The following is a 51728-nucleotide window of genomic DNA, read 5'->3' as shown; positions in this document are numbered from 1 at the left end:
GGTGGGGTCGGACGCCGCGGCCGTGAAGGTGATGGCTGCCGTCAGCGTGGTCTTCCCGTGGTCCACGTGCCCAATCGTCCCCACGTTCACGTGAGGCTTCGTCCGCTCAAACGTTCCTTTTGCCATGTGGATTCCTCCTTGAGAATGTTCTCTGGCGGGTCTGGCCCGGCGGGGACAACTCCCCACGGAGCACTGGCCGGTTGAGAACTGGCCTGAACAGCATACGGGCATTCTGGGGTGCAGATGGCCCGGTAGACGTGAGAATGCGGCCCGCACAGCGCGGGCCGCATTCTCAGATGGAGCTCTTGGTCGGGATTGAACCGACGACCTCTCCCTTACCAAGGGAGTGCTCTACCACTGAGCTACAAGAGCAGGCTAAAAAGCGGGAAACGAGACTCGAACTCGCGACATTCAGCTTGGGAAGCTGACGCTCTACCAACTGAGCTATTCCCGCGTGTGGTGGGCAGGGGCGGATTCGAACCGCCGTACTCCGAAGAGAACAGATTTACAGTCTGTCGCCTTTAACCACTCGGCCACCTACCCAAAGTTCCTGGCGCGCCTAAGCTGACCCGGATTGTCTCGGCCCTGATTGTCGTGGCGTGTGGTGCGCCACTTGGAGCCACCCAGGAGAATCGAACTCCCAACCTTCCGATTACAAGTCGGGTGCTCTACCAGTTGAGCTAGGGTGGCACCTTTATCGCAGCCAGAAGGCTTGAAAAATCTCGCCCCTGAGCGTGGAAGCTCGCACTCGCGCGCTCACTTCCGGCTGTGAATAGTAGCACCGGCCCCCCAGGGTGTCAACACGCCCAATGTCTTGCCGGGTCCTGCGCGCTGGACGGCGTTTTTTCGCTCTGGCACGCGCCCGGGTCCCGCCCTCTACCCCCGGCCCTGGCCCCGGACTCCGCCATTACGCGCATTTCCCCCTTGGCCAGGGGGCGTAGACTGGCCGCACTTCGGGCCGCTGGCCCTGGACCGCCCCTTCGCCCTGAGTTCTCACGGTTTTTCCCCTGAGGTGGACCCCTTGGACAGTTTCCGAACGCTCTGGCCCTACCTGCGGATGCATCGGCGGCAGTACCTCATCGGCATCATTGCCGTGGTGATTGCCAACAGCGTCAACCTGCTGCCGTACTACTACATTCGCCTCACCATCGACGGCCTGACGCGGGCCACCGACGGCAACCCCACCACACCGGGCGTGACGCTCGCGCAGGTGGGGCTGTATGCGCTGGGCATCGTGCTGGCGGCCGTCACTGCCGGTGTCCTGACGCTGGTGATGCGCCGCCAGGTCGTGGTTGCCTCGCGGCAGACCGAGTACGAGATGCGCCGCGACATCTACATGAACCTCCAGACGCTCGACAAGGCGTACTACGACCGCTCGCGCACCGGCGACATCATGAACCGCCTGACCGGCGACCTCAGCGCCGTGCGCGAGATGCTGGGCTTCGGCACGTGGCAGATCGTCAACATCGTGTCGAGCTTCCTGACGGCCTTCAGCGTGATGTTCGGCCTGAGCTGGCAACTGACCCTGATCGTGATCGCGGTGCTGCCGGTCATCGTGGGGCTGCTGTACTACCTGGCGCGCCTGATCAACCAGCGGCACACGCTGGTGCAGGAGCAGAACAGCCTGATCGCCGGGAAGGCGCAGGAGAACTTCAGCGGCGCGCGGGTGGTCAAGGGCTATGCCATCGAGGACCGCGAGATCGCGGACTACCGGGCGATGAACCTGGAACTGCTGCGGCGCAACATCGCACTGACCAAGGTGGACGGCCCGCTGCGGTCCTTTACCAACCTGCTGATCGGGTTGACCTTCGGGGCGATCCTGCTGGTGGGTGGCCGCCTGATCCTGTTTCCGCAGGGAGGCGGGGACTTCACAGTGGGCAAGTTCGCGCAGTTCGTGGGCACGCTCGACCGCCTGGCCTGGCCGATGATGATGATCGGCTGGATCACCGGCGTGACCCAGCGCGGCCTGGCCTCGTGGCGGCGGCTGCGCGAGCTGCTCGACGCGCGCCCCCTGGTTCACGACGAGCCGGGGCGGACCGACCCCTCCATCCGCACCCTGCAGGGGGACGTGAGCTTCGAGGACGTGACGCTGCGCTACGGCGACCGCACGGTGCTCGACCACGTGAATCTGCATGTGCCCGCCGGGACCTTTCTGGGCATCACCGGGCCGACCGGGAGCGGCAAGACGCTGCTGGCGGCGCTGATCACCCGCAGCATGGACCCCACGAGCGGTGTGGTGCGGATCGACGGTCACGATGTGCGCCAGATTCCGCTGCGGGTGCTGCGCGAGAACGTCTCGGTGGTGCCGCAGGAACCCTTCCTGTTCAGCGACACGATTGCCAACAACATCGGCTTCGGGCTGGAGGGACAGGACCTGCCCGCCATTCCCACCGGCGTCAGTGTGTTGAAGGCCCCCGCGCCGCCCGAGCTGCCGCCGCGCCCCGATATGACGCGGGTGCGGGAGGCCGCCCGGCTGGCCGGTCTGTCGGGCGACGTGGAGGGCTTTCCGCAGGGCTACGACACGGTGCTGGGGGAACGCGGCGTGACGCTGTCGGGCGGGCAGCGGCAGCGCACGGCCATCGCCCGCGCCATCGTGCGCGAGCCGAGCATCCTGATTCTGGACGACAGCCTCTCGGCCGTGGACACCGAGACCGAGCGCCGGATTCTGGACGGGCTGCGTGAGGTCGCGCAGGGCCGGACGGTCATCCTGATCGCCCACCGCGTCAGCACCCTGCGCCACGCCGACCAGATCGTGGTGCTGGACGAGGGCCGCGTGATCGAGCAGGGCACCCACGACGGGCTGCTCGCGGCGGGCGGCCACTACGCCGAGATTGAACGCCTCCAGCGCCTCGCCTCCGACCTCGACCGCGACGACGAGGGGGTCCGCGACGTGGAGGCGGCCGCCGACGACCTCGAAGACGCCGCCCTCGAAGACCAGGCCCTGCCCGGCCGCGCCCTGCCCCAGGAGGCCGTGAAGTGACCGCGCCCGATCCCCTCGACGCCGCCAGGAAGGGCTTCGATGCCCACCTCACGCGGCGCATCCTCGCCTACCTCAGGCCCTACACGCTCCTGGCCGTGATTGCCATCGTGGTCGCGCTGCTGATGGCGGTGCTGTCGCCGCTGCCCACGTTGATTCAGAAACACGCCATCGACGCCTTTCTCTCGCCCTTCGAGCAGAACTCCAGCCTGAACGCGGAGGCGCTCTACCGCGGGCTGACCGTGATGGTGCTGCTGTACATGGGCCTGCGGGTGGCGCAGTTCGCGCTGAACTACGCGCTGACCCTCGCCGTGGGCTACCTGGGGCAGAACGTGCTGCGTGATATCCGCGCGGACGTGTTCAGCAAGCTCCAGCGTCTGCACCTGGCCTACTTCGACCAGAACCCGGTCGGGCGGCTGATCACCCGCGTGACCAGCGACGTGGACGCGATCAACCAGTTCATCACGGGCGGGCTGGTCAGCCTGATCACCAGCAGCCTGCTGATCCTGATCTACGCCGCCGTCATGCTGTGGGTGAACTGGAAACTGGCGCTCATCAGCTTCACGGTGTTGCCGGTGCTGTTCGTGGCGACCAACTTCTTCCGGACCAAGCTGCGCGACGCCTTCCGCACCACCCGCTTGCAGCAGGCCAGCGTGAACAGCCGCCTGAACGAGAACATCACCGGGATGCTGACCGTGCAGCTTTTCCGGCGTGAGGCCCGCACCGCGCTGGACTTCGACCATGCCAACCGCGCGCTGCTGGGGGCCAACGAGAACTCGGTCAGGTGGTTCTCGCTGTTCATGCCGACGGTGGCCGTGCTGGGGCAGGTGGCCGTGGCCCTGGTGCTGTACTTCGCGGCCCGCCAGATTCTGGGGGCGGACGCGCTGGGCGCGGGGGTGGCCGGGGCGGTCACGGTCGGCACGCTGTTCGCCTTCGTGCAGTGGACGCAGCAGCTTTTCCAGCCCATTCAGGACCTGGCGGACGTGTTCAATACCCTGCAAGCGGCGATGGCGAGCAGCGAGCGCATCTTCGGCGTGCTGGACACCGAGGAGGAGATCACCGACAAGCCGAATGCGAAGACGCTGGAGAACTTCCAGGGCCGGGTGGACTTCGAGGGCGTGTGGTTCGCCTACGACCAGACGGTGACGGCGCAGACCCCCGACACGGACGACCGCTGGATTCTGCGCGGCATCGACCTGCACATCCAGCCCGGCGAGAGCGTGGCGCTGGTGGGCGCGACTGGTGCGGGCAAGACCAGCGTGACCGCCCTGGTCAGCCGCTTCTACGACGTGCAGCGCGGCGCGGTGAAGGTGGACGGCATCAACGTGCGCGATCTGGCACAGCACGACCTGCGCAAGCACGTGGGCGTCGTCCTCCAGGACGTGTTCCTGTTTGCGGGCACCATCGAGAGCAACCTGACGCTGAACAACCCCGACATTCCCCACGAGCGGGTGGTCGAGGCCTGCCGGTACGTGGGCGTCCACGACTACATCCTCTCGCTGCCGGAGGGCTACCGCACCGAGGTGCGCGAGCGCGGGGCGACCCTCAGCACCGGCCAGAAGCAACTGCTGGCCTTTGCCCGCGCCCTGATCCAGAACCCCGACATCCTGCTGGTGCTGGACGAGGCGACCGCCAACGTGGATACCGAAACCGAGCTGCGGATTCAGCACGCGCTGCAAAAGGTGATGCAGGGCCGCACCTCCATCATCATCGCCCACCGCCTCAGCACCATCGAGCACTGCGACCGCATCGTGGTGATGCGCCGGGGCCGTATCGTGGAGCAGGGCACTCACCGCGAACTGCTCGAAAAGGGCGGGTACTACGCGCGGCTGCACCGCCTCCAGTACGCGCAGGCGGAAGCGGCGGACTGAAGAGGGGAGGCAGTGCGCGGTGCGCGGGACGCAGGGAGACTTCTCTTTCCCGCGTCCCGCGCACTGCATACCACCGCCTGACCTTCCGCTGACACGCCAGTGACGCGGCGTTGACATTTTGCCCGCACGCTGTCAGGCATGCAGAAGAGCTTCCTCCTGGGCCTGGCCCTGCTGACCACGGGCACCGCCGCCGCACAGACCAACCTCACCGGCGCGGGCGCGAGCTTTCCCTACCCCCTCTACTCCAAGATGTTCGCGGAGTACAAGAAGGCCACCGGCGTGGACGTGAACTACCAGTCCATCGGCAGCGGCGCGGGCCAGAAGCAGATCACCGAGCGCACCGTGGACTTCGCGGGCAGCGACAACCCCATGAGCGACGAGGCGATGCAGGCCGCGCCCGGCAAGCTGCTGCACGTTCCCACCGCCATCGGTGCGGTGGTGCCCGCCTACAACCTGCCCGGCGTGACCCAGCCTCTCAAGTTCACCGGCCGCGTGCTGGCCGACATCTACCTGGGCAAGATCACGACCTGGAACGACAAGGCCATCACGGCCCTGAACCCCGGCGTGACGATTCCGCCGCTGCGCATCGCGGTCGCCCGCCGCAGCGACGGCTCGGGCACCACCTACGTCTTCTCGGATTACCTCAGCAAGGTGTCCTCCGAGTGGAAGAGCAAGGTGGGCGTGGGCAACAGCCTCCAGTGGCCGGTCGGCACCGGGGCCAAGGGCAACGACGGCGTGGCGGGCATCGTGAAAAGCACGCCCGGGGCCATCGGGTACGTGGAACTGGTGTATGCCAAGCAGAACAAACTGCCCTTCGGCAGCGTGCAGAACCGCGCCGGGAAGTTCGTGCTGGCCGACAACGGCCCCGCCAGTGCTGCCGCGCAGGGCGTGGTGATTCCCACAGATACCCGCGTGAGCCTGACCAACAGCGCGAACGCCGACGCCTACCCGATTGCCAGCTTCACCTACGTGATCTTCTACCGCGACCAGAACTACGGCAACCGCACCGAGGCGCAGGCGAAGGCCCTCAAGAACCTGCTGACCTGGATGACCACCACGGGGCAGGGGTACAACGAGGCGCTGGACTACGCGAAGTTGCCGGCCAACGTGGCGGGCAAGGCCAGGAGCCTGATCAACTCCATGACCTACGGCGGCAAGAAGATTTAACCCTGCACCTCCAGATGGGCGGCTCTCCGTGTGGGGGCCGCCCTGTTCTTGGGGCTGTGGGTCGTGAGCGGGGAGCCGTGAAAAAGAGCATTCCCCCGCTGCTGCTTTCTGCCGCCCCCCTCCCGCCTGACCTGCCCCTGACGCTTTGCCGGTGAACTGGGGACAGTTCCGCCTGAGAGGTCATGAAGTGATGAGCGAACCTGCCCCCCGTGCCCCCCGTCCTCCCGCCCGTGCGTGGCTGTCCAGCGGGAGTGACCGTGTCTTTCAAGTCCTGATTCTCGCGCTGGCGGCCATCATCGTGCTGGTGTTCGTGCTGAGCGTCTACCAGCTAGGCCGCGAGTCGTGGCCCGCGCTGCGGACCTTCGGCTGGCAGTTCTTTACCGAGCGGACCTGGAACCCGGTCGCCGGGAAGTTCGGTGCGGCCACCATGCTGGCCGGAACGCTGGTCACGAGCCTGGCCGCCCTGGTGATCAGTGTGCCGCTCGCGGTGGCGAGTGCGCTGTTCGTGGCCGAGTACGCGCCGAAATGGCTGGCGAACCCGGTAGGCTACCTGATCGAGCTGCTGGCCGCCGTGCCCAGCGTGGTGTACGGCCTGTGGGCCTTGTTCGTGATTGCGCCGCTGCTGGGGCGCTGGCAGACCGCCTACTTTCTGGACCCCGCGAACGTGCCGACCCTCACCCGCTGCAACGAGCTGTGGGCACAGGGCCAGACCAGCCTCCAGTGCTTCTTCGTGCCGTCGGGAGCGGGGGGGCGGGGGCTGGCGCTCGCCATCATCATCCTGACCGTGATGATCCTGCCGTACACGGCCTCGGTGGCGCGTGACGTGATCCGGCTGGTGCCGCAGGACCAGCGCGAGGCGATGTACGCCCTGGGCGCGACGAAGTGGGAGGTCGTCTCCCGCGCCATCCTGCCCTACGCCCGCGCCGGGATTCTGGGCGGCGTGATTCTGGCCCTGGGCCGCGCGCTGGGCGAGACGCTGGCGGTGGCGATGGTGATCGGGGACAGCCAGGAGATTCTCAAGAGCCTGTGGGGGAATGCCAGCACGATGGCTTCTGTCATCGCCAACCAGTTCGGGGACGCGCAGGAGGCACTGCACCGTTCCAGCGTGGTCGCGCTGGGCCTGAGCCTCTTCGCGCTGAGCGTGGCCGTGAATCTGGTGGCCCGGCTGATCATCGCGCGCCTGACGCCGAAGGGCATCCAGTGATGCGGGCCGCTGCCGCCCACCCGGCCCGCCGCGCCCCCCGGCTCAGCCTGGCCCGGCGCATGAAGAACCTGCTGATGGGGGCGCTGATTCTGCTCGCCACAGGGCTGGTCGTCGCGCCGCTGATCCTGATCTTCGGGTACCTGCTGCGTGAGGGTCTGGGTGCCCTGAACCTGGAGTTCTTCACCCGGACCCCAGCCCCGGAGGGCGAGGCGGGCGGCGGCCTGCTCAACGCGATCATCGGCAGCCTCACGATGCTGCTGATGGCGAGCGTGGTGGGCGTGCTGGTCGGCGTGGCGGGCGGCGTCTTCCTGGCCGAGTACCCGCGCCATCCCCTGATGCCCACGATCCGCCTGATCAGCGACGTGCTGGCCGGGATTCCCGCCATCGTGATGGGGCTGGTCGCCTACGGCCTGATCGTGCTGCGCTTCGGCTTCTCCGGCCTGGCGGGGGCGCTGGCCCTGGGCTTCCTGATGATTCCCATCGTGGTGCGCACCACCGAGGAGGTCCTGAAGCTGGTGCCCCTCAGCGTGCGCGAGGCGGGGCTGAGCCTGGGGCTGCCGCAGTGGGTGGTCATCCTGCGGGTCGTGCTGCCCGCTGCCGCCGGGGGCATCGTCACGGGCGTGATGCTGGCCCTGGCCCGCGTGGCCGGGGAGGCCGCCCCGCTCCTCTTTACCGCCTTCGGCAACAGCAGCGTGAATTTCGACCCCACCCGGCCCATGAGCGCCCTGCCCCTGGAAATCTACCGCGGAGCCACCAGCGCCTACGACGAGAACCAGCGGATGGCGAAGGCCGGGGCGCTGCTGCTGATTTCGCTGATTTTTCTCACCAGCCTGCTCGCGCGGCGATTCAGCCGCAGGAAGTGATGAGGAACGGGGGATGAGTGATGAGGTCGCCCTCGTTGCACTCCCGCCTGCTGCCTGGCTCATCACTCATCACCCATCCCTCAACCCTGTTCGCCCCCAAGGAGCCTGACCCTCAATGACCTCCCTTCTCAGCGCGAGTGACGTGAACATCTTTTACGGCGAGAAACAGGCCGTGCGCGGCGTGAATCTCAACGTGCAGCGCGGCAGCGTGAACGCCCTGATCGGGCCGAGCGGCTGCGGCAAGACCACCTTCCTGCGTGCCGTCAACCGGATGCACGACCTGACCCCCGGCGCGCGCGTGACCGGCCGGATTCTGCTCGATGGCGAGGACGTGTACGGCCCCGGCGTGGACCCGGTGACCATGCGCCGCCGCGTCGGGATGGTCTTTCAGAAGCCCAACCCCTTTCCCACCATGAGCGTCTTCGACAACGTGGTGAGCGGCCTCAAGCTGGCCGGGGTCCGCGACCGCCAGCACCTGCTGGAGGTGGCCGAACGCTCGCTGCGCGGGGCGGCCCTGTGGGACGAGGTGAAAGACCGCCTGAAGACCCCTGCCACCGGCCTGAGCGGGGGCCAGCAGCAGCGGCTGTGCATCGCCCGCGCCCTGGCCGTGGAACCTGAAATCCTGCTGATGGACGAGCCGACCAGCGCGCTCGACCCCGCCAGCACCGCCCGCATCGAGGACCTGATGACCGACCTGAAAAAGGTCACGACCATCCTCATCGTGACGCACAACATGCACCAGGCGGCGCGGGTCAGCGACACGACCTCCTTTTTCCTGAACGGCGAACTGGTCGAACACGGCGCGACCGACCAGCTTTTTACCAGCCCGCGTGACGAGCGGACCGAGGCCTATGTGACGGGCCGTTTCGGGTAGGGGAGCCTGGAGCGGGGGCCGCGCCGGATGTCGTTTCCAGCATGGCCCCCGCTTTGCGGGTCACGGGGCCGTCATTTCCCCGCGAAGGGCTGGAAGATGTCGTGCTGGCCGTACCAGGCGTGATGCGCCTCGCGGTCCACGGCGAACAGGCGGGCCAGGGTGCGGGCGTCCTCCTCGGTGAGGTCGCGCACGGTGAACTCGTTCAGGTAGTCCTCGACGCTGGTGTAGCTGCGGTCCTCGCCGTTCAGGCGCACGTGGAGGTGGACATTTCCGGCCTCGCCGCTGTCGTCGAACCGGCGGCTGAGGTTGTCCTGCCAGCGCACGAAGTCGTGCGCGCCCATCACGATGAAGCCCTGGTTGCGGTAGTCAATCAGCTTGTACTGCATGGCCCATGCTACGGCACCCGACGCGCCGGGGCACCCCGCCTCCTGACCCTGCCCTCACGAGGGGCTAGGATACTTCCGCAATGGCGAAGTGGGGCGTGGTGGGGAGAACGGGGCGGACATGCTGACAGGCGGTCAGGCCAGTCGGCGGCACCTGACGGCGCGTTTCCTGCGGATGCTCAGCCTGACGCTGGAAGAACTCGCCGCCGTGCGCGACGCTTCCGGGCGCGCGGAGTACGCCGGGCTGGCGGCCCGCGCCGAGGCACTGGAACGCGAGACCGACGCCCTGGAACGTGAGATCGAGGACGCCTGCCTGGCCGCCTTCGCCGGGCCGCTGACGCGGGAGGAACTCGCCTTTCACCTGCTGGTCTTTCGCAGCCTGACCAACCTGGAGCGGGTGGGCGACTACGCCTTCGGGGTGGCGCGCGACCTGGAGCGGCTCGCTCCCCGCACCCGCAGCGCCACCTTGCAGGACGTGCTGCCCCTGGTGGACCTGCTGATGGCGATGCTCGAAAAGCTGGCCTACGCCTTTGCCGAGCGCGACGTGCAGGCCGCCCGCGAGGTGATGCGCCTGGACGCAGAGGAGGTGGACGCCCTCTACGAGCAGATGCTCCGCGCCAGCCTGACCCGCCTCCACGAACGCCCCGACGACGCCGAGATCGCCCTGACCGCCCACCGCATGGCCCGCAGCCTGGAGCGCCTGGGCGACCACCTGGTGAACGTGGCCGAGCGGCTGGAGGCGCTGGAACGTGCGCCCACGGCGGACGGGCGGCCTGAGTAGGCCATCTGGCGGAGGGTCCTCCGCTCCGGGGCCGGGGCTAGACTGCCCCCCATGACCACCACCGAACTCAGGGACCTGCCCCGCTGGCGCACCGACGACCTGTATGCCGGGCTGGACGACCCGCGCCTGAGTGCCGACCTCGCCGCCCTGCGGGAAGAGGTCGCGGCGCTGGAGGCCACCTTCGACGAGGTGGGCGTGCGCGAAGGCGGCAGCCCGGCCACGCCGGACACGCTGGCGCGCGTGCTGGGCGGCCTTAACGACATCGCCACCCGCCTGACCGCGCTGCGCGGCTTCATCTCCGCCTTCGTCTCGACCGACAGCCGCAACATGCCCGCCCAGCAGAAGATGGGCGAACTGACCACGCTGACGCTGCCACTGGGGCCGCTGCGCTCACGCCTGACGGCCTGGCTGGGCGGGCAGGACGTGGAGGCGCTCCTCTCGGGGTCGGGGGTGGCCCGCGAGCATGAACACCTGATTCGGCGCAGCGTGGAGCGCGCGCAGTACCAGATGACCCCCGAAGAGGAGGACCTGGCCGCCCGCCTGCGCCCGAGCGGGGCCGGGGGCTGGGCCAAGCTGCACGGCAACGTCTCCAGCCAGCTTACGGGCGAGTACCGGGGCCAGCGCCTGCCCGTCACCGCCCTGCGCGCCCTCGCCACCGACCCCGACGAGAGCGTGCGCCGGGACGCCTTCGAGGCCGAACTGAAGGTCTGGAAGGACGCCGAGGTGGTGCTGGCTGCCGCGCTCAACGGCGTGAAGGGCGAGGAGGGGACGTTGGCCGCCCGCCGCGGCTTCCCCGACGCGGTGGCCCCCAGTCTGCTCACGCATGGCATCGACCGCGAGACGCTGGACGCGATGCAGGGCGCGGTGGAACGCAGCCTGCCCGACTTCCGCCGCTACTTCGCGGCCAAGGCCCGCGCGCTGGGCAAGGAAAAGCTCGACTGGTGGGACCTCTTCGCGCCGCTGGGCCGCAGCGACACCGAGTGGACCTACGAGGCCGGGACGCGCTTTGTCGAGGCGCAGTTCCGGAGGTACTCGGACAAACTCGGGGACTACGCCGCCCGCGCCTTCCGCGAGAGCTGGATTGACGCCGGGCCGCGCGACGGCAAGCGCGGCGGGGCCTTCTGCATGGGCTGGCAGGGTGACGAAAGCCGCATCCTGATGAACCACGACCCCAGCCTCGACAGCGTCTCTACCCTCGCGCACGAGCTGGGGCACGGCTACCACAACCTCCTCAAGGCCCCGCGCACGCCGCTGCAACGCGAGACGCCGATGACCCTGGCCGAAACCGCCTCCATCTTCTGCGAGACGATCATCCAGAACGCGGCGCTGGAGCAGGCTACCGGCGACGAGCGGCTCTATGTCTTAGAGACGCAACTGCTGGGGCACGCGCAGGTCGTGGTGGATATCCACTCGCGCTTCCTGTTCGAGCGCGCCGTCTTCGAGAAGCGCGCCGAACGCGACCTGACCCCACAGGAGTTCTGCGACCTGATGACCTGGGCGCAGCGCGAAACGTACGGCGAGGCGCTGTCCACTACCCACCCCTACATGTGGGCCGTCAAGCCGCACTACTACAGCCTGGGCTTCTACAACTACCCCTACACCTTCGGCCTGCTGTTCGGCCTGGGGCTGTACGCCCAGTACAGGCAGGCGAAGGCGGAAGGCCGCGAAGCCGACTTCCAGGCCCGCTACGACGACCTGCTGTCCAGTACCGGCCTCGCGGACGCCCGCACCCTCGCCGCCCGCTTCGGCATCGACCTGCACGCGCCGGAGTTCTGGGAGGGGAGTCTGGATGTGATCCGGGGGCAGATCGGGGAGTACGAGAAGGTGAGTGGGTAGTGGTCAGTGGTGAGTGGGCTGGGAGCTGTTGTTGACCCAGCCGGAAGGGGAGGCGGACAAGCCCAAAGCTTCCGCCTCCCCCTTCTTTTTCCACTTACCACTCCCCACTGACCACTTACCGCACCTTGATCTCCTGATCCAGCCACGTCAGCACCCGCTCGCGGCCGAAGGGCCAGACCGTTACCTGGGCGGCGCGGGCGGCCTCCTGCACGAATTCGGGGAGGGGACCATTCCTGGCGGGCGCAGCGTTCCAGGTGGGGGCGTCGTAGGGCAGGCCCGCCAGTTCGCAGGCGCGCTCGATGCCCGCGTGCAGGTCGCCCAGTTCGTCCACCAGGCCCAGGTCCAGCGCGTCCAGCCCGCTCCAGATGCGGCCCCGCCCGATTTCGTTGACGCGCTCGGGCGTCAGCCCCCGGCCCTCGGCCACGCGGGACACGAAGCGGTCGTAGACCTCCGAAATACCGCGCTCGACGTGGGCGCGTTGGCCCTCGGAAAAGGGGCGGGCCGCGCTGTACATCAGGGCGCGCTCGTTGCCCACGGGTTCGGGATTCAGGCCGTGCCGGGCGTTGAACTCGCGCATCACGGGCTTGCCGCTCACCACGCCAATGCTGCCCGTGAGGGTGTAGGGGCTGGCGACCACATGCCGCGCGTGCGTGAGGACGTAGTAGCCGCCGCTCGCCGCGTACTCGCCCATCACCGCCACCACGGGCTTTTCCGAGGTGGCGACCTCGCGCCAGATCAGGTCGGAGGCCAGGGCCGAGCCGCCGCCGCTGTTTACATACAGCACGATGGCCTTGGTCTTGTCGTCCTTTTTCGCCCGCTTGAGGGCCGCGACCACCGTGTCCGACCCCGCCTGCGGGCCGCCCAGCAGCGGGAGGGGGAGGGGATTGTTGCGGCTCTTGCCCGGCACGATGGTCCCCACCAGCGAGACGACCGCGACCCGCCCGGCCTTCGCATTGCCCTTATGGGGCAGCAGCAGGTCCAGCACCGCCGCCAGGGGCCGGGTGCCGGGGCCGACCAGTTCGTCCTCGTAGGCGACGCGGGTGATCAGGCCCGCCGCCTGGGCCGCGTGGGCGCTGGTGAGGTCGCCTCTCAGCCAGGCGCGGGCCGTGTCCTCGCCCACGCCGCGGGCCGCCGCGAGGTCGCGTGCCCAGGCGGTTTCCAGGCCGTCCAGGTACGCGCGGAGCTGCTCACGGTTGGCCTCGTCCATGTGGTCCTGCGAGAAGCGGGTGAGGGCGGCCTTGTATTCCCGGATGCGCAGGTTCTCGAACTCGATCCCGTGCTTTTTGAGGAAGGCCCCCAGGTAGGTCGGCTGCACCGCGAAGCCGGGCACCAGCACATCCGCCGACTCGGGCGCGACGATTTCCCCCGCGCCGCTCGCCGCCAGCAGCGCCGTCATGGTGAGCTGCGGCAGAAAGGCGACCACCCGCTTGTCCTGGCCCAGCCGCGCGAGCATCTGGCGAATCGCGTGGGCGGTGGCGGGCGGGGCCGTGAACTCAGAAACACGCACCAGCACGCCGTGCAGCCAGTCGGCGTGGCGCAACTTCTCCACGCGGGCCTCCAGCGCCTCCAGCGTGTCCTCGCGGCTGAGCAGGGCCTGGATGGGGTTGGCGGGCTGGCGCTCGGGGTAGGGGCCGGTCACGTCCAGCACGACCCAGGTGGGGTGCGTCACGCCGTCGGGAAGCCGGTCTTCGTCCTTGCCGAGAAACGGGAGATGAAAGGGAGCCATACCCCCTACGGTACGCGCCCTGCGTGAGGACCGTTCCGGGTCGCGCGCTGGCCCAGGCGTGCGCCCATCGCGCCGGCCCGCGAGACGAGCAGCGCCGCCGCCGCGGGGGGGAGGTGCACCCTCGCCGCCTCCCCGAACAGCTCCAGCCAGCGCGTGAGGTGCGCCCCGCGCAGTCCCAGCCCCGCGTGAACGTGATTCAGGTTCCCGCGCCACGTCGCGCCGCCGCCCAGCATCGTGACCCAGAAGGCCGTCACCCGGTCCAGGTGCGTGTTCCAGTCGCTCACGTGGGCGGCGAACACCGGGCCGAGCAGGGCGTCCGCACGGGCACGGGCGTAGAAGTCGGCCAGCATGGCCCGCAGCGCCGCCTCGCCGCCCACGGCCTCCAGCGGCGACCCCGGCCGGCGGGGCTGTGCCCCCGCCAGGCTCGCCAGGAAGGCGTCCCGCAGCGGGCCAGGCAGGGCCACACCCGCCCAGGCCGTCACGCTTCCGGCCCGCCACAGCAGCGGTACCTCGCCCCACCAGGTCTCCACCTGTGCGCCGCGGGGCACCTCGGCCCATTCCCGCGCCAGCCCCGCTTCTGCCTGCCCTGTCCCGGCTCCCTGCCCGCCCTGCCGGATGCCCGCGCCCAGCACCCGGCCCACCAGCGCCGCGCCCATTCCCCAGGCCAGCGTCGGCACCTCGCGGCGGACCGCGTTCGCCACCAGCGTGAGCTGTGCCCAGCGGTCGGGCCGCCCGCGCACATCCGCGACCGGCTCACCGTCGTGCGGCACCAGCAGGCCCGCCGCTTCCGGCACCTGCTCCAGCGTCGCTGGCCGCACCCCTGGCCCAAAGTCCGGCAGGGGAGGGGTCGAGAGGAGCGGGCCGGGCGTCATGCCCAAAAGATAAGCCTGCCGGGTGGGGGCAGGCTGGGGAAGGTTATTGGGCTAGGCCACGGGGGTCACTTCACCTGCGACTTGAGGTAGGCGTAGATGTCGGTCAGGTCCTCGTCGCTGATCTGGGCGGTCGTGAAGTGGGGCATCATGGGCGCGAGTTCGCGGTCGGGGGCATGGCCCTCGCGGACAGCGGCCTCGAACTGCGACACCATCCAGCTTCCGGGACCGGTCGCGGTGTTGAGGGCCGGGCCGATGCCGCCCCCCGCATCCGCGCCGTGGCAGCCCGCGCAGTTGGCGGCAAACTTCTGCTGCCCCTGGCCGGTGTCGCCCGCCGTGGCGCTGGCGATGGCCGCCGCCTGGCTGTTGCTGACCGCCGGGTTGCCCGCCGCGGCCTTTTCGGTGTTCGTGGTACCCGTCTGGCCGAGTTCGGTGCCCTCGGACCCCTGGGCCGTGGGGGAGACGGGCTTGGCCTCGTTGGTGTTCCCCGTGCCCGGCTGCGGCGTGTCCTGGGAGCGCTGGCCCGGCGTGCCGTTGGCGGTCATCTGGCCGCCCAGCGTGCCGCTGTTCTCGTTGACGGTGTTGGCGTTGCTGCCCTCCGGCCCCGTGTTCGCCGTGTTGCCGTTCTGACCCTCACCCTGGGCACCAGCGGCTCCCATCCCGCCGCCGCTCATGGCCCCGCCCCGGCTGTTGCTGCTGACCTGTCCCGCACCTCCCTGCCCGGTTCCCCCGGCGGTGCCGGTCGTGCCGGACATATCGGCAGTGGGACCGCCCGGCTCGTTTTGCCCGTTGGTGGTGGTCTGGGCGGACGTGGCCCCCTCGGCCTGCGCCCCTCCGGCCCCGGCTTCCGGCGCGGCGGCGGCCTCGTGTTCCGGGGCCGACGCGATACGGTACCCGGCATAGGAACCGCCCAGCGCGAGCGCCAGCAGCAGCGTCATGGTGACGGCGAAGGTGTTCTTCATACCCCTTACCCTACCATACGGTCAGGGGACGTCTGACCGTGCCCGGCACGCACTGGGGGCCGCTCAGAACGGCAGAATCGCCGGTTGCTGCCACACGCCCTGCGCCAGTGTGAAGGGGCCGAAGGTGGGCTGGCCCAGCACGCCCAGGTCGGCGGTGAAGCTGCCGTCCACCCGGTAGGCGACCGGCTGCCCCCGCGCCACCTTCAAAAAGGCCCCGGCAGTCTGGAGCGTGACGGGCAGGCGCAGGTCGGCCCGCTGCTCGGTGCTGCCGCGCGCGGGCAGGTTCACGTCGGGCAGGTCGGCGGTGCCCACGTCGGTGCCGTCGAGAATCAGCCGCCCGCCGATCCGGGCCAGCCGCACCGGCACGGGGTTCGGGTTGCCCACGCGCAGCCGCAGCGTGACGCTCGCCACGGCTGGATTCGGGCCGCTGGGCAGGGTCAGGCCCGTCAGGCGCACACTCTCGACCTCGAAGGTGGGCACCTGCACCACCGACTGGGTGGGCGCGCACGCCCCCAGACCGAGCGCGAGCAGGGGAGCCAGCAGCAGCTTCTTCATGGCCTCAACTTACCTGCCCGGCCTGCGCCGAGTCTGACGGCCCGCCGGGGCGCACTGCTACGCTGCTCCCATGAAGCGGATGATGACGGTCCTGGCCCTCGCCGGAGCGTGGGGGGGCGCGGCACAGGCCGTGCGGGTGGACTTTGGGGTCACGTACCGGAGTGGCGGCCTGACGCCCTGGGACGGTGCCCTGGTGCGCGTGGGTGTGGGTGACGTCTCCTTCGGGCGCGGCACCCTGACGGCGGGGGTCTCCAACCGGGCCGCCGAGATCGGACTGGTCCAGGGGTTCAGCCTCCCGCCCGCCGGAACGGTGAGCGCCTCGGCCGACGCGGCGCTGGCCTGGGGTGGCGGGCTGCGCCTGGCCGCGCGGGTGGGCGGCACGCTCGGCCCGGTCGCGCTGAACGTGGGGGCAGCGGGCTTCACCACCGCGGCCACGGCCGTGGACCCGCTGGCCGCCTGGGCACTCACGCCCACTGCTCTGCGCACGCGCGGCTGGAATGCCGACTTCACAGCCCGCTACCGCGTGAACCGCACGCTGATCGCGGTGGTCGGCGGCGAGTTCGGGGCGCAGAACCAGGGTCTGCTGGGCGTGGAGTGGCGGCGTGATCTGACCCGTGTTCTGCCCCCCGCCGAGGGCGACGACCCGGATGCCGAACCCGGCACCGAGCGCACCGGCACGCTGGCGCTGCGGCTGGGTGCGCGCGCGGGCCAGAACGTGCTGGGGCTGAGCGGCGGCGTCACCTACAGCACCGAGGCGGGCCTGAGCCTGGCCCTGGACGCCCTGGCCGGGCCGGGAAGCTGGGGGGTGGTCGGCAGTCTGAACGCCCCGGACCTGCTGGGCGCGGGCAGCACGGCGGGCGTGTACCTGGCCTACGAACCCTGGCGGCTCGCCGCGGCTCCCCTGCGGGCCGGGGCACAGGCGACCGTCCCCGCCGGGCGCGGAACCCTCAGTCTGGACGTGCGGGGCGGCCTGCTGCCGGGCGGGGGCAGCGGCCTGGGTGCCCGCGTGGGCTACAGCTTTCCGCTGGGGGGTACCCCACCGGAACAGCCCTGAGACCAACTCCGGGCGCTAAACCCCGCGTCAGCGTGTGCCCGCCCTTCTCATGAGACGGGGTGGAAGACTCCGCGTGTGAAGCGAACTCTCTCTCTCGTGATCCTCGCGGCCTGTGCGCTGGGCGTTTCCCAGGCGGGTGCCCAAAGCGCGCAGGACATCCTGAACCGGGTGGACGCCGCGCAGAAGGCGGCCAAGGACGTGTCCTTCCGCCTTCAGGGCAGCGCGACCCTCGAATCGGCTGCTCAGAAGGTCGACCTCACCGTCAAGAGCATTCCCGCGCAGGGGCTGGCCCGCCTGCAATTCATGGCCCCCGACGCCCTGGCCGACAACATCGTGGTCGCCGACCGCAACGAGGTACGCCAGTACCTGTTCCTGACCAACCAGGTCACGGTGACGCCGACCCAGAAGGCCGCGGGCGGGGCGGGCCTGGGTGGCCTGGACTTCACCCAGCTCACCAACGCGGCGACCCTGCTCAGCCAGTACGACGTGAAGCTGCTGGGCACATCTATGGTGGCCGGCAAGAAGGTCTACCAACTGGAGGCCACGCCCAAGAACGCGGGCACCAGCGACCGCGCCCGCGTCTGGATCACCGAGGCGGGCTGGCGGCCCACCCGCGTGCAGCTCGTCGGCAACGGCAACAAGGTGCTGGCCGACCTCAACGTCACGAACTACAAGGTCAACAGCGGCCTGACTGCCTCGGGCCTCAAGGCACTGCCCAAAGACGCCCAGGTGATTCGGCAGTAACCGCCTGTCCTTGCGGAGGGGAGAGCGAGCAGCTTCGGCGGCGCTCTCCCCTCGCTCTTGTCGGGGCGGTGGGTTCTGGTGTCACGCTCAGCGTGTGGTGGTGTGCATTATTCATCCGGCAGGGATAGGCGAGCGCCCCCACCGCAGAGGGTGAGGGCGTGTTCGGTCGGGATGAAGCGTGGTGGGGAAAAGCTCAGCTCAGGACGCGGCGGGCACCCAGGTAGCGGCTGGCCCAGTAGGGGTTGCCGAACAGCGGTTCGATGACGGTGCGGCCCTGGTAGCTGTTGGCGTTCGCCATCTGGCCGCCGCCCACGTACACGCCCACGTGGCTGACGCCGCGCCCGGTCGTGTTGAAGAACACCAGGTCGCCGGGTTGCAGGTCGCGGCTGCTGACCGAGCGGCCCATGCGCCATTGCCCGGACGCCGTGCGCGGGAGGTTGATGCCCATCTGCTGGAACACGCGCATCGTGAAGCCCGAGCAGTCGATCCCGCGGCCACCCGTGCCGCCCAGGGCGTACCGGATGCCCAGGTAACGGGTCGCGGCGGTTCGCACGAAGGCACCACCGCTGCGGGAAGCAGGCGCGGCGGCCTGCACCGGGCGCGCGGCCTGGGCCGGGGCGGCCGGGCGCGTGACGGGACGTGCGGCGGCAGTAGGCCGGGCCGCTGGGGCCGCCGGAGCCGGGGCCGCCTGGGCCGCACCCACGTTGAGCTTCTGGCCCACCTCGATGGTGCTGCTGCTCAGACCGTTGAGCCTCATCAGCTCGGCAGGCTCGAGGTTGTGCGCGAGCGCCACCTTGTAGAGGGTGTCACCGGACTTGACCGTGTAGGAGGCGGCGAGAGCGCCACCGCTGCACAGGGCAGCCGCCATCAGAAGGATTCGGAACGCTTTCATCGACCGGGGAAGTTTACCCCGCCTTCATTTTATTTTCCTTAATCCTTGGGGGAAGGCCAGGTTTTTATGCGCCTATACGTACTCTATGCGAGGCTACCTCCGATGAATACGGGGAAAAACAGCACTTCTCCTCAAGCTTCTCAGATTTGGCCTCATTGTGTTTCTCATCCAGAAAAGTGGCGCTGGGCGGGACGTCAGAAGGGGAGAGGCGGCTCCCCCCGAACTCATCTTCCTCATGCTCCTGGGACGGGCGGGCCTGTCCAGCCGGGCTGAGCGCCGTGGCTGGCCTGGGGGGAGGAGCGACCTATACTCACTTCAGTGGGCGGAAGGGCCGTTTCAGGCCTGCCCCGGCCGGAGGACCGATGAAGGAACCCATGACCACCGACCAGCTCCTGCAAGGTCTCAAGCACTACCGCCGCATCGCGCGCCAGGACATGCTGCGCGCGCCCGAAACGCCCCACCCCGAGGCCTTCTTGCAGCACGCCGAGAGCCGCCGCGAGGTGTACGTGGCGCTGGGCAGCTATGCCGAGCAGCACGCGCCCGAGGACGTGATTGCCCACGCGTTGGAGCTGTACCGCCAGCTTCCCTTCGTGACCGGGACGCCCGAACACGAGCATCCCGACATCAAGGGCCGCGAGAACGCCCTGGAGAACTTCTTCCTGCTGGTGGGCCTGGACCCCAAGAGCCGCCGCGAGGCCCGCAGCCACCGCCCCAAACTCAACGCGCCGGGCACCGCGGCCCAGGGCTGAAGCCTGCGCCTGCCCCCCTCCCGCCTGCGCCGCCCAACCGTGCGCCAGTTCCCGCCACGGCGGCCAGCATGACGCTACCCTGCACCCCATGAGGCAGGGAAACGGCGTGGTGGACGTGGCAGCGCTCCAGGCCCTCGAAACGGAGGCGAAGGGCTGCACCGCCTGCAAACTGCGTCCCGGCTGCACCCAGGTGGTCGTCGCGGACGGTGACCCCGCCGCGCCCCTGGTCATCGTGGGCGAGGGGCCGGGCGGCGACGAGGACCGGGTGGGACGGCCCTTCGTGGGTCGGGCGGGGCAACTGCTCGACCGCATCCTGGCCGCCGTGAACCTGACGCGGCAGGACGCCTACTTCACCAACATCGTCAAGTGCCGACCGCCCGGCAACCGCGCCCCCGAACCCGACGAGACGGCCATCTGCACGGGCCTCTGGCTGGAACCGCAACTCGCCTTGCTGCGGCCCCGCGTGATTCTCAGCCTGGGCAACACCCCCACGCAGTACCTGCTGGGTATCCGCCAGGGCATCACCCGCACGCGCGGCACCTGGTATCCCTACCGCCACGCTGATGCCCACGGCGGCAGCCACGAGGCCCTGCTGATGCCGATGTTCCACCCCGCCTACCTCCTGCGCAACGACACCCGCGCCCCCGGTGGCCCCAAGAGCCTCACCTGGCGCGACATCCGCGAGGCCGCCGCCGTCCTGCGCGGGGAGAAGGAGCCGGAAGGACTGGTGCCCGCCGTGCCGCCGCCGACCGGGGGGCAGCCGACGCTGTTTTGAAGGGGAGAGGGATGAGGGGTTAGTCGTTAGGGAAAAGAAGGGCAGGGCAAGAGTGTTGCTGCTCCCTCACCCCTCATTCCTAACGCCTTCCCCCTCTACACTGCCCCCCATGCCGAACCTCGAATTCGTCGGACTCGTGAACAGCCTGCAAGCCACTGCCGAGGCGGCGCTGGGGGACCTGAACGCGGCCACCTCCAGCGCGGCGCGGGACGGGTTGCTGGAGGGGGGGCGGGCGCGACAGACCGCCGAGCGTTCCCTGCGGCTGCTGACTATGCTGGCCGAGAAGACCCGTGGCAACCTGGATTTCACCGAGGCCGAGCTGCTGACGAACGCCATCACGGGCCTGCGCGCCCGCCTCGAACCGTCCGAACGGGGGAACTAGCTTGCGCGCGCTGCTTCAGCGGGTCACGCGGGCCACCTGCGCCGTGGAGGGCCAGGTCACGGGGGAGACTGGCCCCGGATTCCTGGTCCTGCTGGGTGTGGCCCCGGACGACCGCCCCGAGACGGCGCGGCTGCTGGCGGCCAAAGTGGTCCGGCTGCGCGTCTTTGGGGATGAGGCGGGCAAGATGAACCGCAGCGTGCAGGACATCGGTGGGGGCATCCTCAGCGTCAGCCAGTTCACGCTGTACGCCGACACGCGCCGGGGCAACCGGCCCGGTTTCAGCGGCGCGGCTGCCCCCGACCACGCCCGCGCCCTGTACGCCGAGTTCAACGCGGCGCTGCGTGCCCACGGTGTGCCGGTGGGGGAGGGCGTCTTCGGTGCCCACATGGTCCTGGACCTCACCAACGACGGCCCGGTGACGCTGCTGCTGGATACGGCGGAAGCCTGATACCAGATTGCGTTGACTTCGCGAGAATCAACCGAGCGAAGCGAGAAGCAAAAAGGAGCGACTGGCGGCGATGGACCATGAGCGGATGAGCCTACGTTATTCCCAGCAAGAAAGGCGAGGGGCCGCCCCTGAGCCTCCAGCCCCTAGAGAACAGCCGGTGCTTTTCCGGATGTTCTGGAAGCAGAGCCAGCCGCTCCGAGCCGCACCTCAAGCGCCTCACCCACCGCGCCGGGCCGCCCGCTATCCTGCGCCCCATGAAATTCCGCCCCCCGCTGGACCGCTCTCTGCTGCTGGCCGCCGCGCTCCTGCTGGGGACGGCGGGTGCGTATACCGTCAAGCCGGGCGATACCCTCTACTCCATCGCGCGTGCGCACGGCACGACGGTGGCCGAACTCACCCGCCTCAATGGCCTCACGGGGACCGACATCTCGGTGGGGCAGAACCTGCGCCTGCCGGGGGAGGCGACCAGCACGGCCCCGGCCAGCCCGGCGTCCCCCGCCCTCCCCGACCCCGCGCCTCTGCCCCTGCCGGTTCCGGCGGGCACCTCGCAGATTGCGGGCGTGACGGTCACGGCCCCGGCCAGCCTGCGGATGGGCGACGCCTTCGTGCTGCGCCTCAGCGGGCCGCGGGCGGCGGGGGCCACCGTGCGTTTTCCCAGTGAGGTCGGGGAGGACGTGCGCCTGCCCGCCGAGAAGCTCACGCCCATCGGCGCGGCGGGCGAATACGTGGTGCCGGGGCGCGTGGTGCTGGGCAAGACCACCCCGGTCGTGTACGAGGTTCAGGTGGGGGGCGACCTGGTGCGGGGCCGCATTCCTGTCAGCGGGCTGGGCCAGGCCGTGCAGTACCTCAACCTGCCCCCCAGCATCAGCGGCAAGCTGAAGGACCCCGGACGCAAGGCCGAGGACGCCGCCGTCGAAAAGGCCTACGCCCGCCGCACCCCCCAGGTCTGGACGAAACCCTTCCAGCCCGCCGTGAACGTGAGGGCACAGAGCAGCGCCTTCGGCCAGCCGCGCACCTACGTGGCGGGTGGCCCGGTCCTGTACCACTACGGCACCGACTACCCTTCCCCCGTCGGCACCCCCGTCACCGCCGTGAACGACGGCGTGGTCGTGCTGGCGGGCAAGTATCCGGTGCGCGGCAACCTGGTCGTGATCGACCACGGTGCGGGCCTGACCAGCCTGTACTTTCACCAGAGCCGGATTCTGGTCAAGGTCGGCCAGCAGGTCCGGCGCGGCGAGAAGATCGGGGAGGTCGGCTCGACCGGCCTGAGCGCCGGGCCACACCTGCACCTCGAAATGCGCGTGCGCGGCGAGGGCACCAACCCGGCCGGGTGGATGAACCGTATCTGGCCGAAGTAGGGAAGCGGCCAGCGACCAGCCGCCAGTGGCCAGCAAGAACAAAGCCTCAGCGGTTGCTGGAGCTTTTGCGTTTCTGCTGGTCGCTGGCAGCTGACGGCTGATAGCTTATCCCCATGCCCCCACTTCCCACCCTGGACCAGCTCAACGCGCAGGGCGAGGGCCTGCTGCCCGGCCTGATCGGCATTCGCTTCACGCACGCCGAGGCCGGCCTGCTGCGCAGCGAGTTTACCGTGCGGCAGGAACTGCTGGCCCCCAACGGTTTTCTGCACGCCGCGAGCGTGGTGGCCCTCGCGGACACCACCTGCGGCTACGGCACGCGCATCCTGCTGCCCGAAGGCGCGAGCGGTTTCACCACCATCGAACTCAAGAGCAACCACCTCTCGACCGCCCGCGAGGGGACCGTCACCTGCGAGGCCCGCGCCGTCCACGCCGGGCGCACCACCCAGGTCTGGGACGCCGAGGTGCGCGCGCCCGGTGGAAAGGTGATGGCGCTCTTCCGGTGTACGCAGGCGGTGCTGTATCCCAAAGGGGCGCAGTAAGCGGTCAGCGGTGCGCAGTGAATCTCGTTCCTGCGCACCGCTGACCGCGCACCGCCTCCTCTGACCATGCCAGATGCCGCCCACTTCCTCCACCACCCCGACCCCCTGACCCGCGAGGTCGCGCGGGGGTATGCGTCGGGGGCCTTTTTGATGGACAACGGGGATGGCGTGCAGTGGTACATGGTGGAGACGCGGGCGCTGGTGCCGCTCACCGAAGGAGAGGGGCTGCATGTGGCGCGGCGGCTGCGGCGCGAGCTGCCCAGATTCGAGGTGCGGGTGGATACGGCCTTTGCGGAGGTGGTGGAGGGCTGCCGGGGCGAGTTGCCCGGTACCCCCGAACGCGACGGCGAGTGGATCAGCCCTGCTCTCGCCGCGATTTACCAGCACCTCCACGGCACGGGCATGGCGCATTCCTTCGAGGTCTGGCGGGAGGGCGAACTCGCGGGCGGGGTCCTGGGCCTGGCGCTGGGCGGGGCCTTTATCGCCGAGAGCAAGTTTCACCGCGTCACCAACGCGAGCAAGGCCGCGCTGATTCACCTCGCCGCCCACCTGCACGCGCGGGGCTTCACCCTGCTCGACGCCCAGATTCAGAACCCGCACATCGCTCGGCTGGGGGTGTACGAGGTGGGGGAGGCGGAGTACCGGCGGAGACTGGGGGAGGCGCTGGGGCGGGATGCTTCGCTGGGACGCGGTTAGCGGGACGCGGTGCGCGGGAAAAGCTCAAGGACTTTCACTGCGCACCGCGTCCCGCGCACGGCCTACCCTCCCAACGCTCCCCACAGCAGATACCCGTTCAACCCGATAATAACGGCCGCAAACACCCACCCCAGCACGCTCACCAGCGGGCGGCTGACCAGCACGCCCATCACGTCACGGCGGGCGGTGAACAGCAGCAGAGGCACCAGGGCAAAGGGCACGCCGAAGCTCAGGATGACCTGCGACAGCACCAGCGTGGAGGTGGCGTCCATCCCGGCCAGGATCACGGCGAAGGCGGGCAGCATGGTCAGGGTGCGCCGCAGCCAGATCGGAATGCTGAAGCTCACGAAGCCCTGCATGATGACCTGCCCGGCCATCGTGCCTACCGCGCTGCTGCTGAGGCCGCTGGCAAGGAGCGCCACCGCAAAGGCGACCGCCGCCGCCGGGCCGAGCAGCGGCGTGAGCGTGCGGTAGGCGGTTTCGAGGTTCCCGGCGTCGGCCACGCCCTTGCCGTGAAAGGTGGCCGCGCTGACGGCCAGCATGCTCATGTTGATCAGGCCCGCGAAGCCCATCGCCAGCAGCACGTCGATGCGGTTGAGGCGCGAGAGGCGAATCTTTTCCTCGTCGGTGCGGGTGGGGATGCGGCCCTGGGTGAGGGCCGAGTGCAGGTAGATCACGTGCGGCATGACAGTCGCGCCGATGATGCCCACGGCGAGGTAGACGCTCTCGGTGCCCTGGAAGCTGGGAATGAAGCCCCGCAACGCCTCCGCGCCGGGCCGCGCGACGAGCAGTTGCACGAGGTACGCCACGCCGATCACCAGCACGAAGCCCAGGATGGCGAGTTCCAGCGGCCGGAACCCCCGCTTTTGCAGCGTCAGCAGCGCGAAGGTCAGCCCCGCCGTGAGGACCGCGCCCCAGATCATCGGCAGGCCCGTCAGCAGGTGGATCGCCAGCGCCGCGCCCAGGAACTCGGCCAGGTCGGTCGCCATCGCCACCAGCTCGGCCTGAATCCAGTACAGCCACACCAGCGGGCGCGGCCAGCGTTCGCGGATAATTTCCGGCAGGTTCTTTCCGGTGGCGATGCCCAGCTTGGCGCTGAGGTTCTGGATCAGCAGCGCCATCAGGTTGGCGGCCAGGATCACCCACAGCAGCGTGTACCCGAACTGCGCGCCGCCCTGAATGTTGGTGGCGAAGTTGCCGGGGTCCATGTAGGCGATGGAGGCAATCACCGCCGGGCCGAGAAACGGCACGATGCGCGCCAGCCCCCGCCGCCCCGCGGGCCGCGTCAGCACTTCCTGCGCGCGTTCGGTCATCCGGGCGTCCAGCGCCGATGCCGGGGAGGAGGGGGGCTGGCGTTCAGACGAGGAGGGGGCCGAGGACATGGCGCGATTTTAGGCCAGACTAAAAATAAAATCTACCCTCACGAAAACTTGGCCGAAGGAGGGTGGGGGCTGCTGCGGGGGCCAGCCGAGGCCCAGCCTCCCCCTAGCCAACTCCCCGCCTGGCCTCCCCGGTGCCCTTACCCTGGCCGCATGACGGTCCCCGTTCTGACCAGCCCGGATCAGGTTGCGAGCACGCCCCTGCGCGTGCTGATCTGCGACGAGATGAACCCCGGCGACCTGCACCACGAGGGGTTCGAGATCGACTACGAGGGCAACCTCCCCCGTGAGGAGACGCTGCGCCGCCTGCCGGAGTACGACGCCCTGATCACCCGCAGCCGCACGAAAGTGGACCGCGAGCTGCTGGCGGCGGCGGGCGAGCGCCTGCGAGTCATTGGGCGCGGCGGCGTCGGCGTGGACAACATCGACCTCGAAGCGTGCAGCCGCCGCGGCATCCTGGTCCTGAACGCGCCCGAGAGCAACAACGTCTCGGCCGCCGAGCTGGCGATCATGCACCTGCTGGCCGCCGCGCGCGGCCTGACTCGCTCGGACCGCAAGACCCGCGCGGGCGAGTGGGACCGCAAGTTCCTGGGTGTGGAACTCAAGGACAAGACGCTGGGCATCGTCGGCCTGGGACGCATCGGGTCCATCGTGGCCGACCGGGCGCAGGGGCTGCGGCTGAAGGTGGTCGCCTTCGACCCCTACGTGCCCGAGAACAAGTTCGAGCGCCTGGGCGTGGAACGGGCCGCCAGCCTCGACGAGTTGCTGACGCAGGTGGATTTCCTGACCGTCCACACGCCGCTGACCGGGGAGACGCAGGGCATGATCGGTACGCGCGAACTCGCGCTGCTGCGCCCCGGCTCCATTGTGGTGAACGCGGCGCGCGGCGGCATCGTGGAGGAAGCGGCGCTGGTGGAGGCCCTGAAATCCGGGCACCTGTTCGGCGCGGGCGTGGACGTGTTCGTGGAGGAGCCGCCGACGCCGGACCACCCCTTCCTGGGTGCCCCCAACTTGGGCATCACGGCGCACCTCGGCGCGAACACCTTCGAGGCGCAGGAGCGGGTCGGCGCGGAGATCGTGGGGCGCGTGCTGGCCGCACTGCACGGCGACGTGAGCCGGGGCGCGGTGAATGCCCCGGCCCTCGATGCCCGGACGCTGGAGCTGCTGGGCGGCCACCTCGACCTGGGCGAGAAGCTGGGGCGCATCCTGGCGCAACTGCTGCCCGGCGCGCACGACCTGGAAGTGACCTTCCGGGGCGAGTTCGCCGCCGACCCCGCCCCGATCGTGACCGCTGCCCTGGTGGGCTACCTCAGCGGCAGCACCGACGAGCGGCCCAACATGATCAATGCCCGCGCGCTGGCGAAGGAACGCGGCCTGAATCTCGCCGTGCGCGAGGAGCAGGACAGCCCCGACTACCAGACCGAGGTGGTCGTGAAGGTCACGGGCGGTGCCCAGGGCGAGAAGCAGCGCACCCGCACGGTGGGCGGCACGGTCTTCGGCCGCAGCCCCCGCCTCACGCGCCTGCGCGACTACCGGGTGGAACTGGCCCCGGAAGGCTTCATCCTGATCGCCTCCAACCAGGACCGCCCCGGCGCGGTCGCCAAGCTCTCCAACCTGCTGGGCACCTGGGGCATCAACATCGCCGGGATGGCCCTGGGCCGCGCGCAGAAGGGCGGGCAGGCGCTGTTTACCCTGACCCTGGACGATGGCCTCACCCCCGAGCAGCTCCAGGCCATCCGCGACCTGGACGTGATCGACTCGGCCTTCCTGGTGCGGGTCTGAATCCAAAGTCGGACGAGTGGCGTGTGGTCCCGGCTCTAGGCTGGAGGCCATGCGCCGCCTCTTTGCCCTGCTGGCTGCCCTGAGCCTGAGTGCCCAGGCTGCCCCATCCGCCCTGATTCCGCCGGAGCCGCTGGAACTGGTCGGCATCGCGCCGGACGCCGCGCCGGGACAGCCGGGGGCACCCGTCACGGGCGTCCTGGCCGTGCGGGCCTACGGCGGCTCCACCGTCAAGCTGTACGACGCGGCCACTGCCCGGCAGCGCCGCGAGGTGCTCCTGCCGCCGGAGGTCGTCCTCACCGTCCCGCCCGCCCTCAGCCCGGATGGCAAGTGGCTCGCGGTCGCCCTCACGCCTGATCCCGACACCCGCGAGGGGCGGGTGGGCATCCTCTCCACCTTTCCGGTCTTCCCGCCTGCCTTCCGCGTGGTGCTGAAATCGGAGGGGCTGCGCGGCTCGCGGAACTTCGCCTTCAGCCCGGACGGCACGCGCCTCGCCGTGGGCAACCGGGACGGCTACGTGCAACTGTGGGACTGGCAGGCAGGCCAGCGCTTGAACACGGTGAAGAGCACCATCGACCCCGACTGGCTGAGCTTCAGCCCGGACGGGCGCTTTTTCACACCGCACTTCCGGGGGCAGACGGCGACACAACTGCTGGACGGTCACACGGGCGCACCCGTCAACACATTGCGGGGCGTCGGCTACGGGATGTTCACCCCGGACGGGCATTTCATCGCTTCGGGCGGGCGGTATCTGAGCCTGCCTTCCGGGGAAAAGGTCACGTCACCCGCGTATTTGAAGGGTGGGGTGACGGTTCAGGGCTACAGCCGGGACGGGAAACGGGTGCTGGTGCAGCTTCCGACCCCGGCGTCAACTCCGCGGCCCCACCTCACCTTTGCGCGAGGTCGGCGATGGGCGAACGCTGGCCCGCCGCACCCTTGACGGCCCTGGGTGGCCCCTAACCCTGCTGCCTGACGGGCGGCACATGCTCACCGGGGACCACAGCGGCGGCTTTCGCCTGCTGGACCTGCGGCCCTAGCCTTCCTCGCACAGCTCCCGCCCCAGCCGGTCGGCCGCCACCAGCAGCACGTCCCAGACGCTGGAAAAGGGCGGGGCGTAGGCGAGGTCCAGCTCGAAGAGATCCTGCACGCTGCCCTGCCCGTGCAGCAGCGCGGCCACCACGTCCACCCGCTTGACGCTGCCTGGCTGGCCGAGCAGTTGCGCGCCCAGCAGCCGCCCGCTGCCGCGCTCGCCGGTCAGGCGCACGTGGATCGGCGCGGCGTCCGGGTAGTACCCGGCGTGGTCGGTGCTGTCCACGTCCACGCTGACCCCCTCCATCCCCAGCCCGTCCGCCTCCGCCTGCGTGACGCCGGTGCGGGCCGCGCCCAGGCCGAAGACCTTGAAGATGCCGGTGCCGACGACGCCGGGAAAACGGGCGTCCCCGCCCGCCATATTCACGCCCGCCACGCGGCCCATGCGGTTCGCGGTGAGGCCCAGCGGGATATGAACCGGCTGCTCGGTGACGCGGTGCAGGCTCTCGGTGTTGTCGCCCGCCGCGTAGACGCCTTCCACATGGGTTTCCTGGCGTGCATTCACGGCGATGGCCCCCGTCCGGCCGAGGCGGACCCCGGCGGCCTGCGCCAGCTCGACATTCGGCTTCACCCCCACAGCCACGATGACCACCTCGGCGGGAACCAGGCCACCGTTCGTCTGCACGCCGGTCACGTGCCCGTCCTTTCCAGCCAACCCTTCCACCGTCGTGCCGCAGCGCACCTCCACGCCGTGCCGCTCCAGTTCGGCGCGCACCCGCTGCTGATGGGCAGGGTCCAGCATCCGCCCCGCGACTTCCGGCCCCTTTTCCAGCAGGGTCACGTCCAGCCCGCGCGAGCGCAGCGCCTCCGCCAGCTCCAGCCCGATGTACCCGCCGCCAATGATGCAGGCGCGTTTCGCCCCCGCCACGCTCGCCTCTATCGCCCGCCCATCAGGGAGGTCGCGCAGGACGTGAACGCCTGCGAGGCCGGTCCTGGCCCACTCAGGGCGCACGGCGCGGACCCCGGTGGCGATCAGCAGGCGGTCGTAGGGTTCGGTGAGGGTGCGCCCGGCGTCCCGGTCGAACACGGTCACGGTGCGGGCGGCGGCGTCCACCCCCGTCACCTCGTGGCGCAGGTGCACGTCCACGCCCTGCTCGCGCATCTGCCCCGGCGTGCGGGCGATCAGGTGCTCGAAGCCCGGCACGTCACCGCCGATGACGTAGGGGAGGCCACAGGCCCCGTAGCTGATGTTCGCGCTGCGCTCGAAGACCGTCACCTGCGCGTCCGGGTCAAACCGTCTGGCCCGGCTGGCCGCGCTCATGCCCGCCGCCACCCCACCCACAATCACGATCCGCATGGCTCCCAGGGTACGCGGCTTTCTCCCAGGGCGGTGCCCAGAAAGGTTGCCGAACCTTTCTGGGCCGAACGAAGTGATACCAAATTGCGTTGATTCCTTGGAATCAACCGAGCGGACTTGCAAAGCTGCGCAGCAGAGCGAGGAGCAAAAACTATGGGGTCGCGGCGATGGAACCGCCCAGTGTCCAGAGCCGCCTCTGGACACGCTTTCAGGGCGGGCAGGAACATCTGGCGTTTTCCCAGATGTCCGGGAATCAGAGCAATCCCGTATGAGAAACCGTGATAAGGGCGGCGTGAAGTGGAGTTGCTGCCCAGGACACGCGGCAACGGCTGGGGTGCGCCGCCCTGGCTCCGGCTCACGCCGGGCTGATTTTCCGTGGGGCGGGTCACGCTAGCCTGGGGACGTGAAGTGCACGCCCGTCCCACCCCGCCGCCTCCCGCGGCTGGTCCTGCCCCTGCTGGCCCTGAGTGCCCTGACGACTCCCGCCCCCGCTCGTGCCGCCCCCGGTGAGACGCGGGTGCCGCCTGACCCGCTGGTGCTGATAGGCGTGGCGCAGGAAGGCCAACTGGGCACCGCGGTGGGTGGCCTGGCGGCGGTGCGCGGCCGCTACAGCGCCCATGTGCGCCTGCTGGACGCCGTGACCGGCGAGGTCCGCCGCGAGGTCTTCCTGCCGCCCGAGGTGCAACTGAACGTCGCCCCGGCCCTCAGCCGCGACGGGCGCTGGCTGGCAGTGGCGCTCACGCCCGACCCAGTGACGCGGGCGGGCCGGGTGGGCGTGCTGAGCACCTTTCCGCCCCAGCCCGGTTTGGTCCAGCCCAGTTCGGCCCAGCCCGCTTCAGCCCAGCCCGGTCCCGTCCCCTCCGGCGCGGCCCCAGCCGGTCCAGCCCTGCCCAGTTCGGCCCCGCTCAGTCCAGCCCAGCCCGGCCCGCTTCCCCCCGGTTTCCAGAAGGTGCTGAGCGCGGGGGGCCTGATCGGCACGCTGCTGCTGGCCTTCAGCCCGGACGGCACGCGGCTGGCGGCGGGCAACCGCAGCGGCTATGCCCAGCTCTGGGACTGGCAGGCGGGGCGGCGCGTCACCACCGTGAGCAGCGAGAGTGGCCGGGAACCCTCGCGGCTGGAGTTCAGCCCCGACAGCCGCCTCTTCGCGCCGATCTTCCGGGGGCAGACACGCACGCGGCTGTTCGACGTGCCGACCGGCGCGCTGCGGACCACCCTGGGCGGGGTGGGCTACGGCACCTTCACGCCCGACAGCCGGGGCCTGCTGGCCTCGCGCGGCCGCCTGATCACCCTCCCCGAGGGCCGCGAGGCTCCCACGCCCCCCTACCTGATAGGCACCAGCGGCGTGATCGGCTTCAGCGCCGACGGCACGCGCGTGCTGGTGCGCCGCACGGGTGTGGACGTGCAGGGCCGCGAGTGGCTGGAACTGCGCGAGGTGGCGACCGGGCGGACCCTGGGCGCACTCACCCGCGTGTGGGACGGCTGGCCGGAAGCCCTCAGCCCCGACGGCACCACGCTGCTCGGGGGAGACGGCGAGGGCGGCATTCGCCTGCTGCCGCTGGCCCCCCGCTGAGGCGTCCTGCCGACGTTCCGCGTTCCCATGTCCCGCCCCGTACGGTTCTGAAAGGGGGCCGCGGATCAGACGCCTGTGCCCTGCCCGTGGGCGGGAACACTACCCTGGGGGCATGAGCGAGCGTCCGCTGCCCCCGCATACCCCGCTGAACCGCCCGCGCCTGATTGCACCCGGCCCGGTCGAGGTCGAGCCGCGCGTGCTGCTGGAACTGGCCCGGCCCCAGATCCACCACCGCGCCCCGGAGGGGGTCGCGCGGCTGATGGAGGCCCGCGAGAAACTCACCCGGCTGCTGGGCGACCCCTACGACGCAGTGATCACCACCAGCAGCGGCACCGGGGCCTTCGAGGGGGCGCTGATCAGCCTCACGCCGGAGGGGGGCCGGGTGGTCAACGCGCAGGCCGGGAAGTTCAGCGAACGCTGGGGCGACATGAGCGAGCGGCTGGGCTACGACACGACCCGCGTGGCCCGGCCCTGGGGCGACCTTCTCGACCTGCAGGAGGTGGCCGACGCCGCGAAGGACGCGCATACCCTGCTGGTCACCCACAGTGAAACGAGCACCGGGGCGCTGCACGACCTCGCGGCCATCGCGCAGGCGGCGCGGGCGCAGAATCCCGACCTGATCATCATCGCCGACTGCATCACCAGCTACGGCGTGGCGGAGTTGCGGCCCGCCGCCTGGGGCGTGGACGTGGTGGTCAGCGGCAGCCAGAAGGGCGCGGCTACTCCGCCCGGCCTGGGCTTCGTGCTGTTCAGTCCCCAGGTGCAGGAACGGATGGTGCCCGCTCCCCGGCGCGGCTTCTCCCTCGACCTGACCCGCGAGCTGAAGGGCCAGAAGGCCGGAAACACGCCCCAGACCCCGGCCATCAACCTGATTTCCGCGCTCTCGGTGGCCCTGGACCGCCTGCTCGCCGTGCCGCTGGAGGTGCTGTGGGCCGAGAAACGGCAGCAGGCGGATGCGCTGCTTGCCGCTGGGGCCGCCCTGGGTGCCCCGTCCTGGACCGAGCGCCCCTCGCCCGCCGTCGCGGTGCTGAAGCCCCCCGCGCCTCTCACCGGGCGGCAGGTCGCGGCCCGCCTCGCCGGGATGGGGCAGCGGGCGCTGGCGGGTCAGGCCCCATTCGAGGACGCCGTCTTCCGCGTCAGCACCCTGGGCTACGCCGACCGCTACGACGCCCTGGGCATCGCGGGAATGCTGGAGGATGCCTTCCAGAGCCTGGGCCTGACCTTCGAGCGGGGGGTCGCCGTGCAGGCGGCCTGGGCCGCGCTGGCCGCCCAGGGGCAGGAGCGCGCTGCCGGACCTGTTTCCACGGCCTGAGCGGCACGCCCGCCCACCTTTCCGCTCGGTCAGGTGCATCGGGTAGGATAGGCGCATGGCGACCCTTTACGTGATCCTGCTCACCTTGCACAACCTCACGCGCTGGCTGGTGCTGCTGGCAGGTGTCTGGGCACTGCTGCGTTCGTTCCGGGGAGTGGGCGGCGTGCAGCCCTTTACTGGCACCGACCGCAGCGCCGTGTCCATCTTCATGGGGACCCTGCACCTTCAGGTCGTCCTGGGGCTGCTGCTGTTCGGCCTGCTCGGCTCCCAGGGCGCGCGCGCCTTTGCCGAGGGCCGTCCCAGCTTTCAGTGGGAACACGTGGGCCTGGGCCTGCTGGCCGCCGTCTTCGCCACCGTCGGCAACGCCCTGACCAAACGCGCGGAGGGCAACCAGGCCAAGTTCCGCGCGGCGAGCCTCTGGACGGTCCTGAGCCTGCTGGCGGTGCTGCTGGCGATTCCGTGGTGGCGGCCCCTGCTGCGGCTGTTCGCGTAAGCGGTCAGCCTTCAGCCGTCAGCAGAAAGAGCAGCAGATGCCCAAGCGTCCGCTGCTCTTTTGCTGATACCTGACTGCTGAGGGCTGAAAGCTCTGCTTACCTCTTCTGCTTACCTCTGCGGCTCGATGATCACCTTCCCGGTCGTCTTGCGGTCCAGCATGTCCTGGAAGGCGCGGGGGCTGTCCGCCAGGGCGTAGGTCGGCCCGACCTGGGGTGTGACCTGCCCGCTGGCGACCAGGGGCGTGAGGGCCTGGGCCGCCTCGCGGGTCGCTGCCTGGTCCCCCATCAGCGAGGTCAGCCACAGGCCGGTCACGGTCAGGTTGCGTTTCATCAGTTCGACCGGGCGCAGGTTGGCCTGCTCGCGGCTCGCGTTCCCGATCACGATGATGCGGCCCCGGTTGGCGGCCATGTCGAGGCTTTCCTGAAAGCGTTTGCCGCCCACGACCTCCAGAATCAGCGGCACACCCTTGCCCCCCGCCGCGTCCCGCACCTTCTGCACGCGGTCGGGGTCGTCCTGAAGCAGCGTCACGTCCGCGCCGAGGTCACGGGCGAGCTGGAGTTTTTCCTCGGTGCTCGCCATCGCAATGACGTTCATGCCCAGGGCCTTGGCAAGCTGGATGGACGCCGTGCCCAGTGCCCCCGCCGCCGCCTGCACCAGCACCCATTCGCCTTCCCTCCCGTGGCCCAGCGTCTTGAGGCCGTGGTACGCGGTGAAGTACGACACCGGAAAGGCCGCCGCCTGTGCTGCCGTCAGGTTCTGCGGCACCGGAATCAGCGCGGCGGCAGGGGAGAGGGCGTACTCGGCCAGGCCCCCGCGTCCGCCCAGGCTGGCGACCCGCTGCCCGACCTGCACCCCCGTCACGCCCTCGCCCAGCGCGTCCACGACTCCGGCGAACTCCATGCCCGGCGTGTAGGGCACCCTCGTGCGCGTGAGGTACTCGCCGGCCACGGCCAGCACGTCCGCGAAGTTGATGCCGACCGCCTCCACCTTCAGGCGGACCTCGCCGGGGCCGGGTTGCGGCACGGACAGCTCGCGCAGTTGCATCACGTCGGGGGGGCCGAGGCGCTCGACCACGATGGCCTTCATGCTGTCGCTCATGGGGCGAGCATACCCGCTGCTCTCCGGCGGGATGAACTGTCCCCCGCGCAGTGAACGCGCACGTACACTCTGAACGTGCGCGTATTTGACCCTGCCCGCCCGGCGTGGAAGCATGGGGAGGTACACGGCACAGCATCACAGGAGGCACTGCATGAGCATCGTTGACCAGACCCGCGAGGGTGACGTTCTCGTCCTGACCATCAACAACCCGCCCGTGAACGCCTTTTCGCCCGGCGTGCCGGAAGGCCTCCACGCGGGCCTGGACGCCGCCGAGGCCGACGAGGGCGTTAAAGCCGTCGTCATCATCGGCGGCGGGCGCACCTTCATTGCGGGAGCGGACATCAAGACCTTCGACCTGCCCCGCGAGCAGGCCCCCGACCTGCGCGGCTTCGTCGCCCGCCTGGACGCCTTTTCCAAGCCCACCGTCGCGGCGATTCACGGCACGGCGCTGGGCGGCGGCCTGGAAGTGGCGCTGGCCTGCACCTACCGTGTGGCGACGAAGGACGCCCGGATGGGCCTCCCGGAAGTCAAGCTGGGCGTGCTGCCCGGCGCGGGCGGCACCCAGCGTCTGCCCCGCGTGGTGGGTGTGCAAAAGGCGTTGGAGATGATGCTCTCCGGCAACCCCATCGGGGCGACGGAAGCGAAGGACCTCGGCCTGGTGGATGAAATCGTGGAAGGCGACCTGCGTGAAGGGGCCGTGGCCTTTGCCCGCGCCCATGCTGACCAGCGCCCCCTCCCGCGTATCAGCGAGCGGCAGGTGCAGGACGCCAGCCCCGAACTGTTCGCCGCCGCCCGCGAGGGCCTGAAGAAGACCCACCGCGGCCAGCTCTCGCCCGGCCTCATCGTCGACCTGGCCGAGATGGCCGCGACCAAACCCTTCCAGGAAGGCTGGGACGCCGAGGCCCGGCTGTTCATGCAGGCCAAGGATTCGCCGCAGTCGCGCGGTCTGCGCCATATCTTCTTCGCGGAGCGCGAGGCGGGCAAGATTCCCGGCCTGACCAAAGACACGCCCACCACCGAGATTAACCAGGCGGGCATCATCGGCGCGGGCACGATGGGCGGCGGCATCGCCATGAACTTCCTGAATGTGGGCATTCCCGTCACCACCGTGGAAACCTCGCAGGAGGCGCTCGACCGCGGCCTCTCCACCATCCGCCGCAACTACGAGAACACCGCGAAAAAGGGCCGCCTGACGATGGAGCAGGTCGAGCAGCGCATGAACCTGCTCACGCCCACCCTCGACATGGGCGACTTGAAGGACGCCGACATCATCATCGAGGCCGTGTTCGAGAACATGGACGTGAAGAAGGACATCTTCAAGCGGCTCGACACCATCGCCAAACCCGGCGCGATTCTCGCCAGCAACACCTCCACCCTGGACGTGAACGAGATCGCCTCCGTCACCTCGCGGCCCGAACAGGTGATCGGCCTGCACTTCTTCAGCCCGGCCAACGTGATGAAGCTGCTGGAAATCGTGCGCGCTGACAAGACGAGCGACAGTGTGCTGGCGACCAGCCTAAACCTCGCCCGGCGCATCGGCAAGGTGGGTGTGGTGGTCGGCGTCTGCGACGGCTTCGTGGGTAACCGCATGGTCCACCGCTACGGCGACGAGGCCCGCAAGCTGGTGGAGGAGGGCGCGCGCCCCGAGGACGCCGACGCCGCGATGAACGCGCTGGGCCTCCCGATGGGACCCTTCCAGATGAGCGATATGGCGGGCCTGGATATCGGCTACGCCATTCGCCAGCATCAGGCGCAGGTGCGCGGGCAGCCCAAACCCGACGGCTGGCTCGACCGCATCGTCGAGACGGGCCGCAAGGGCCAGAAGACCGGCGCGGGCATCTACGACTACGACGAGAGCCGGAGGCCCCGCCCCAACGCCGACGTGCAGCGGCTGATCGAGGACTACCGCGCCGAGAAGGGCGTCCAGCCCCGCGAGGTCAGCCGCGAGGAGGCCACCGACCGCCTGGTCTACTCGCTGGTCAACGAGGGCGCGAAGATTCTGGAAGAAGGCATCGCCCAGCGCGCGGGCGACATCGACGTGATCTACATCTACGGCTACGGCTTCCCCGCCTACCGCGGCGGCCCGATGCAGTACGCCGACGAGATGGGCCTGAAAAACGTTGCCGCCGCCCTGGAAGAGTACGGCCAGACGCCTGCGCCGCTGCTGAAGCAGTTGGCCGACGAGGGCAAGACGTTTGCCCAGTACGACCGGGAAAAGGCGCGGGCCTGAAACTCCGCCCGCCCAGGAGGTGACGCATGAGCCAGCCCGCTCTCACCGTGCGCGTCCTGAACGCCGCTGAGGCTGCGGTGCTGGACCATGTGGCCCCGGACGTTTTCGACGGCCCGCCGGACCCCCGCTGGACCGCCGAGTTCTTCGCGGACCCCCGGCACCATCTGGCGGTGGCCCTGGACGGTGAAACAGTGGTCGGCATGGCGGGAGGGTTCCGGTACGTCTACCCCGACAAGCCGCCGGAACTGTTCGTCAACGAGGTCGCCGTCTCGCCCGCTTACCAGGGGCAGGGCCTGGGCCACCGCCTGATGGACGCCCTGACCACGCACGCCCGCTCGCTGGGCTGCGTGGCCGCCTGGGTGCTGACCGAGGCCGACAACACTGCGGCGCGCCGCCTGTACCGAGCCTCGGGCGGCCTGGAAGAGAGCTGCCAGATTTTCGTGATTCCGCTGGAGCAGGCCGACGCTGGCCTGCTTCCCCCATCCTGAAGGAGTATTCCCCATGCCCGAAGCTGTCATCGTCTCCACCGCCCGCACCCCCATCGGCAAGGCCTACCGGGGCTACCTCAACGACACCCACGGGTCCGATATCGGCGCGCATGTCGTCTCGCACGCCGTGCAGCGCGCGGGGGTGGACCCCGCCGAGGTCGAGGACGTGATCATGGGGGCCGGGAACCCCGAGGGCGCGACCGGCTCCAACATTGCCCGCCAGATCGCGCTGCGGGCGGGCTTTCCCGTCACGGTGTCGGGCGTGACCGTCAACCGCTTCTGCTCCAGCGGCCTGAACACCATCGCCCTCGCGGCGAACCACGTGATGGCCGGGCAGGGCGACATCTTCGTGGCAGGCGGCCTGGAAAGCATCAGCCTGACTCAGAACGAACACGCCAACAAGTACCGCCTGCGCGGCGAGTGGCTGATGGAGCACAAGCCCGACATCTACATGCCGATGCTGGAAACGGCAGAGGTCGTCGCCAAGCGTTACGGCATCAGCCGCGACGTGCAGGACGAGTACGCCTACCAGTCCCAGATGCGGACGGCGGCGGCCCAGCAGCAGGGCCTCTTTGATGACGAGATCGTGCCCTTCGCGGCCAGCATGAAGGTGCAGGACAAGGCGACGGGCGAAATCAGCGACCGCGAAGTGACCCTGACAAAGGACGAGGGCAACCGCCCCGAAACCACGCTGGAGGGCCTCGCCAAGCTCAAGCCCGTCATCGAGGGCGGCGTGATCACGGCGGGCAACGCCTCGCAGCTCAGCGACGGTGCGTCGGCGGTTGTGGTGATGAGTGCGGACCTCGCCCGCGAGCGCGGCCTGCAACCCCTCGGCCTCTTCAAGGGCTTCGCGGTGGCCGCCTGCGAACCCGACGAGATGGGCATCGGCCCGATCTTCGCCGTGCCCAAGCTGCTGGGGCGTCATGGCCTGACGGTGGACGACATCGACCTGTGGGAGCTGAACGAGGCCTTTGCCGTCCAGACCGTCTACTGCCGCGACAAGCTGGGCATCAACCCCGAGATTTACAACGTGAACGGCGGCTCCATCTCCATCGGCCACCCCTACGGTATGAGCGGTGCGCGCCTGACCGGGCACATCCTGCTGGAAGGCAAGCGACGGGGGGCCAAGCATGTGGTCGTCACCATGTGCGTGGGCGGCGGTATGGGGGCGGCGGGGCTGTTCGAGGTGTTGTAAGGAAGCTCTCAGCCGTCAGCGTTCGGCTTGAAGCTCATGCCCCGGCTTGCTGTGGTCGGGGCATGGCTTACAGAAAAAACCCGCGCGGGTGACCTTTGCGGTCATCCTACGCGGGCGTTTGGGCTGAGTTGCTTTAGCGAACGGCGGTGATGCGTACCTGGCGGGCACCGAACTGAATGGCCTGGCTGCGGGTGGACATCCAGATATCCAGGCTTCCGGTCTTGCGGGCGGCCATCGTGTCTTCCACCACGAACACCCGGCCCCGGAACAGGTTGTTGTACCGGCCGCTCAGGTCCTCGATCATGATCCGGCTGCCGTAGGGAAAGCTGCGCAGCAGGTCGCGGCTGAGGGCGACCACGCCGCTGCGGACGCGGGTGCCGGTGGCCGTGATAAAGGGCGTGGAATCGGTCTGTCCGGGCGTGCTGTTGTAGGCAGTCGCGCGCACGATGACGCTGCGGCCCGTGCGGGTGCTGCCGCGGGCCAGTTCCGTCTGCGCGAGCTGCACCCCCTGGGCACGAATCTGGGCGGCCCGGTCGGCCTGACTTGGCACCGCCGCCGGAGTGGCAGCCGTCTGCGCCACAGGCAGCGGGGCCTGGACCGCCGGGGCAGGCGTGGGAAGGACTTCGGGAGCCAGCGCGGCCTGAACCGCCTGCGCGGCGATGTTGGAAGCAGGAAGAGCCGGGGTAGCGCCCGCGGTCCCCAGGGCAACCAGCACCCCCACTTGCATCCAGCGGTTGAACGTTTGGAACATGCAATCTCCTACGGCCCTGCCGGACAGCAGGACCGGTTGATGGGTTGGGAATAGAGGAGGAGCCAGCAAGACCCGCTCGCTTCAGGAGCGAGCCTAAAGACCTCCGATGGGAGCTCGCTGTGAAAATGTACCTTTACCTCTCATCTGTTGGACTCTAACCATCACTTCGTCGGTAGCGTTGCAACCGCAAACGTCGTAGATACCGACCAAAAGAGAATGAGACGACTTCTAATGCTCTCATTTAGTTTCTCATTAAATAAAGTGGGATTGGGTCAAAAAACATCCTGGTACTGTGGGCTTGACCCATTTGGACGGCGGATTTGTCACCCGTTCTACATTGAATGGCTTAAGCAAGGTGGGTGAGGCCACACATCAGCGTGCCTCACCCACCCTGGTCTGCCGGAGTCTCTCAGAGAACTCTTACTTTTTCTCCTCGGGGGCCTCGGTGGGGATGGCGGCCCAGCGGGAGATCACCTCGGAGGCGACGTTGCGGTAGATCGGGGCGGCGAGCATGGAACCGTGGTAGTCGATCTTGGCCCCGTGGACCATCACCGCGATGGTGATGCGGGGGGCCTCGGCAGGCCAGAACCCGGCAAAGACGCTGTCGAACAGGCTGCTGGAGTAACCGTGGGCACCCGACACCTGGGCCGTGCCCGTCTTGCCCGCCAGGGCGTACCCCTTGATGCCGGCCTGGTGGGGAATCTGCTTGTCGATCACGGCCTGGAGCATCTGGCGGGTGATGCGGGCGGTTTCGGGGCGCAGCACCTCGCGCCGCTCGCCCGCCGGTTCACTCTCTACCAGACGGGGCGAGACGTAGAGGCCATCGTTCGCCAGGCTATTGTAGGCCGCCGCCAGTTGCAGGGTGGTGCCGCTCATGCCCTGCCCGAAGGCGTTCGTGGCGCGTACCAGGTCGTCCCAGTTGCGCAGCGGTTGCAGGCGGCCGGTGCTGGTCACCACGGTGGGCAGGTCCACGTAGTCCCCGAAACCGTAGCGGCCCAGGTAGCCGCGCATCCGCTCCGGCGCGAAGTGCTCCACGATATGGCTCATGCCCACGTTGCTGCTGTATTGCAGGACCTGCCGCGTGGTCAGGCTGCCGGGGTGCGCCACCGCGTCCCCGATGTTGCTGCCCCAGCGTCCGCCGACGTAGCGGTGCATGGGCGTGTTGTACAGCGTGTCGGGCGTGGTCAGGCCCTCGTTCAGCGCCGCGGCCACGACCAGCCCCTTGATGGTCGAGCCGGGTTCGAACACGTCCAGGAAGGGCCGATTGCGCCGGGCCTCGGGGGCGTACTCCCGCCAGTTGTTGGGGTCGAAGGGCGGGTAGCTGGCCGCCGCGAGGACCCGTCCGGTGCGGGTTTCGAGCACCACCACCGAGCCGTACTCGCCCTGGTGCTTGGGCACGGCCTCGGCCAGCGCCGCCTCGGCGGCGGCCTGCGCGCCCGGATCGAGGGTCAGCTTGAGGTTCTTGCCGCCCTCCAGCGCCCGGTTGTAGGCGGCCTCCAGGCCCTCCAGCCCCTCGGTCGCGCCCATCAGGCCGAGGACCTGTCCGGCCAGCTTGCCCTGGGGATAGACCCGTTTGCCGTTCACGCTGCGCGCCAGCACCGTTCCGTCAGAGGCGGTGATGGTGCCGCGCGCCTGCATCACCGAGCGCTTGACCCCCTGGGGCACGTTCCACTCGAGCTGCGCGTAGGCCCACACCAGCGTCAGAAACAGGACCAGCGCGATCACTTGCATCAGGCGGGAACGGTGGTGGATCTTCACTTCCATGCGGTGGTCACCTCCAGGGTGGTGCGGGCGGGTGCGGGGGCCGGGGCGGGCAGGGCAGTGAGGTCCTGAACGGTCTTGGGCGCTTCGGCAAAGGGCCGCATCCCGTTTTGCAAGGCCCACTCGCGGATGCGGGGCGCGCCGTTCAGCGCCTGAACGCGCAGTTCGAGGTCGTCGCGCTGGGTGGTCAGGACCGCCTCCCGGTCGCGGGCATCCAGCAGCGTCTTACGCACGTCCTGGGTCAGGTACCGCGCGCCGACCAGCAGCAGCGCCAGCGCCAGATAGATGGCGACGTAACGGATGGCACGCGCCCGCCAGGTCGCGGGACTCAGGTCGAAGCGGCGGGCCATCACGGCGCTTCCTCCGGTTCGTCCTGGGGGGCGACCTCGCCGGGGGCCAGTTTCTCGGCGGCACGCAGCTTGGCGCTGCGGGCGCGGGGGTTGGTGGCCTGCTCGGCCTCGCTGGCCTCCACCGGCCGCTTGGTCAGGGGCCGCAGGGACGGGCTGCCCCGCAGGAAGCGCTTCACGATGCGGTCCTCAAGCGAGTGAAAGGAGATGACCGCCAGGCGGCCGCCGGGGGTAAGGAGCACTTCCGCCGCCTGGAGGCCATCGCGCAGCGCCCCCAGCTCGTCGTTGACGTGAATCCGCAGGGCCTGGAAGGTCCGGCGGGCCGGGTGAATGCCCTTCGAGAAACCGGGATAGGCCCGCTTGACGATCTCCGCGAGCTGCACGGTGCTCTCGATGGGGGCCTTCTCGCGCGCCTGCCCGATGGCGCGGGCGATCCGGCGCGAATGCCGGTCCTCGCCGTACTCGTAGATGATGGCGGCGAGGTCCTCTTCGGCGTAGGTGTTGACCACGTCGGCGGCGCTCTCGCCCGCCTGGCTCATGCGCATGTCGAGCGGTGCGGCCGAGTGGTACGAGAACCCGCGCCCGGTGTCGTCGAGCTGAAAGCTGCTCACGCCGATGTCGAGCAGCACGCCGTCCACCCCGGTCACGCCGGCGCGGGCGAGCAGTTCGCGCATGTCGCGGTAGTTGCCCTCCAGCACATGCAGGCCGGGAATCTGGGCCTCGCGGGCGCGGTTCAGCGCGTAGGGGTCCTGATCGATGCCGTAGACGGTCGCCCCGGCTTCCAGCAGCAGCCGGGTATGCCCGGCCCCGCCGAGCGTGCCGTCCACGATCACGCGGCCCGGCGCGGGGGCGAGGGCCTGAAGCACCTCGGCGGCCAGGACCGGGGTATGAGAGAGAGACTGGGGATCGGGGATATCGGGGGAGGCTGTGTTCATGGGGGTCACGCCACGAAATTGGCGAGAAGGTCGGGTCTGGGCGGGTCGCTCTGCACGGCCTGGATGGCCGCTTCCCAGCGGTCCGGATTCCAGAGTTCCAGCCGTCCGGGCGCACCCGCCACGATCACGTCGCTGCCCAGGGCGGCAAAGGTCCGCAGCGTCTGGGGAATCGAAACACGGCTCTGGTTGTCGAGCCGCGCCTTGCCAGCACCGGAATAGAAGAAGCGCACGAACGCCCGCGACTGGGCATCCGTCAGCGGCAGGCCTTCGAGTTGTTCCTCCACACGCCGCCAACTGGCGAGTGGGAAGACATACAGGCAGCCTTCCATGCCGCGTGTGAGAATCATCCCGTCCTCGACGAATTCCCGAAAGGCGGGTGGCATGACCACGCGGCCCTTGTCGTCGATGGTGTAGGGGTATTCTCCAAACGGCAAACGCTCCTCTTCCCCACGTGCCTCCCACCACGTAGGAGTGGGGGCGAGACACATGCTGAGCAGCCCAGCCTTGCGCTGTGGGCGCACGGCTGAGGCTGTTGCGGCGAGTGTAACAGTCAAGCCCATCATTTACCACCGTCTCCCACATTTCTCCCCACTTCTCCCCCGAGGCAGACCTGCTTCCCCACCCGGCTCCCCCCGACCCCCGCGGCCGCCCCGTACTTACGAGCCGCCCGAACCGGGAATAAGGGCGTGAGGAAGGCCTTTTTTCCGTCCGGCGAAGGAAGGGGGGGAGGAGACAAGGCCGGACCTCTCCCACCAGTCTGCCGGGGACAATCTCCCACCCCTGGCCCACGTAGCCTCTGCCCATGCAGAAGCTCGATTCGATGCAGGCCGGCGCTGTTCTCGCGGCGCTGGCGGTCGCCCTCGGCGCGTTCGGTGCCCACGCCCTGAAAGCCAGCCTGGACCCCGCCATGCTCGCCAACTTCGAGACGGGGGTGCGGTATCAGATGTATGCGGCCCTGGCCCTGCTCGTCCTGGGAACGCAGCCCGGCCAGCGCCGTGCGCCGCCGCTGCTGCTCGCCGGGGCCATCATCTTCAGCGGGACCCTGTACGTGCTCGCCCTGAGTGGCGTGCGCTGGCTGGGAGCCGTCACGCCGGTCGGCGGCGTGCTGCTGATCGCGGGATTCGTGCTGGCGGCGCTGGACGCGCGGCGGGGGTAGGGCTTTCCCTGTTCCTTCCCACAACGCAGACGCCGCCCCGTGGATGGAGGCGGCGTCTGACGGTGTGGTGCGGGGGGGCGATAAGCCGGGTTCTGTGGCCCACCGGGGTGGGGTCACGGTCATCTCTCTGGGACGCACGTCGCCGCGCGCCTCAAGCGACCATCCTGGCGGTCAGTGGGGCGGGCCGCCCCTCGCGCACTGTCGGGTCTTGCACCAGATGGGGTTTACCAGCGCCCCCCGTCTCCGGGGAGCCTGGTGCGCTCTTACCGCACCGTTTCACCCTGACCAGCCCCGTCCGCGCCCGGACTGTTGAGGCTGGCGGTCTGGTTTCTGTGGCACTGTCCTTCGGCTTCGCCGCCTCCCGCACGCTGGTGGCGCACGCACGGGCGCTCAGACTCGCCGACCAGCCGTTAGCTGGCATCCTGCCCTGCGGTGCCCGGACTTTCCTCACCCTGTTGCCAGGGCGCGACCGTGGACCCCCCCGCGAGCGCCAGTTTAGCAGGGGTCAGTGGTCAGTAGGAAGTGGTAAGTGGGAGCAAAGGCAGAAGGCTCACGCTCCCGCCACGCTTTTTCCATTCACCACTTCCCGTATCACCCCCACCGATCCAGCATTTCCCGCTCGGCCCTTTCCCAGGCGTGGCGGGGCACCTGCGCGGGGTTCAGCAGGTCGTGGAGGTCGCGGGGCGAGAGCTGGCGGTACTCGCCGGGGGCCAGGTCGCCCAGCCACAGGCCGCCCACGCGGTAGCGCAGCAGCCGGGTGACGGGATAGCCGACAGCCTCCAGCATCCGGCGTACCTGACGGTTGCGGCCTTCACCGAGGATCACGAGTGCGCCGCCGGGCGCGGGCCGGGCGCTGAGTGCCTGGGCGGGGCCGTCGTCCAGCTCGACGCCTTCTTCCAGCGCGCGCAGTTCGGCAGCGCCGGGGTCGCCCTCCGTCCAGGCGCGGTACGCCTTCTCATGGCCGTAGCGGGGGTGGGTCAGGGTGAGGGTCAGTTGTCCGTCGGTGGTGAGGAGCAGCAGCCCCTCCGAATCCTTATCCAGCCGCCCGACCGGATGCAGGCCGGGGACAGGCGGCATGGCGTCCAGCACGTTTCGGCGGCCGTACTCGTCGCGGGCGGTGGTGACGTATCCGGCGGGCTTGTACAGCAGGAAGGTGACGCTTTCCAGCCCCGCCGTTTCGATGAGGTTGCCGTCCACCCGCACCTCGTCGGTGGGGGAGACGGTGCGCCCCAGCGCGGCGACCTCGCCGTTCACGGTCACGCGGCCCGCCGTGATCAGGTCCTCGGCGGCGCGGCGCGAGGCGACCCCGGCGCGGGCGAGGCGCTTCTGGAGGCGTTCCCCCCCGCCCGTCCCACTCCCACCCGTCACAGGCGACCCCGGCGGGAGGGAGCGCTCAGGATGCCCAGGACAGCCGTCAGGGTCAGCACGGCTCCCAGGAGCAGCAGGGCGGTGCGCAGCGACCCCGGCAGGCTGCTGCCCAGGCGCACTACGGGCGGCACCAGCGCCGCGACGGTCAGCAGGTTGCCCGCGGCCAGCGCGCCGGTGCCCAGGCTGTCCGGGCGGGCACTGGCCGCCAGCAGGAACGCGCCCCAGGCCACCACCAGGCCCCCCGCCGCCCGCGCCAGCCACAGCGGCGAGACCCCCAGCAGGGACGCGACCCCGGCGGGCAGGAAATACAGGAACAGCCCGGCTGGCAGAAAGACCAGCGCGGAGAGCCAGAAGGCGGCGCGCAACACGCTGTGCAGTGTACGCGCGTGGGAGGCAGAAGGCGGATGGCAGATGGTGAAGGTAGCTTCGGCCAAAGCTCTTGCTGGCCTTCTGCCTTGAGCCTTCTGCCTCGTGCCCTACACTGCCCCCCATGCCCGTGATCGCCGTGGACAAACCCCTGGGCCTGACCTCTCACGACGTGGTGAACCGGGCGCGGCGGGCGCGCGGGACCAAGCGGGTGGGCCATACCGGCACGCTGGACCCCCTCGCCACCGGCGTGCTGGTGCTGTGCGTGGACGACTCCACTAAGCTGGTGCAGTTCATGGAGGCCGACTCCAAGGATTACCTGGCCTGGATTGCCCTGGGCGGGGCCTCGCCCACCCTGGACGCCGAGGGGCCGCTGACGGAAGTTGTGCCGGTCAGGCTCCCCTCCGGAGAGGAGGTGCGGGCCGCGCTCGCCGGGTTCGTGGGGCCGCAACAGCAGGTGCCGCCGCAGTACAGCGCCATTCAGGTGGGCGGGCAGCGGGCCTACGCGGTGGCGCGGGCTGGAGGTGAGCTGGACCTGCCCGCGCGCAACGTCGTGATTCACTCGCTGGAACTGCTGGGTGTGTATGACCGCGTTGGGGACGCTCCCCGGACCTTTTCACGGGGACCGCAGGGCTGGGAGCCGGATGCGAACGGGCGGACCTTCACCCTGCCCGCACCGCTGGGCGACTTTCCCACGCTGCTCGTGCGGGCGAGCGTGGGCAGCGGCACCTACCTGCGCTCGCTGGCGCGGGACGTGGGGGCCGCGCTGGGCGTACCCGCGCACCTGACCGGCCTGGTGAGGACGCGCGTGGGCCGTTACGACCTGGCGGACAGCGTGGCTGTAGACGACCTGGCGGGGGCGGAGGGTCTGCCCGACCTCGCCGCGCTGGATTTTCCCCGGTTGGAGGCCGGCGAGCGCCTGGCCCGCGAGCTGCGCCAGGGCAAACGCCCGAGGTCACCCCTCACGGGGCGGCACGTCGTCACCCTGGACGGCGAACTGGTCGCCGTGGTGGACGGGAACGGGGAGGAGCTGCGGGTGGTGCGGGCCTGGGCGTGAGGCTCACGCAATGGCCTCAATCCGTCTCAGCAGTGGTCCGGTAAGCCTTGGGGTCCTCTCTAGCAAAGCGGACCGAAAAGAGCGTGCTGACGAGCAAAAAACCCCTCCCCCCTTGCGGGGGAGGTTGGGAGGGGGGTGAACGGCCACGCCGTCCCAGCGCGACACAATTTCAATCCCTCAGAGAACTTACCGGACTATTGATCAGACATTTTCCAGCCACGCCAGAGCCGCCTTCAAAACGGGGTCTTTCCCGGTCTGGAACTCGGCCCAGTCGGTGCTGACCGGGACATCCGGTTCGATGGGGCCGCTGAAGACCCGCCCGGTCCGGTCGGCATCCAGGGCCGTGGTGATCAGCAGCGCCGCGCCGCCCGGCAGCTCGTAGAGGCTGTTCGAGGTCGTCAGGCCGCGCGTGGGTTCCCCAAACAGCCTGGTTCCCGGCCGCCCCAGGAACGACAGGGTGATGATCTCACCACTGCTTGCCGTCAGGGGCGAGATCAGGACGGCGATGGGGGCGGTGTCCGGCAGGGGTGGGAGGAATGCGCCCGGCGTGCGGGCGAGCACTTCGCCCTCCATGCTCGCCTCACCCCCGGCGTGCGACCAGGGCCAACGCTGCTCACCCCTCACGAACGCGCCCAGTTCGCCCTCGCCGGCCAGCGGCCCGATGCCGGCGAGCATGGGCCACATATTGCCCCCCAGGTTGAGGCGCAGGTCGACCACCCAGCGCGTGGCCCCCTGGGCCGTGAGGTCCAGCAGAATCTCCCGCACCCGGTCCTGATAGGTGCCGCCCTCCGCCAGGATGCCGTTCAGGTCGCATTCGGGCAGGGTGACGAGGCCAATGCCGGGGGCGGCCAGCCGGCCCCGCGGTTCCGGCGGAATTACCCGGGTATCTTCCCGCGTCAGGGTCAGCACGCGCGGCTGTCCCGCCTGGTCCACCTCGAAGGTCAGCGTGGCGTCCTGCCGCAGCCCCTCATTCACACCGGGGCCGACCGTCTGCCCCTGAATGCGGAGAAGGCGATCACCGGGGCGCAACCCCGCGAGGCTGGCGGGACTTCCGGGCAGAACCAGGGCAATCACGCCCTGGGTGAAGTAAAGGCCGATGATGCCCCGGTGAACGGTTCCCGCGTCCGGCAGGCGCAGATGGCTGTGCCCGTCTTGCAGGGCGGCGAGGGCGTGACGGAGGGCCGGAAAGACGTCCGCCGTCGTCCACGCCCCGGCGCACATCGCCTGACACTCGTGGGTGACCTGCGCCCAGTCCACCCGGTCCGCGTGCAGCGCTTCACGCCGGATGAGTTCCAGGGCGTCTTGCAGGTCCCGTGCCGGGTCAGGCGTCATAGCCCGGGGCCACCTCCACCTGCACCGCACCGATGGCCTCCAGCCCGCCCGCCAGGGCCACCAGCCGCTCGTCTTGCAGGGCGGGCGCGATGAACTGCACGCCGACGGGAAGCCTGCGGGCGTCCACCGTCTCGAATCCGGCAGGCACGCTCAGGGCGGGCAGGCCCGCGAGGTTCACGGCGACCGTGTCCACGTCGGCGGCGTACATGGCGAGGGGGTCCTGGGTGCGCTCGCCGCGGCGGAAGGCGGGAAAGGGGCTGGTGGGCGTGACCAGCACGTCCACCTCCGCCAGGGCGCGGGCGAAGTCCTGGGCGATCAGGCGGCGGACCTTCATCGCCTTGGCGTAGTAGGCGTCGTAGTAGCCGCTGGAGAGCGCGTAGGTGCCCAGCATGATGCGCCGCTGCACCTCGCGCCCGAAGCCGCGCTCGCGGGTCAGGGTCATGCTGCTCACCACGTCACCCGCGGGCACGCGCTCGCCATATACCATGCCGTCGTAGCGGGCCAGGTTGGAGCTGGCCTCGGGCGTGGCGATCAGGTAATAGGCGGCGATGGCGTGCCGGACGCTGGGCACGCTCACCTCCCGCACGCTGGCCCCGGCCTCGCGCAGGGCCTCCAGGGTGGCCCCCAGCGCCGCCTCCACGCCCGCCGTGTTGCCTTCCAGGCTCTCGCGGATGACGCCCACCCGCAGCCCGCGCAGGTCGTCGGGGGTGCCCGCGCGGAAGGCGGGGGGCGCGTCCAGGCTGGTGGCATCACAGGGGTCGTGCCCGGCGATGACGTTCATCAGCAGGGCCAGGTCGGCGGCGGAGCGGGCAAAGGGGCCGATCTGGTCGAGGCTGCTCGCGTAGGCCACCAGGCCGTAACGGCTGACGCGCCCGTAGGTGGGCTTGAGGCCGTAGATGCCCGTCAGCGCGGCGGGCTGGCGCACGCTGCCGCCGGTGTCGCTGCCCAGGCTGACCGGGGTGATGTTCGCGGCGACCGCCACCGCGCTGCCGCCGCTGCTGCCGCCCGGCACGCGCGCCGGGTCCCAGGGGTTGAGGGTGGGGCCGCTGGCGCTGCTCTCGGTGCTGGATCCCATTGCGAACTCATCCATGTTCGCCTTGCCCAGGATCACGGCCCCGGCTGCCCGCAGGCGCGCGGCGGCGGTCGCATCGTAGGGCGAGACGAAGTTCGCCAGGATGCGGCTGCCGCAGGTCGTGCGGGTGCCCGTCACGTTGATGTTGTCCTTCACGACCACCGGCACGCCCGCCAGCGGAAGCGTCTCGCCCGCGTCCAGGCGGGCTTGCACCCGCGCGGCCTGCTCGTCGGCGCGGTCGTTCAGGCTGACCAGGGCACCCAGGTCACGGGCGGCTTCCGCGCGGGCGCGGGCGGCCTCCAGCAGCGCCTGTGGGGTGGTGGCGCGCGCCTGGACAGCCTGGGCGAGGTCGGTGGCAGTGGGCGGAACATCCGGCATGCCAGGCAGTCTAGCGGCCCCGCCGCCCCCTGCTGGGAAGCCGGGCCAGACGGGCAGGCCACCCCCGTCCCCGGCTGGCCGCTGGAAGCTGACGGCTGGTCGCCGGTATCAGACGGGCCGCACCTGCACGCTCTCGCCCCCCCGCAGGCCCACCCGCAGGAGCAGCTCGGGGGTCAGCAGCAGGCGTGGGCCGATGCCCTCGCGGCCCTGCACCGGCAGGGTGACGACCCGGCCCGCCGTGTTCCGCACCCTCACCTCGCCGGGCAGGCGGGCCAGGTCGTTCTGCCAGCGCGCCAGAATCAGGGCGTCCACACTGACCGCCCCCCCGGCCGCCCGCTCGTGCGTCACGCCCACGGTCAGGCGTGCGACCCGCAGGGAACGGGGAACCACCAGCCGCAACCGGGTAAGCTTGGCGAGCAGGGGCCGGGCACCTGGCTGCCGGGCCAGTTCCGCCAGCGGCCGCCCCGCCTCGATCTGGCGCAGCAGCTCCCGCTGCCTCTCGGTCCAGCCCAGGCGGGCCACCCGCTCGGGCGACGCGATGCGCGCCGGGCCGCCGAAGCGCGGTTCCGCTTCCGGCAGGGTGTCCAGCGCCTCCAGCAGCAGTTCGTCCAGGTGGGCGTCGAGGTCGGGGGCGGGGTGGGTGAAGCCTTCCTCAAAGTGAAAGCGGCCCACTGGCTCGCGCAGCAGGTGCGCCAGGACCTCCGGGCCGCGCAGGCTTCCGGCGCGCAGGTGCCGGACCCGCCCGCCCTCCAGCCAGACCTGCACTTCTCCTGCCGGCTGGGCGACGCGGAAGACGCCCGTGCGGCCCCGTTCGGCCAGCAGGTGCAACAGCTCGGCGGGGTCAAAGGCCGTCAGGTCGGTGGTGGAGGCGGGGGAGGACAGGGGCAGGGTCATGGGCGGCGTCCCCGTTCTGCCACGCTGCCCATTCCCGCACAAGCCGCCCCGCCCGAAGATGGAGAAAGCCGCAAGGTGGGCGGGGTTCAGCCGCGCAGCAGGTGCGAGAAGTCCGCGCCTTCCAGCGGCGGCAGGTCGTCCAGGCCGGTCAGGCCGAACTCCAGCAGGAAGCGCTCGGTGGTGCCGTACAGCAGCGGCTGGCCCACCGCGTCCGAGCGGCCCACCACCTTGACCAGCTCGCGCTCCTGCAAGGTCACGACGGTGCCCGCGCTGCCGCCCCGCATCGCCTCGATCTCGGCGCGGGTCACGGGCTGGCGGTAGGCGATCACGGCCAGCACCTCCAGGGCGGCGGCGCTCAGCGGGGGCAGCGCGGGCGGCGCGAGCAGGGGCGCGAGGTGCGCGGCGAGGCCAGGCGGCACCACCAGGCGGTAGCCCCCCGCCACAGCCTCCACCTCAAAGCCCAGCCCGGCCCCCTGCAACGTGGCCGCAAAGGCCTCCAGCGCCCGCGCCGCCGCTTCCTCCGGCAGACCCAGCAGGTCCGCGACCTCGCGCCGCGTGACCGGCCGGCCCGCCGCCAGCAGCGCCGCCCCGATCAGGGCCTGGGGCAGCGGAGGGGTCACGTGCCCGCTCCCGGTCGGGTGCGCAGCCGTTCCCGCACCTGCCCGGCCGGGAGTGCCCCCTCGCGCAGCACCTCCACCTCACCCTCCACCACGCGCACCACGGTACTCGCCAGCCCCCGCGCCGGGAGGCCCCCGTCGGGCAGCAGCAGCGGCGTCAGGCCGTAGGCGCGCGCCTCGGCCCAGGTGCGCGCGGCCGGCTGGCCGCTGGGGTTGAGGCTGGTCGTGGCGAGCAGACCGCCGCTGGCCCGCAGCAGCGCCAGCGCCACCGGATGATCCGGCACCCGCAGCCCCACCCACCCGCCCGGCGCGAGGTCGGGCGGACAGGCGGCGCTGGCGGGCAGCACCAGCGTCAGCGGACCGGGCCACAGCGCCGCGAGGGCCTCGAAGGCAGGACCACCCCGCGTCAGCCTGCGTGCGGTGGCCGCGTCCTGGCAGGACACCTGCACGGGCTTGTCCGCCTCGCGGCCCTTGAGGGCGTACAGGGCGGCGACGGCTTCCGGGCGGGCGGCCAGGCCCCAGACCGTTTCCGTCGGGTAGCCGAGCACGCCCCCCCCTTCCAGCACCCGCACAGCCTGGGCGAGGGCCTGCCCGACCTCTCCTGCGTTCTCTAAATCTCGCTTCATCCCCTGTTCACCTGCCTGCTGCCGCACTGCTCCCCCTGTAAGGGGAACGCAAGACGCCCCGAACTATACTCGCGGCTATGCCGGTCTACGAATACCGCGTCCGGGACCGCTCCGGGAAGGTCCTGAAGGCCCAGATGGAGGCCGAGAGCACGGCCCAGGTGCGCGACGCTCTGCGGGCCAAGAACCTGCTGATCGTCGAGATCAAGCCGCCCAAGACTGGCCTGAATGCCGACGTGAAGATTCCCGGCCTGTCCGACCGGCCCCCCGGCCTGAAGCAGGTGGCGGTCTTCAGCAAGCAGCTCGCCACCCTGATCAACGCGGGCGTGCCGCTGGTGCAGTCGCTGGCGATCCTGCAACGCCAGATCGAGAACAAGACTTTCCAGGCCATCATCAAGAGTATCCGGGGCGACGTGGAGAGCGGCACGCCCCTCAGCGAGGCGCTGGTCAAGCACCCCAAGGTCTTCAACCGGCTGTACATCAACCTGGTGCGTGCCGGTGAGACGAGCGGCACGCTGGACAGCATCCTGGACCGCATCGCGGCCTTTCAGGAAAAGGAACTCGCGCTGCGCGGCAAGCTCAAGAGCGCGCTGACCTATCCGGTGATGGTGCTGGTGTTCGCCATCGGCATCACGTACTTCCTGCTCACCACCATCGTGCCGCAGTTCGCGGGCATTCTGGCCCAACTGGACGCGCCGCTGCCCTTGATTACCAAGATGCTGATGGCGGTTTCGGATTTCCTGCGCCACGCGGGACTGCTGATTTTTGTCTTTATCGCCGCGCTGGTCTTTGCCTACCGCTGGGCCTACAAGACCCCGAAGGGCCGCCACGTGATCGACGACCTCAAGCTGCGGCTTCCGGTGTTCGGCAACCTGCTCCAGAAAAGTGCGATCAGTTCCTTTGCCCGCACCTTCGGCCTGCTGATCAGCAGCGGCGTGAACATCATCGAGAGCCTGGAAATCACCAAGGGCACCGCCAACAACGCCATTGTCGAGGACACCATCGAGAACGCCAAGAACGTCGTGATGGTGGGCGACCCGATGAGCGCCAGCCTCGCGACCAGCAAGGTCTTTCCGCCTATGGTGGTCAGCATGGTCGCCATCGGTGAGGAGACGGGTGCCCTCGACAGCATGCTCGGCAAGGTCGGCGACTTCTACGACCGCGAGGTGGACGAGGCCGTCGAGAGCCTGACCGCCGCCATCGAGCCGCTGATGATCGTGTTTCTGGGGGCCATCGTCGGCACCATCGTGGCGGGGATGTTCCTGCCGATGTTCAGCATCATCGGGCAGCTCAGCAAGTAGCCCTGATGTCGGCGGCCAAGATACTTTCCCACTCGCTGATGTATATTCCCACTCGCTCAACAGCAGGCGCGCCCACCCGGGCGCGCTTTTCACGGTCTGGCACATCATTTCTGCCCGGGGCAGGTGCTGGGGC

At 69.8% G+C, this 51728-nt stretch carries 50 protein-coding genes, 4 tRNA genes and 1 other RNA gene; 28 read left to right on the top strand and 27 right to left on the bottom strand.

Annotated elements, in window-relative coordinates; genetic code table 11:
- The 5 genes from ABEA67_RS17445 to ABEA67_RS17425 form a co-directional block, all read right to left on the bottom strand.
- Positions 1-126 (bottom strand): GTP-binding protein (locus ABEA67_RS17445; RefSeq protein ID WP_288432910.1); only part of this gene is annotated, 126 nt, incomplete at its 3' end.
- Positions 127-297: 171 nt separating this feature from the next.
- Positions 298-372 (bottom strand) — tRNA-Thr (locus ABEA67_RS17440).
- 9 nt (positions 373-381) lie between these two features.
- A tRNA-Gly gene (locus tag ABEA67_RS17435) sits at positions 382-454 on the bottom strand.
- 3 nt (positions 455-457) lie between these two features.
- Positions 458-543 (bottom strand) — tRNA-Tyr (locus ABEA67_RS17430).
- 71 nt (positions 544-614) lie between these two features.
- Positions 615-690 (bottom strand) — tRNA-Thr (locus ABEA67_RS17425).
- A gap of 367 nt (positions 691-1057) precedes the next feature.
- Between ABEA67_RS17425 and ABEA67_RS17420 the strand changes: the two genes are divergently transcribed.
- From ABEA67_RS17420 to pstB, 6 genes are all read left to right on the top strand, one after another.
- Positions 1058-2980 (top strand): ABC transporter ATP-binding protein, encoded by a 1923-nt coding sequence (locus tag ABEA67_RS17420; RefSeq protein ID WP_345467736.1) that lies wholly within the window; start codon positions 1058-1060, stop codon positions 2978-2980.
- On the top strand, positions 2977-4848 hold the full coding sequence (locus ABEA67_RS17415) for an ABC transporter ATP-binding protein (RefSeq protein ID WP_345467728.1): 1872 nt from the start codon (positions 2977-2979) through the stop codon (positions 4846-4848). Before ABEA67_RS17420 ends, ABEA67_RS17415 begins: the two co-directional genes overlap by 4 nt.
- Before the next feature lie 138 nt (positions 4849-4986).
- Positions 4987-6015 (top strand): phosphate ABC transporter substrate-binding protein PstS, encoded by a 1029-nt coding sequence (pstS, locus tag ABEA67_RS17410; protein WP_345467726.1) that lies wholly within the window; start codon positions 4987-4989, stop codon positions 6013-6015.
- A 190-nt stretch (positions 6016-6205) separates the two neighbouring features.
- Positions 6206-7219, top strand: coding sequence for a phosphate ABC transporter permease subunit PstC (pstC, locus tag ABEA67_RS17405; RefSeq protein ID WP_345467723.1), 1014 nt, complete (start codon positions 6206-6208; stop codon positions 7217-7219).
- On the top strand, positions 7219-8082 hold the full coding sequence (pstA, locus tag ABEA67_RS17400) for a phosphate ABC transporter permease PstA (protein WP_345467720.1): 864 nt from the start codon (positions 7219-7221) through the stop codon (positions 8080-8082). The genes pstC and pstA overlap by 1 nt, the downstream gene beginning before the upstream one ends.
- Positions 8083-8197: 115 nt before the next feature.
- Positions 8198-8956 (top strand): phosphate ABC transporter ATP-binding protein PstB, encoded by a 759-nt coding sequence (gene pstB / locus ABEA67_RS17395; protein WP_345467718.1) that lies wholly within the window; start codon positions 8198-8200, stop codon positions 8954-8956.
- A gap of 71 nt (positions 8957-9027) precedes the next feature.
- Here the strand turns inward: pstB and ABEA67_RS17390 are convergent, their stop codons facing one another.
- Positions 9028-9342, bottom strand: a complete 315-nt coding sequence (locus tag ABEA67_RS17390; protein WP_345467716.1) for a hypothetical protein — start codon at positions 9340-9342, stop codon at positions 9028-9030.
- Positions 9343-9460: 118 nt separating this feature from the next.
- On the opposite strand from ABEA67_RS17390, the gene ABEA67_RS17385 reads away from it, so the two are divergent.
- Positions 9461-10120: a phosphate signaling complex PhoU family protein gene (locus ABEA67_RS17385; RefSeq protein ID WP_345467714.1), complete on the top strand. Its 660-nt coding sequence runs from the start codon at positions 9461-9463 to the stop codon at positions 10118-10120.
- Between the two features lie 51 nt (positions 10121-10171).
- A complete protein-coding gene (locus tag ABEA67_RS17380; protein WP_345467712.1) occupies positions 10172-11956 on the top strand; it encodes a M3 family oligoendopeptidase in 1785 nt (594 codons plus the stop codon).
- Between the two features lie 115 nt (positions 11957-12071).
- On the opposite strand, the gene ABEA67_RS17375 is transcribed toward ABEA67_RS17380, so the two are convergent.
- From ABEA67_RS17375 to ABEA67_RS17360, 4 genes are all read right to left on the bottom strand, one after another.
- A complete protein-coding gene (locus ABEA67_RS17375) occupies positions 12072-13682 on the bottom strand; it encodes a S49 family peptidase (RefSeq protein WP_345467710.1) in 1611 nt (536 codons plus the stop codon).
- A gap of 5 nt (positions 13683-13687) precedes the next feature.
- Positions 13688-14554 carry a group III truncated hemoglobin gene (locus tag ABEA67_RS17370; RefSeq protein ID WP_345467708.1) on the bottom strand — a complete coding sequence of 289 codons (867 nt, stop codon included), beginning with the start codon at positions 14552-14554 and terminating at the stop codon, positions 13688-13690.
- Between the two features lie 65 nt (positions 14555-14619).
- Positions 14620-15513 carry a c-type cytochrome gene (locus tag ABEA67_RS17365; protein ID WP_345467705.1) on the bottom strand — a complete coding sequence of 298 codons (894 nt, stop codon included), beginning with the start codon at positions 15511-15513 and terminating at the stop codon, positions 14620-14622.
- A gap of 63 nt (positions 15514-15576) precedes the next feature.
- On the bottom strand, positions 15577-16068 hold the full coding sequence (locus ABEA67_RS17360) for an LEA type 2 family protein (RefSeq protein ID WP_345467704.1): 492 nt from the start codon (positions 16066-16068) through the stop codon (positions 15577-15579).
- A 70-nt stretch (positions 16069-16138) separates the two neighbouring features.
- Here ABEA67_RS17360 and ABEA67_RS17355 point away from each other — a divergent pair, with 70 nt between their 5' ends.
- Positions 16139-17122 carry a hypothetical protein gene (locus ABEA67_RS17355; protein ID WP_345467703.1) on the top strand — a complete coding sequence of 328 codons (984 nt, stop codon included), beginning with the start codon at positions 16139-16141 and terminating at the stop codon, positions 17120-17122.
- A gap of 75 nt (positions 17123-17197) precedes the next feature.
- The gene (locus ABEA67_RS17350; RefSeq protein ID WP_345467702.1) at positions 17198-17866 is read left to right on the top strand and encodes an outer membrane lipoprotein carrier protein LolA; all 669 of its coding nucleotides are present in this window, start codon (positions 17198-17200) and stop codon (positions 17864-17866) included.
- Between the two features lie 193 nt (positions 17867-18059).
- Here the strand turns inward: ABEA67_RS17350 and ABEA67_RS17345 are convergent, their stop codons facing one another.
- The gene (locus tag ABEA67_RS17345) at positions 18060-18758 is read right to left on the bottom strand and encodes a C40 family peptidase (RefSeq protein WP_345467700.1); all 699 of its coding nucleotides are present in this window, start codon (positions 18756-18758) and stop codon (positions 18060-18062) included.
- Positions 18759-19120: 362 nt separating this feature from the next.
- Here ABEA67_RS17345 and ABEA67_RS17340 point away from each other — a divergent pair, with 362 nt between their 5' ends.
- The 7 genes from ABEA67_RS17340 to aat all read left to right on the top strand — a co-directional run bounded on the left by ABEA67_RS17340 (position 19121) and on the right by aat (position 23705).
- A complete protein-coding gene (locus tag ABEA67_RS17340) occupies positions 19121-19507 on the top strand; it encodes a hypothetical protein (RefSeq protein ID WP_345467698.1) in 387 nt (128 codons plus the stop codon).
- A gap of 88 nt (positions 19508-19595) precedes the next feature.
- Positions 19596-20282 (top strand): uracil-DNA glycosylase, encoded by a 687-nt coding sequence (locus ABEA67_RS17335; protein ID WP_345467696.1) that lies wholly within the window; start codon positions 19596-19598, stop codon positions 20280-20282.
- A gap of 109 nt (positions 20283-20391) precedes the next feature.
- Complete coding sequence (locus tag ABEA67_RS17330) at positions 20392-20664, top strand: DUF1844 domain-containing protein (protein WP_345467694.1); 273 nt, start codon at positions 20392-20394, stop codon at positions 20662-20664.
- Position 20665: 1 nt separating this feature from the next.
- A complete protein-coding gene (gene dtd / locus ABEA67_RS17325; protein WP_345467691.1) occupies positions 20666-21112 on the top strand; it encodes a D-aminoacyl-tRNA deacylase in 447 nt (148 codons plus the stop codon).
- Between the two features lie 254 nt (positions 21113-21366).
- The gene (locus tag ABEA67_RS17320) at positions 21367-22470 is read left to right on the top strand and encodes a LysM peptidoglycan-binding domain-containing M23 family metallopeptidase (RefSeq protein ID WP_345467688.1); all 1104 of its coding nucleotides are present in this window, start codon (positions 21367-21369) and stop codon (positions 22468-22470) included.
- A 113-nt stretch (positions 22471-22583) separates the two neighbouring features.
- Positions 22584-23009: a PaaI family thioesterase gene (locus ABEA67_RS17315; protein ID WP_345467686.1), complete on the top strand. Its 426-nt coding sequence runs from the start codon at positions 22584-22586 to the stop codon at positions 23007-23009.
- A gap of 66 nt (positions 23010-23075) precedes the next feature.
- Entirely contained in the window at positions 23076-23705 is a 630-nt protein-coding gene (gene aat, locus ABEA67_RS17310; protein ID WP_345467684.1) for a leucyl/phenylalanyl-tRNA--protein transferase, read from the top strand.
- Between the two features lie 62 nt (positions 23706-23767).
- Here aat and ABEA67_RS17305 read toward each other — a convergent pair whose 3' ends face one another.
- On the bottom strand, positions 23768-25087 hold the full coding sequence (locus ABEA67_RS17305; RefSeq protein ID WP_425557219.1) for an Nramp family divalent metal transporter: 1320 nt from the start codon (positions 25085-25087) through the stop codon (positions 23768-23770).
- A 150-nt stretch (positions 25088-25237) separates the two neighbouring features.
- Here ABEA67_RS17305 and serA point away from each other — a divergent pair, with 150 nt between their 5' ends.
- The gene (serA, locus tag ABEA67_RS17300) at positions 25238-26866 is read left to right on the top strand and encodes a phosphoglycerate dehydrogenase (RefSeq protein WP_345467682.1); all 1629 of its coding nucleotides are present in this window, start codon (positions 25238-25240) and stop codon (positions 26864-26866) included.
- Between the two features lie 49 nt (positions 26867-26915).
- Complete coding sequence (locus tag ABEA67_RS17295) at positions 26916-27803, top strand: WD40 repeat domain-containing protein (protein ID WP_345467679.1); 888 nt, start codon at positions 26916-26918, stop codon at positions 27801-27803.
- Between the two features lie 93 nt (positions 27804-27896).
- Here ABEA67_RS17295 and ABEA67_RS17290 read toward each other — a convergent pair whose 3' ends face one another.
- Positions 27897-29249: an FAD-dependent oxidoreductase gene (locus tag ABEA67_RS17290; protein ID WP_345467677.1), complete on the bottom strand. Its 1353-nt coding sequence runs from the start codon at positions 29247-29249 to the stop codon at positions 27897-27899.
- Positions 29250-29652: 403 nt separating this feature from the next.
- Between ABEA67_RS17290 and ABEA67_RS17285 the strand changes: the two genes are divergently transcribed.
- The 3 genes from ABEA67_RS17285 to ABEA67_RS17275 all read left to right on the top strand — a co-directional run bounded on the left by ABEA67_RS17285 (position 29653) and on the right by ABEA67_RS17275 (position 32624).
- Positions 29653-30819: a WD40 repeat domain-containing protein gene (locus tag ABEA67_RS17285; protein WP_345467675.1), complete on the top strand. Its 1167-nt coding sequence runs from the start codon at positions 29653-29655 to the stop codon at positions 30817-30819.
- A 112-nt stretch (positions 30820-30931) separates the two neighbouring features.
- Positions 30932-32131 (top strand): aminotransferase class V-fold PLP-dependent enzyme, encoded by a 1200-nt coding sequence (locus ABEA67_RS17280; RefSeq protein WP_345467673.1) that lies wholly within the window; start codon positions 30932-30934, stop codon positions 32129-32131.
- A gap of 55 nt (positions 32132-32186) precedes the next feature.
- On the top strand, positions 32187-32624 hold the full coding sequence (locus ABEA67_RS17275; protein WP_345467671.1) for a hypothetical protein: 438 nt from the start codon (positions 32187-32189) through the stop codon (positions 32622-32624).
- A 110-nt stretch (positions 32625-32734) separates the two neighbouring features.
- Here the strand turns inward: ABEA67_RS17275 and ABEA67_RS17270 are convergent, their stop codons facing one another.
- Entirely contained in the window at positions 32735-33724 is a 990-nt protein-coding gene (locus ABEA67_RS17270; protein ID WP_345467670.1) for an NADPH:quinone oxidoreductase family protein, read from the bottom strand.
- 151 nt (positions 33725-33875) lie between these two features.
- On the opposite strand from ABEA67_RS17270, the gene ABEA67_RS17265 reads away from it, so the two are divergent.
- The 3 genes from ABEA67_RS17265 to ABEA67_RS17255 are packed head-to-tail and all read left to right on the top strand — an operon-like array spanning position 33876 to position 37637.
- Entirely contained in the window at positions 33876-35954 is a 2079-nt protein-coding gene (locus tag ABEA67_RS17265; protein ID WP_345467668.1) for a 3-hydroxyacyl-CoA dehydrogenase NAD-binding domain-containing protein, read from the top strand.
- Between the two features lie 26 nt (positions 35955-35980).
- On the top strand, positions 35981-36442 hold the full coding sequence (locus tag ABEA67_RS17260; RefSeq protein ID WP_345467665.1) for a GNAT family N-acetyltransferase: 462 nt from the start codon (positions 35981-35983) through the stop codon (positions 36440-36442).
- Positions 36443-36455: 13 nt separating this feature from the next.
- Positions 36456-37637 (top strand): acetyl-CoA C-acyltransferase, encoded by a 1182-nt coding sequence (locus tag ABEA67_RS17255; RefSeq protein ID WP_345467663.1) that lies wholly within the window; start codon positions 36456-36458, stop codon positions 37635-37637.
- 133 nt (positions 37638-37770) lie between these two features.
- Here the strand turns inward: ABEA67_RS17255 and ABEA67_RS17250 are convergent, their stop codons facing one another.
- The 5 genes from ABEA67_RS17250 to mraZ form a co-directional block, all read right to left on the bottom strand.
- The gene (locus tag ABEA67_RS17250; protein WP_345467660.1) at positions 37771-38388 is read right to left on the bottom strand and encodes an RlpA-like double-psi beta-barrel domain-containing protein; all 618 of its coding nucleotides are present in this window, start codon (positions 38386-38388) and stop codon (positions 37771-37773) included.
- A 420-nt stretch (positions 38389-38808) separates the two neighbouring features.
- Positions 38809-40152, bottom strand: coding sequence for a peptidoglycan D,D-transpeptidase FtsI family protein (locus ABEA67_RS17245; RefSeq protein WP_345467657.1), 1344 nt, complete (start codon positions 40150-40152; stop codon positions 38809-38811).
- The gene (locus ABEA67_RS17240; protein WP_345467731.1) at positions 40143-40499 is read right to left on the bottom strand and encodes a hypothetical protein; all 357 of its coding nucleotides are present in this window, start codon (positions 40497-40499) and stop codon (positions 40143-40145) included. The genes ABEA67_RS17245 and ABEA67_RS17240 overlap by 10 nt, the downstream gene beginning before the upstream one ends.
- Positions 40499-41431, bottom strand: coding sequence for a 16S rRNA (cytosine(1402)-N(4))-methyltransferase RsmH (rsmH, locus tag ABEA67_RS17235; protein ID WP_345467655.1), 933 nt, complete (start codon positions 41429-41431; stop codon positions 40499-40501). The genes ABEA67_RS17240 and rsmH overlap by 1 nt, the downstream gene beginning before the upstream one ends.
- 5 nt (positions 41432-41436) lie before the next feature.
- Positions 41437-41865, bottom strand: coding sequence for a division/cell wall cluster transcriptional repressor MraZ (gene mraZ / locus ABEA67_RS17230; protein ID WP_345467653.1), 429 nt, complete (start codon positions 41863-41865; stop codon positions 41437-41439).
- Between the two features lie 368 nt (positions 41866-42233).
- Between mraZ and ABEA67_RS17225 the strand changes: the two genes are divergently transcribed.
- On the top strand, positions 42234-42587 hold the full coding sequence (locus tag ABEA67_RS17225; RefSeq protein ID WP_345467651.1) for a DUF423 domain-containing protein: 354 nt from the start codon (positions 42234-42236) through the stop codon (positions 42585-42587).
- A gap of 65 nt (positions 42588-42652) precedes the next feature.
- Here ABEA67_RS17225 and rnpB read toward each other — a convergent pair.
- The 3 genes from rnpB to ABEA67_RS17210 all read right to left on the bottom strand — a co-directional run bounded on the left by rnpB (position 42653) and on the right by ABEA67_RS17210 (position 44323).
- An RNA gene (rnpB, locus tag ABEA67_RS17220) (RNase P RNA component class A) lies at positions 42653-43072 on the bottom strand.
- 106 nt (positions 43073-43178) lie between these two features.
- Entirely contained in the window at positions 43179-43955 is a 777-nt protein-coding gene (locus ABEA67_RS17215) for a pseudouridine synthase (RefSeq protein ID WP_345467648.1), read from the bottom strand.
- On the bottom strand, positions 43952-44323 hold the full coding sequence (locus tag ABEA67_RS17210) for a hypothetical protein (protein ID WP_345467646.1): 372 nt from the start codon (positions 44321-44323) through the stop codon (positions 43952-43954). The genes ABEA67_RS17215 and ABEA67_RS17210 overlap by 4 nt, the downstream gene beginning before the upstream one ends.
- Positions 44324-44445: 122 nt before the next feature.
- On the opposite strand from ABEA67_RS17210, the gene truB reads away from it, so the two are divergent.
- A complete protein-coding gene (gene truB / locus ABEA67_RS17205; protein ID WP_345467644.1) occupies positions 44446-45378 on the top strand; it encodes a tRNA pseudouridine(55) synthase TruB in 933 nt (310 codons plus the stop codon).
- A 201-nt stretch (positions 45379-45579) separates the two neighbouring features.
- On the opposite strand, the gene ABEA67_RS17200 is transcribed toward truB, so the two are convergent.
- From ABEA67_RS17200 to ABEA67_RS17180, 5 genes are all read right to left on the bottom strand, one after another.
- Positions 45580-46710: a S41 family peptidase gene (locus ABEA67_RS17200; RefSeq protein WP_345467642.1), complete on the bottom strand. Its 1131-nt coding sequence runs from the start codon at positions 46708-46710 to the stop codon at positions 45580-45582.
- Entirely contained in the window at positions 46700-48160 is a 1461-nt protein-coding gene (gene gatA, locus ABEA67_RS17195; protein ID WP_345467640.1) for an Asp-tRNA(Asn)/Glu-tRNA(Gln) amidotransferase subunit GatA, read from the bottom strand. Before gatA ends, ABEA67_RS17200 begins: the two co-directional genes overlap by 11 nt.
- Positions 48161-48268: 108 nt before the next feature.
- Positions 48269-49054 carry a DUF4388 domain-containing protein gene (locus tag ABEA67_RS17190; protein WP_345467638.1) on the bottom strand — a complete coding sequence of 262 codons (786 nt, stop codon included), beginning with the start codon at positions 49052-49054 and terminating at the stop codon, positions 48269-48271.
- An 86-nt stretch (positions 49055-49140) separates the two neighbouring features.
- The gene (gene scpB / locus ABEA67_RS17185; RefSeq protein ID WP_345467636.1) at positions 49141-49674 is read right to left on the bottom strand and encodes an SMC-Scp complex subunit ScpB; all 534 of its coding nucleotides are present in this window, start codon (positions 49672-49674) and stop codon (positions 49141-49143) included.
- Entirely contained in the window at positions 49671-50297 is a 627-nt protein-coding gene (locus tag ABEA67_RS17180) for an L-threonylcarbamoyladenylate synthase (RefSeq protein ID WP_345467634.1), read from the bottom strand. The genes scpB and ABEA67_RS17180 overlap by 4 nt, the downstream gene beginning before the upstream one ends.
- A 77-nt stretch (positions 50298-50374) precedes the next feature.
- Here ABEA67_RS17180 and pilC point away from each other — a divergent pair, with 77 nt between their 5' ends.
- Complete coding sequence (gene pilC / locus ABEA67_RS17175; protein ID WP_345467631.1) at positions 50375-51595, top strand: type IV pilus assembly protein PilC; 1221 nt, start codon at positions 50375-50377, stop codon at positions 51593-51595.
- The last annotated feature ends 133 nt before the right edge of the window (positions 51596-51728 follow it).

Origin of the sequence: Deinococcus carri, assembly GCF_039545055.1 — a bacterium.
Lineage (GTDB): Bacteria > Deinococcota > Deinococci > Deinococcales > Deinococcaceae > Deinococcus > Deinococcus carri.
Note: the sequence above shows the minus strand (reverse complement) of the source record. Positions and strands in the feature narration are given on the sequence as shown.

Excerpts from the sequence above, each read along its gene's own strand:
- ABEA67_RS17305 (WP_425557219.1), bottom strand. The coding sequence starts at position 25,087 with ATGTCCTCGGCCCCCTCCTCGTCTGAACGCCAGCCCCCCTCCTCCCCG.
- ABEA67_RS17360 (WP_345467704.1), bottom strand. The coding sequence starts at position 16,068 with ATGAAGAAGCTGCTGCTGGCTCCCCTGCTCGCGCTCGGTCTGGGGGCG.
- ABEA67_RS17275 (WP_345467671.1), top strand. The coding sequence starts at position 32,187 with ATGGCGACCCTTTACGTGATCCTGCTCACCTTGCACAACCTCACGCGC.
- ABEA67_RS17385 (WP_345467714.1), top strand. The coding sequence starts at position 9,461 with ATGCTGACAGGCGGTCAGGCCAGTCGGCGGCACCTGACGGCGCGTTTC.
- ABEA67_RS17245 (WP_345467657.1), bottom strand. The coding sequence starts at position 40,152 with ATGGAAGTGAAGATCCACCACCGTTCCCGCCTGATGCAAGTGATCGCG.
- ABEA67_RS17330 (WP_345467694.1), top strand. The coding sequence starts at position 20,392 with ATGCCGAACCTCGAATTCGTCGGACTCGTGAACAGCCTGCAAGCCACT.
- ABEA67_RS17345 (WP_345467700.1), bottom strand. The coding sequence starts at position 18,758 with ATGAAAGCGTTCCGAATCCTTCTGATGGCGGCTGCCCTGTGCAGCGGT.
- ABEA67_RS17180 (WP_345467634.1), bottom strand. The coding sequence starts at position 50,297 with ATGAAGCGAGATTTAGAGAACGCAGGAGAGGTCGGGCAGGCCCTCGCC.
- pstC (WP_345467723.1), top strand. The coding sequence starts at position 6,206 with ATGAGCGAACCTGCCCCCCGTGCCCCCCGTCCTCCCGCCCGTGCGTGG.
- pstA (WP_345467720.1), top strand. The coding sequence starts at position 7,219 with ATGCGGGCCGCTGCCGCCCACCCGGCCCGCCGCGCCCCCCGGCTCAGC.
- pstS (WP_345467726.1), top strand. The coding sequence starts at position 4,987 with ATGCAGAAGAGCTTCCTCCTGGGCCTGGCCCTGCTGACCACGGGCACC.
- rsmH (WP_345467655.1), bottom strand. The coding sequence starts at position 41,431 with ATGAACACAGCCTCCCCCGATATCCCCGATCCCCAGTCTCTCTCTCAT.
- ABEA67_RS17255 (WP_345467663.1), top strand. The coding sequence starts at position 36,456 with ATGCCCGAAGCTGTCATCGTCTCCACCGCCCGCACCCCCATCGGCAAG.
- ABEA67_RS17390 (WP_345467716.1), bottom strand. The coding sequence starts at position 9,342 with ATGCAGTACAAGCTGATTGACTACCGCAACCAGGGCTTCATCGTGATG.
- ABEA67_RS17375 (WP_345467710.1), bottom strand. The coding sequence starts at position 13,682 with ATGGCTCCCTTTCATCTCCCGTTTCTCGGCAAGGACGAAGACCGGCTT.
- serA (WP_345467682.1), top strand. The coding sequence starts at position 25,238 with ATGACGGTCCCCGTTCTGACCAGCCCGGATCAGGTTGCGAGCACGCCC.
- ABEA67_RS17295 (WP_345467679.1), top strand. The coding sequence starts at position 26,916 with ATGCGCCGCCTCTTTGCCCTGCTGGCTGCCCTGAGCCTGAGTGCCCAG.
- ABEA67_RS17320 (WP_345467688.1), top strand. The coding sequence starts at position 21,367 with ATGAAATTCCGCCCCCCGCTGGACCGCTCTCTGCTGCTGGCCGCCGCG.
- ABEA67_RS17420 (WP_345467736.1), top strand. The coding sequence starts at position 1,058 with ATGCATCGGCGGCAGTACCTCATCGGCATCATTGCCGTGGTGATTGCC.
- ABEA67_RS17265 (WP_345467668.1), top strand. The coding sequence starts at position 33,876 with ATGAGCATCGTTGACCAGACCCGCGAGGGTGACGTTCTCGTCCTGACC.
- pilC (WP_345467631.1), top strand. The coding sequence starts at position 50,375 with ATGCCGGTCTACGAATACCGCGTCCGGGACCGCTCCGGGAAGGTCCTG.
- gatA (WP_345467640.1), bottom strand. The coding sequence starts at position 48,160 with ATGCCGGATGTTCCGCCCACTGCCACCGACCTCGCCCAGGCTGTCCAG.
- ABEA67_RS17370 (WP_345467708.1), bottom strand. The coding sequence starts at position 14,554 with ATGACGCCCGGCCCGCTCCTCTCGACCCCTCCCCTGCCGGACTTTGGG.
- ABEA67_RS17225 (WP_345467651.1), top strand. The coding sequence starts at position 42,234 with ATGCAGAAGCTCGATTCGATGCAGGCCGGCGCTGTTCTCGCGGCGCTG.
- ABEA67_RS17380 (WP_345467712.1), top strand. The coding sequence starts at position 10,172 with ATGACCACCACCGAACTCAGGGACCTGCCCCGCTGGCGCACCGACGAC.
- ABEA67_RS17335 (WP_345467696.1), top strand. The coding sequence starts at position 19,596 with ATGAGGCAGGGAAACGGCGTGGTGGACGTGGCAGCGCTCCAGGCCCTC.
- ABEA67_RS17190 (WP_345467638.1), bottom strand. The coding sequence starts at position 49,054 with ATGACCCTGCCCCTGTCCTCCCCCGCCTCCACCACCGACCTGACGGCC.
- aat (WP_345467684.1), top strand. The coding sequence starts at position 23,076 with ATGCCAGATGCCGCCCACTTCCTCCACCACCCCGACCCCCTGACCCGC.
- ABEA67_RS17365 (WP_345467705.1), bottom strand. The coding sequence starts at position 15,513 with ATGAAGAACACCTTCGCCGTCACCATGACGCTGCTGCTGGCGCTCGCG.
- ABEA67_RS17280 (WP_345467673.1), top strand. The coding sequence starts at position 30,932 with ATGAGCGAGCGTCCGCTGCCCCCGCATACCCCGCTGAACCGCCCGCGC.
- ABEA67_RS17240 (WP_345467731.1), bottom strand. The coding sequence starts at position 40,499 with ATGGCCCGCCGCTTCGACCTGAGTCCCGCGACCTGGCGGGCGCGTGCC.
- ABEA67_RS17200 (WP_345467642.1), bottom strand. The coding sequence starts at position 46,710 with ATGACGCCTGACCCGGCACGGGACCTGCAAGACGCCCTGGAACTCATC.
- ABEA67_RS17250 (WP_345467660.1), bottom strand. The coding sequence starts at position 38,388 with ATGTTCCAAACGTTCAACCGCTGGATGCAAGTGGGGGTGCTGGTTGCC.
- truB (WP_345467644.1), top strand. The coding sequence starts at position 44,446 with ATGCCCGTGATCGCCGTGGACAAACCCCTGGGCCTGACCTCTCACGAC.
- ABEA67_RS17340 (WP_345467698.1), top strand. The coding sequence starts at position 19,121 with ATGAAGGAACCCATGACCACCGACCAGCTCCTGCAAGGTCTCAAGCAC.
- ABEA67_RS17270 (WP_345467670.1), bottom strand. The coding sequence starts at position 33,724 with ATGAGCGACAGCATGAAGGCCATCGTGGTCGAGCGCCTCGGCCCCCCC.
- ABEA67_RS17315 (WP_345467686.1), top strand. The coding sequence starts at position 22,584 with ATGCCCCCACTTCCCACCCTGGACCAGCTCAACGCGCAGGGCGAGGGC.
- ABEA67_RS17290 (WP_345467677.1), bottom strand. The coding sequence starts at position 29,249 with ATGCGGATCGTGATTGTGGGTGGGGTGGCGGCGGGCATGAGCGCGGCC.
- ABEA67_RS17355 (WP_345467703.1), top strand. The coding sequence starts at position 16,139 with ATGAAGCGGATGATGACGGTCCTGGCCCTCGCCGGAGCGTGGGGGGGC.
- ABEA67_RS17260 (WP_345467665.1), top strand. The coding sequence starts at position 35,981 with ATGAGCCAGCCCGCTCTCACCGTGCGCGTCCTGAACGCCGCTGAGGCT.
- pstB (WP_345467718.1), top strand. The coding sequence starts at position 8,198 with ATGACCTCCCTTCTCAGCGCGAGTGACGTGAACATCTTTTACGGCGAG.